Below are 57,671 nucleotides of genomic sequence, written 5' to 3'. Positions count from 1 at the left end.
GCTAAGAAAACAGGGGTATTGAGCTGGTCAAAACTCAGGTTAGTATATGAATCGTCCCCTATAAGTGTTTCAAGCAATTTTAATACAATAGATTTTCCAGTATCCTTTACACCTACTAAAAAGGGAATACATTTTACACTTCTAATATCTGATAATACATAGCCAAATAATTCTTGTAGACGATCATATAATTCTGGATCGCCTCCTGTGATATCTGATAAGAACTGTTCAAAGTGTTCACCTGAATTGTCATAAAGATTTTCATCTGGATAATCTGCTTGTATAATATTTACTAAGAAATAATCTGGACTGTGAGCAAGTAATCTATCTAAGTAGATATCATAGATGCCATTTTGAAAGGCAATATATCGATTTTCACTATCGATATATTGATCTACATTTAAATTATCGTTGGTCTTTAACCATTGCAGAATTTCACCAATACTTTTTTGATTAATTCTTCGTTTGTATGGAGTAGGTGTTTGTAAACGAATAAATTTATCTGCTGTATCACCGATTAAAGGAATATAATGATTTTTAGATTCTGACCAATAATGTAAGATATTATTTAATATTATTAAATGATTTTCTTTGATCAATAATTCTGCTAAATCGTTATCACTGATATTTTTGGGATATGATGATTGGTTTTCTTCTTTGCTTATTTTTATAGATAATTCATGTGAATGTTTATTTTTTTGTTGAGCAGAAATTGATGCTTGATTGTTGGTATTATCAAGTAATATCTCATCAGGGTGAAAATCATCGTCATCAGAAGTAAATAAATTTAATGTGTTTTTCTGTTTGATAGAGTTTGAAGCGAATACTTCATTCGGATCAAAATCATTGTCATTAGAAGTAAATAAGTTTAATGTATTTTTCTGTTTGATAGAGTTTAAAGTGAATACTTCATTCGGATCAAAATCATCATCAGAAGTATAATTATTCATATCTAAAAACATACTTTCAGTATCTATATATTTTTTTTGTTTTTTATATTTCATAATGATATCTCCTTATTTTTCTTCTGTGTGCTCAGCGTATAATGAGTCTTGGATTATTTGACGTTGATCATCAGGAAGTGTGCTAAGAAATAAATGTTTAAAATAATCTGTAAGGGGTTTATTTTCAGCACTTATGCTTTTCTTTCCCCTTTGAGAATAAGGAGTATTAAAAACATAAAATAATATACTGTATGGAACAAACTCACAAAAAATGACGATAAAGTCTTCAGTACATTCAGGTAATATTTCTACTTGATCTCCGCTGTGTAAATAGACCTCAGGGAAATCTATTTCTTCTAAATCTAGAAATATACTAATCGGAGATGATTCCTTAATTGGTTTGTTATTAATATAGCCTTGTACTAATGAATTTCCATCAACTTTTTTATGAATCAATAAAGTATCGAGAACAATTTCTTCTTTTAAACCTAAAAAAATAGATTTGTCATGATTATGTGAAATGATAAAAACTGATTGTCCTTTTTTTAATTTTTTTTGAAATTTGTTTACTATTTTTTCAATAGAATTTTTCATTATGGTAATAACTCCCTTTATCATTATTTTGGAACTAGGTATAGTTTATAAAAGATTTTTGTTTTTTTTGGATAGATTAATCCAGATTAAAAAGAGTGAAAAAAGGAACAAACCCTATTGACAATTCTAAAATGACTTTAATTAAGGTGAGTGTTAGTACCTAGGGCATAAGAATTAAATTGAAAGAAAGTAGGAGAGTTATTGAACAAGTTGAACAGTGAAGCACAACACTTAAACAAATTAAAGGAACTCGAACAAAAATATTCAGATGCGAAACTTGAATATTTACAAGAACAACAAGAAATCATGAGTAGGATTCGAGAGAACAAAAATAACTTGGAATGGATCATAGTTAATGAAGAATTTATTTGTTTAATAAATTCGGATATTGAATATTTTTTTCAATGGATAAAAGAAAACTTTAATGAAGATGAGGATCTTCTAGAAGAAATAAAAATGGCGTTTTTAAATGATGTGAAAATGTCAGTTTTGATGGATGAGGCTATAGAAATAGGCAAAGTTTTAGGGAATAAAAAAAACAATGATCAGTTTAGAGAGTTCTTTGAAACACTGAACAGCATAGTAGCTACTGAAAAATCAAATATGCATGAAATTCAACTTGATAATATAGAGACAAATCTTTATTTAAAAACCATAAAACCTTTTATAATATTTGTACTAATTTATTCAAAAAAGAATAGTAAGAGCTTGATTAAAAGGTTTAATGGTTTTAAGTTAATAAATTCGAAGTTAGCTAAAATTGGAGAAAATAGAATATATTCAAATTCTAGAAATGATTTAAATTTATTTTTAGAATGGCTGATAGAAAGCAAAGATGTAGATAAAGCTTTATGCATGAAATTTTTTGATACATATACGGATTACATTGATATACATTATTTAGCTAAAGAGATTTATATTGAAGAATTAAATGGAATTGATAAAAAAATAAAAGATCAATTAAAAATATTAACAAAAATTAAATCACCTTTAATGAAAAATTTATTAATGAATTCTTGTTACAATGTCGATTTTCTCGTACGTCCAGAAGTATTAGAAACATATATATCAATATTTGATGAATGTAAGGTTTCTTTGAAAAAGTCTATTATTAATACAGAAAAGTCTAATAAAAAAGAAAAAGAATTAACAATGTACATCAAATTAAAAGAGTATAAAAAAATATTTGATTCGTTAGGTTATAATGAAAAATATTTAGAGTTGGTTGATGATTTAATAATAGACTTGAATTTAATAGAAGAAGATGAAGAAGATTTGGATATAGATCCATATGAGAAAGAAGTTTTCTTAGAAAAAATATTCGGTGTAAAAGGTTCATATTCGATAAACCATTTCGGAGCTGCCTATAGAATGATTTATAATGAAAAGAATCGTAAATCAAAAAAATAAAATCAGAAGTAGTTGTTTAGCTCACTTCTGATTTTGGGATATAAGAATAATCTTTTATTCATTAATATCGTGTACATGTACTAATGTAGTAAATTATTTTTGCTTCTTTAAAATTTCAGTCAGTACAGTTATAACAACTGAGATAATAATTTTTCTATCCATTGGATTCGCTCCTTCCATTTTAATCGACTAAGCCCTTTTCTTTTAGTAAAAAATATTCTGTGGGACATACAATAATATGATCTAGCAAAGTAATGCCTAGAATGTGACAGGCTTTTTCTAAGCGTTATGTAACCTATACATTTTCAGAACTAGGTTTAGTAATACCATAAGGATGATTATGGGCAACAATAATAAAAGTAGCATTACCAAGCATAGCTGGTTTCAGCATTTCTCATGGATGAACGATACTTGTATTTAAGCTGCCAATGTGAGCGGCTTAAATACAAGTGAGTGGGTTCTTAACATCTAAGCATAGAACAATGAATGTTCACGACCTATGTCACCTAGAAAATCAATGATTAACTGATAAGCATCTTGTGAAGAACGAATATGACGTTCTTTATATAAGGTGCTTTTTCAAATACTAATTTAACTTGAACAATATTAATACGTTTTGCTAATATTTGTGTTGTCATAGTGATATAACTCCTTATAAGGTTAATGTGAATATCTGATATTCGTATCTATAATATGTAATTAAAGATGTTGATAATACTCTGTAAGAAAGGTGGGAAGGGTGGGGGTTTATATATTTTATTACTCGATCCTTTTACTATTTTTTTAATAAAACATATATAATTAAATAAACTTAATGAGAAAGTATGGAGGAATGATTATGAGTGTGGACTTAGAAAGTTCGAAAAGTTTTATTTCATTAGTTAAAGAAATAGATGAAGAATATAAAACTGATAAACAACGTGATAGAGGAACAAGATTTGAGTTGTTATCACGTGTATATTTTGAAAATGAGCCTATGTATAAACGTTTATTTGATAGCATTTGGATGCTTCATGACGTACCAGAAGAATATAATATTCCTAAAAATGATACAGGTGTCGATTTAGTAGCAAGAGAAAGAGAAACCGGTAATTTAGTTGCTATTCAAGCGAAATATTATTCGGAAGATACAAAAATACAGAAGCAGCATATTGATTCATTTTTAAATGAAGTTGGGAAAACGTATTATTCTCGAGGAATTATTATTACAACAACTGATAATTGGGGAAATAATGCGGAAGCTGCATTATTAGAAAGAGATAAAGAAATCACTCGAATCTCATTATCACAATTGAAAGAAAGTACTATTGATTGGTCAGAGTTTAAATTTTCTGCTCCTGAAGTAGTAAAAATACAATCTAAAAAAATACCAAGATCACATCAAATTCCTGCAATTGAAGCAGTTGTCAAAGGATTTGAAACAGCTGAACGAGGAAAATTAATTATGGCTCCAGGTACTGGGAAAACTTATACATCTATGGCTATTGCAGAAGAATTAGCTAAGAAAAAAGAAGGGGTATTTAGAGTTCTATATTTAGTACCGAGTATTCAACTACTTTCACAAACACTACGAGGATGGACTGCTGATATAAACTATCAAATGGATGCCATTGCTGTATGTTCTGATAGAAAAGTAACTAAGCAAGAAACTAAAGGGGAATTTGAGGATATTACAGTAGCGGATATCGGTTTTCCAGCAACTACAAGCACAGAAAAACTCTTGGAGTATCAAGAACGTATTGAAAGCAATGCATCTAAAGGTAATTTCCTGACAGTATTCTCAACATATCAATCAATTGATGTGATTATTGATGCACAGAAGAATGGATTTTATGAATTTGATTTAGTTGTGTGTGATGAAGCACATCGTACTACAGGAGCTACTGAAATAGGAAAAGAAGATAGTAGTTTTACTAAGGTTCACTATGATGAAAATATTAAAACAACAAAACGCTTATATCAAACCGCCACACCTCGTGTATATGGGGATACGGCAAAACAAAAAGCTGAAGAATTGTCCGTATTAATTGCAGATATGGATAATGTAGATCTTTATGGTGAAGAATTTTATCGTATTGGTTTTGGTGATGCTATTCGTCAAGGTATCCTAACAGATTATAAAGTGATGGTTCTGGCAGTGGATGAAGAAATGATTGCTCGTCGTTTCCAAAATATGCTTGCAAATAAAAATTCAGAACTAGAATTTGATGATATTACAAAAATTATTGGTTGTTGGAATGGTTTAGTACGTCGAAGTAGTAACTCAGACGAAGCTTTAGGAGCAGCGATGAAACGTGCTATCGCCTTTACAGGGACTATTCGTGAGTCAAAATTAATTACAGACATGTTTACTCACGTCGTCGACCACTACTTGTATCAAGATATTGACGAAGTAGAACATCAATATGAAATTGAGATTGATCATGCCGATGGTTCCATGAATGCTTTAGAAAAGAATAAGAAAATTTCATGGTTAAAAGATGAAGTACCTGACCAAACATGTCGTATTTTATCGAACGCTCGTTTTTTAACTGAAGGTGTCGATGTTCCAGATCTAGACGCAATTATGTTCTTAAAGCCTAGGAAATCAAAAATTGATATTGCCCAAGCAGTAGGACGAGTTATGCGTAAATCGTCAGGGAAAGATTATGGATATGTTATTTTACCAATTGGTGTACCTTCTGGAAAAGATGAAAATACAGTACTCGATAACAATGAGAAATATCGTGTTGTATGGGAAGTTCTAAATGCACTGCGTTCTTTAGATGAACGTTTTGATGCGACAATAAATAAATTAGAATTGAATAAGAAGAAACCTGATCAAATTCAAATTGTTGGTGTAGGTGATGCTCCAGAAGGAGGAGAACTAACTCAGAGAGATGAACAGTTATCTATGATGTTAACAGAAGAGGATATGTCTGATTTAGAACGTGCAATTTATGGGAAGATTGTTCGTAAAGTCGGGAACGTACGTTATTGGGAAGACTGGTCAAAAGACGTAGCAGAAATTGCTCAACAGCATATGTTACGTATTCGAGTAATGCTGGAAGATACAGATAGTGAAGTGTATAAAGAGTTCCAAAAGTTTATTAAAAGCTTACGATATAATATTAATGATTCGATAAGTGAAACTCAAGCAATTGAAATGTTAGCACAGCACTTAATTACAAAACCAGTTTTTGAAGCATTATTTGACTCATATAGCTTTGTGCATAATAATCCAGTCTCTAAATCGATGGATACGATTTTATCCATACTAGATGAACAGGGGCTAATGAAGGAACAAGAAAAATTAGAATCTTTTTATGAGAGCGTTCGTGTACGTGCTGAAGGTGTAGATAATTTAAAGGCGAAGCAAGACATTATTATTCAACTATATGATAAATTCTTTAAAGTAGGATTTAAAGAAACGACAGAGCGATTGGGAATCGTATTTACACCTGTAGAGGTTGTAGACTTTATCATTCATTCAGTAGATGATGTATTGAAAAAACATTTTGGAAAATCATTAGCAAGTGAAGGTGTACATTTATTAGATCCATTCACAGGTACTGGTACATTTGTTACTCGCTTATTACAAAGTGGGTTAATTCCTAAAGAGGATTTATTACGGAAGTATACGCAAGAAATTCATGCCAATGAAATCGTATTGCTAAGTTACTATATCGCAGCCATCAATATTGAAGAAACATTCCATAGTTTATATGGTGGGGAATATATGCCGTTTGAAGGAATTGTCTTAACAGATACATTTGAAAGTACAGAGAATAAAAATTCATTTATAGATGAGTTATTTGATGAAAATAATACCCGTTTAAAACGACAACAAGAGGAACCTATTTTCGCTATTATTGGAAATCCTCCTTATTCAGCAAAACAACAAAGTGCCAATGATAATAATCAGAATGAAAAGTACCCTATTCTTGATAAAAATATTTTAGATTCTTATGTGAAGTATTCTGATGCAGTAAATAGTAACTCGATTTACGATTCTTACATTCGGGCTATAAGATGGAGTACAGATAGGTTAAAAACGCAAGGAGTAATTGCATTTGTAACAAATGGAAGCTTTATAGATGGTATTGCAGCAGATGGATTGAGAAAAAGTCTATATGCTGAATTTAACCACATTTATATATTTAACTTAAGGGGAAATCAACGAACTCAAGGAGAAGAGTCTCGTAAAGAAGGCGGAAAAATCTTTGGAAGTGGGTCACGGACGCCTGTAGCAATTACCCTATTAGTAAAAGATCCTTCTCAAAAAGAGTGTGTAATACATTATAAAGATATTGGAGACTATCTAAGCAGAGAAGAAAAATTAAAGATTATTGAGGATAAAAAAAGTTTTGGTTTATTAGAGAGTGAAATGGAAAGAATTACGCCAGATAAACATGGAAATTGGATTAATCATCAAAACGAAGAATTTGAACAATTTCTTCCACTTAATGAAGGGGAACATGAAATTTTTAAAACACGTTTAATTGGTATAGGGACAAGTCGAGATGCATGGCTAACAAATTATTCGAATGAGAATCTCAAAACTAATGTGCAGAGATTGATTAATAACTATAAGTTTGAGATGGAAAGATACCAAAAAGAATTTAAAACAGGGATGAATCTTAATGACTTTGTGAATAATAATCCTCAATTTATAAACTGGTCAAGAGGTTTAAAAAGATATCTAGCAAATGGTCAAGAAATTAATTATAACAGTGAATTAATTTCTCAAATATATTACAGACCTTTTACTAAACGCTATTTATATAATGATAACTTCCTTGTTGAATATCCTAGTAAGTGGGGTAAAGTGCATTCTAAGCAAGAAGGTTGGAAAAACTATGCTTTAATTACTTCTGGAAATGGTGGAACAAAAGACTTTTCTGTAATGATAACAGAGATGTTAACAGATCAAAATTGTTTAGATGCTATGCCTAAGGTGTACCCACTATACCTGTATGAAAAAATGGACAATACAGGATTATTTGAAAGTGATGTAGAGTATGATAGAAAAGATAATATTTCTGATGAAGTTTTAGCTATATATAAAGAGGCATATTCACAAGAGGTAACTAAAGAAGACATTTTCTATTATGTATATGGTATTCTTCATTCTAAAGAGTACCGAGAACGGTTTAATAATGATTTAAAGAAGGATATTCCTAGAATTCCATTAGTAAAAGACTTCTTTGGTTTCTGTGAAGCTGGAAAAGAGTTAGCGAATTTACATTTGAATTATGAAAATTTAGAACCATACTCATTGAATTTTAATATTAAAGATGAATCACAAGGAATTTCATATGAAGTTCAAAAAATGAAGTTTGGCAAAGGAAAAGACAAAAAAACAGACAAATCGAAAATTATCTATAATAATCAAATTACTATAGAAAATATTCCTATAAAATCACATGAATATATTGTTAATGGAAGGTCGCCAATAGAGTGGGTTATTGATCAATATCAGTATAAGATAGATAAGCCTAGTGCTATAGAAAATAATCCAAATAATTATTCAGAAAGCCCTCAATATATATTAGATTTAATAGGAAGCGTTGTTACTATGTCTTTAAAAACTTTAGAAATAATTGAGAATCTTCCTGCGTTAGATATTAAATAAAGTATGTTTTAGTTTTAAATGTATTCAAAAAGGTAGTCAAAAAAATTGATTATCTCTACAAGAGTTAATATAACAGTATTTTTGGAGGGTGGGTTCGACTCCCACCGTCTCCACCAATACATATTTGGTGGTTTTTTATTTTGTATGATATGAACCATAATTTTGCCAGTTTGGTGAGGTTATGGTTCTTTTTGTTTTGTGCTTTTATAAAATACTTAAGTTGATAGGGATGAGGCAGTACCCCTGAAACAGAAAATAAAGAAATGGTTATGGATGATAAGCAGGTAGATACTATAGCTGCTCGTAAACGCCTGATTGGTGAGTTTCTATTAATAAAATCACTTTATTCAAATGTTAACATATTTTGTCTTTTTATCCATACCTATTGTAAGATTATATAGAGTTCTCCTAATAAGCTGTTATAATGACTTTTTTTAGGAGTTTAATACCTATAAATCTTAAATTATTTTTTGGGAATAATTTTTTATCTAACCAAGTTATATTGAAGTAGAGGTGAACCATCGGTGAGGCAGGTGTTAGTAATTAAGAATGAACGGTCTTTAGCGAAGAAAATCGTAAGTGGTTTAAAGCAAGAAGGCTGTTTTATTTTAAAACTTCACAATGAAAACGAAGGTTTAAATATAGTATATGAACAAGATTGGGATATTATCATATTAGATTGGGATTCATTAAGCATGTCCGGACCAGAAATTTGCAGGCAAATACGACTTGTTAAAATGACACCGATCATTATTGTGACCGACAATATTTCTAGCAAGGATTGCGTAGCAGGGTTACAAGCAGGAGCGGATGATTATATAAGAAAACCATTTGCGAAAGAAGAATTAGTAGCAAGAGTTCAAGCTATTTTAAGGCGAAGTGATTATACTCAGCAAAATGAGCCGAATTTTGTTCAGTTTAAAGATCTCCTTGTTGATGTATCTAGCAATATTGTGAAAAAAGGCGGTAAAAATCTCTCGCTTACGAAACGCGAGTACGACTTACTTGTATTTTTAATCAAGAATAAAAACACAATATTGAGCCGTGAAATGCTTTTGAATCAGGTTTGGGGATATAACGTAGTAGTAAATCCAAATGTAGTAGACTTATATATTGGATATGTAAGAAAAAAGTTAAAGTGTGAGAAGAAAGACAGATATATTCAAACGATACATGGCAGAGGCTATTCAATGATTGAATGATAAAATAGTTTATGTGAAATATGAAAAATTAGCTATTAATGGTCATTTTTTTTACAGTAGAAATCACAGTTTATAAGGTGCTAATCTACTGGTTAGTACGTGTGGGGGATGAATTTGTTGCGCATTAGTTGAGATTATATTTAAGTTATGTTTAATTTTATTAACTCACACCATTCACAAGATTTTCACAGAATTAATGACTATACTTATTTACAGGATATTCAAATGAAAATGATTATCAATATTGATTTAGGTGAATAGTAGTTACTATCTAATTCAATCTTTGGAAGTCATCATTTTCGAAATAAATTACATAATAAGGAGTATACGTATGAAAAAAACTATGCTTTTAAAATTAGTAAGTATTCTAGCAGTTTTCACTTTAATGTTAGTAGCCTGCTCAGATTCAGGTAAAGAAACTTCGAAGGCTACTAAAGATAATAGTAGTGATAAGCCAAAAACAGTAGAAATCACTGATGCGCATGGAAAAGTTACAGTTCCTGTAAATCCAAAGAATGTAGTTGCTTTAGATAATAGAACGTTTGAAACTTTAGCTGATTGGGGAATTAAATTAGCGGCTGCTCCAAAGGATGTCATGCCTGCTGATTCAGCATATAAAAAGGATGAAAAAGTTCAAAATATCGGGAATCACCGTGAACCAAATCTTGAAATTATCGCAGCTGCAAACCCTGACCTTGTAATCGTTGGTCAAAGATTTGCTAGCCATTACGAAGAAATCAAAAAATTAGTACCAAATGCAGCAGTTATTGATCTTAATGTTGATGTTTCTGAGAAGGCTACTAAGCCTGGAGAAAACTTAGTAAAAGGACTTAAAGATTCTACAGTTACTTTAGGAAAAATCTTTGATAAAGATAAAGAAGCTAAAAAATTAGTAGCTGATTTTGATAAATCTATTGAAAATGCAAAATCTGCTTATAACGGAAAAGATAAAGTTATGAGTGTTATCGTTACTGGCGGTAATATTGGTTTTGCTGCTCCACATTCTGGTCGTGTTTGGGGACCAATGTATGAAATTTTCGGTTGGACTCCAGCATTAGAAGTTTCTAATTCTACTGCAGGTCATAAAGGTGACGACGTTTCTGTTGAAGCTATTGCACAAACAAATCCTGATTGGCTGTTCGTATTAGATCGTGATGCTGCAACATCTGATGCAGCTAAGTCAGCTCCTGCTCAGGATGTTATTTCTAAATCACCAGCTCTTCAAAACACAACTGCTGTTTCTAAAAAACAAGTTATTTATGCACCAGCAGATACTTACACAAATGAATCAATTCAGACTTATATAGAGTTATTTGGAAATATCGCAAAAACTTTAGCTAAGTAGTGTAAAGGGGTACGAAGCAGTGTCAAAAAATATAATTTCTAGGGTTGAGAATATTTCTCAACCCCAGTTTTATAATCACAATAAATTATGGACAAAATCTTTTATAATAGCGATTATAGTTGTTCTAATTTTAGGGATTATATCACTGTTTACTGGCGTTTATGATATACGTGGACAAGAGGACGGAATGGAGATGTTTTTCATCACTCGTGTTCCGAGAACAGTTGCATTAATGCTTACTGGAGCTGCAATGGCGATGGCAGGGCTTGTCATGCAACTTATTACACAAAATCGATTTGTTGAACCTACTACAACGGGGACTATTGAATGGTCAGGCTTAGGCCTGCTTTTTGTGTATTTACTATTCCCTGCCCCAACTTTAGTTCAAAGAATGACTGGTGCAATCATTTTTTCTTTTATAGGAACTATGATTTTCTTTCTATTTTTAAGAAGAGTTAAGCTTCGTTCGTCTTTAATTGTCCCGATTATTGGATTAATGCTTGGAGCAGTTATTTCTGCAGTGTCTACTTTTTTGGGACTCCTTTTTCAAATGACGCAAAGTATTGAAACTTGGTTTGTAGGTTCATTTGCTAACATTCAGGTCGGAAGATACGAATATTTATGGCTGATTGTTATCGTTACTTTGCTTATTTTTATGTATGCGAATAGATTGACTTTAGCTGGACTAGGAGAAGATGTCGCAACAAGCCTTGGCGTTAATTACAACCGAATTGTTCTTTTTGGAACAGCCCTTATTTCTTTTGCCGTTGGGATTGTTGCAGCTGTTATTGGAAACTTACCTTTCTTAGGGTTAATTGTTCCAAATATTGTTTCCATGTTTAGAGGTGATGATCTTAGAAGTAATTTACCTTGGGTGTGTCTGATCGGAATGGGGACAATAACTGCCTGTGATATCATTTCTCGAACAATTATAAAGCCTTTTGAATTACCTGTTTCTTTAATACTGGCATCAGTGGGAGCAGTCGTGTTTATTACTATTTTATTGAGAAAAAGAAAACCAAGGAGGCCACGATGATCACATTAGATTATAGAAATAAAGAAAATGTCGAAGTCGATTCTAGCCTTCATAATGAAAGTAGATCAGCTAGCGCTTTTCGTTCTAAGAAGGAAGCAAGACGTTATTGGATTGTACTGATAACATTGATTGCTTTAGGCCTCCTTTCTTCATATGGACTGTTAGTGTATAACAATCCAGTTCCGATAGATTCACCTTCTTTTATCCCAGTTGTTAAGAGAAGGATTGTAGCTATTGTTGCAATGATTATTGCAGCTGTTTGCCATAGCTTGTCGACAGTTGCTTTCCAATCCATTACGAATAATAAGATTATTACGCCTTCGCTTTTAGGTTTCGAATCACTTTATTCAGCAATTCACACGAGTACAATATTCTTCTTTGGTGCTAGTGCATTGATCAATTTTACTGGGATTGGTCCATTTTTATTTCAAATTTTTGTTATGGTCCTCATGAGTTTGATACTTTATGGATGGCTACTTTCCGGTAAATACGGAAATTTACAACTTATGCTTTTAGTCGGGATTATTATTGGTGCTGGACTAAATTCTATGTCAACTTTCATGAGAAAGTTACTTGCGCCTTCAGAGTTTGATCTTTTACAAGCAAAATTATTTGGTTCTGTTAATCATGCAGATCCTGCATATTTTCCTATTGTCATTCCGATGATTATAATTGTAGCAGTATTAATTTTTGCTCATTCTAAGAATTTAAATGTGTTATCACTAGGAAAGGATGTTGCTACTTCCTTTGGAGTTAAATATCAACCTAGTGTAATTTATACGCTTGTATTAGTAGCTATTTTAATGTCTATTTCAACAGCTTTAATTGGGCCACTTACTTTCTATGGGTTTTTAGTAGCAACTTTGAGTTATCAGGCGGCGGCAACTTATGATCATAGATATATTTTCCCAATGGCTTTTGCAATCGGATTTTTAATAATGACGAGCGCATACTTTTTAATGTATCATGTATTAAATGCTCAAGGTGTAGTTTCAGTTATTATTGAATTATTTGGTGGAATTATATTCTTAACTATAGTTTTAAGGAAGAGGGCTTTATGATAAAAATCGATAATGTTAAAAAGTTCTATACTGATAAGGTAAAAATAGGACCTTTGGATATTGAAATACCAAAAGCGGGCTTTACTTCTTTAATTGGACCAAATGGTGCTGGAAAGTCTACGACACTTTTGATGATAGGAAGACTTTTAGATATGGATGAAGGTCAAATCCAAGTAGCAAATATGGATGTTTCTGAATCCAAATCAAAAGACTTAGCAAAAGTTTTGACTATATTGCGACAAGAAAATCATTTTGTAACGAGGCTTACTGTTAGACAATTAGTTGGATTTGGACGCTTTCCTTATTCAAAGGGAAGATTAACGAAAGAGGATGAAGTTATTATTTCTAAATATATCGACTTCCTAGATTTAACGAATTTAGAGAATAGATATTTAGATGAGCTTTCTGGTGGTCAAAGACAAAGGGCATATGTAGCGATGGTATTGTGCCAAGAGACTGAATATGTACTTTTGGACGAACCTTTGAACAACCTTGATGTTGCTCGTTCTGTTCAAATGATGGAGCATTTGAGACGTGCAGCTAATGAATTTGGAAGAACAATTTTGACTGTTATGCATGACATAAATTTTGCAGCAAAATACTCTGACAAAATTTGTGCTATGAAAGATGGACAAATTGCTGCTTTTGGAACAGTAGAAGAAGTTATGGACCCAACGCTTTTGACAGATATTTTTGAAACAAAAATAGAGATTATTGATGGTCCTTATGGGCCGATCGCTGTTTATTAGTTATAAAATGTATACTGTAGCTGCTGTCTATATTTTGTAGGTAGCAGCTTTTTTGCGATTGCATTTATAAAAAAGTTATTTTACATAAGGTGAATGTGATTCTCTCGTTTTTAAAATGTCGTAATCAAAAGGGAGGAGTAACATTATGCTTACAGTGCGATTTTAGATGTGGTGATATACTGTTTATGAGTGTTTGTTGTGTCGTTTTTTGTCGGTAAGTCGATATATTATGAAAATCGCTGATATAAATTGAGTTGCGCTGATATATTTCGAAAATCGCCGATATAATTGGAGTTGCGCTGATATATTTGAAAAATCGCTGATATATTTTGGAGGGGATAAAGATGATTGTGAAAGAACGGAAAATGCCCGTACATTTGCTCCAATTAGAAGCTTTACTTAGAAGATTGCCTGCTCATCATCCAAAAAGGAACGTGGTGGCTGAAAATTTAGCGAAATTTATGGCTGGCTATAAAGGAGAGCAGGCAATTGAATATCCGCTTAGTTTTCTATCTGAAACAAAATATAGCATTTTACATGACATTAGATTGTTTGATCAGAAACATTATTTCCAAATTGATGCCCTCATAATTTCCTCATGTTTTCTTCTTTTTCTTGAAATAAAAAATATCATTGGTACGTTAATTTTTGATGCAAAGTTTAATCAACTCATTCGAATCGTAGATGGTGCTTCAGAAGAGGGTTTTCCAGATCCGCTTTTACAAGTGAAACGGCAAGAGATGCAGCTGAGAAAATGGCTGAGTTTGCATGGTTTATATAATATTCCGATTGAATCTCTCATTGTAATTAGTTCTCCTCGTACAATTATTAAAACTTCAGATGAAATGCTTCCTAATAAAATTATCCACGGTGCAAATTTACCTAATAGAATCAAACAAATGGAAAATCAATATAAAGAAGATATAATTGGTAATGTAGATGGACTTATAAATCAGATTATGAATGAGCACATTCCGCAACGACAAAATATTTTGGCACAATATAAATTAAAAAAAGAGGAATTACTAAAGGGCGTGCAGTGTGAGGAATGTTTTACAATGGCAATGTTAAAAGAAAAACAGGGCTGGCGTTGCTCAAACTGTAATAGTACGTCTAAAAATGCTCATTTACGTGCTTTACAAGACTACACACTTCTGTTTGGAACAATAACTACCAATAGCAAATTGAGGGACTTTCTTAATATGCAATCTAGTTCTGCGGTTAAAAGACTCCTCAAAACAATGAACATCCCACACACCGGCACCAACAAAGGGCGAAAATATGATTTAACCCACCTCCAATTATAATTTTGCTATAATAAATATGTACTTATACGAAGGGGAGTTTAATGAGAAAATGAAATCATTTAATATTGATCATTTTATCGCGAGTGTTTTACAGTGGATATTAAATATAGCGTTAATTATATTATCCATTGTCTTATCTATTTTTTTAATTAACGAGACGATTACTTTTATTCAATACATATTTTCAACAAAGGAATATACGTCGTATAAATTGGTTGAAAGTATTATCGTCTATTTCTTATACTTCGAGTTCATCGCATTGATTATTAAGTATTTTAAGTCGAACTACCATTTTCCGTTACGTTATTTTATTTATATTGGAATCACGGCGTTAATTCGATTGATTATTGTGTCTCATGAGGAACCGATGGAGACGTTATTATACGCAGGAGCAATTCTTATTTTAGTTATCGCTTTATACATATCTAATATGAGGGATTTGAGAAAAGAGTAGTCTATATTTAGGGGTTTTTGCTTTATCCCGCTTTAATGGGCTGTAAGACCCCCCACTGATTAAAGTTTCACTTTATATAATATGAAATCCGATTAATAAAATAACGATGAACGTGATAGCAAATACACCCCACCATAACGTATGAGTTTGTCCTCTTCTTTTTCTTGCTACGAGAATTTCCATCGACATAATAAGGATAAGAGCGAATACTGCTTTTATCATAGAAATGACAGGGAAGTTTTTAATAACTACCATTCCGATTCCTGAACCTAACATAAGAACATAAAATGCACGTTGCCCCCACAGTGTAAATTCTTGTTTGTTAAGCATGTAACTCATAATAAATAAGATGATAAGAATTGCCCATGATCCCGCGTGAATTTGATAAAAAGTATTAAGCATTACAGTTCACTCCCGTATGTATGTTGTTTTTTTGAAAATAAGATTACGAATCCGATAGAAAGTATCGTTATCATACCGCCTATTATGAAAGATATTGCCCCTTGTGATGTAAATATCATTGTGAAAAATACTGGTCCGATAATTCTTCCTAAACTGTCAAATGAATAATTTAAGCCTGAAATGGTACCGTGATCGCTTTTTATTTGTTTTGTTAGAAAGGATAAGGTACATGTTCGTACGAGTGCGTTTCCAGCTGTGAAGATGGATAAACAAATACCAGCCCATAGTAAGTTCGTAATGAATGGGATTAAAAATAAGCCTGTTGCAGAAATGATTTGTCCGATTATAATGTAGCGTTTTTCATCTCCGTTACGAATGTAGCGTATGAGTCCACCTTGTATAAATGCATCTACTAGGCCGCTTGCTAAAAAGATTATGCCGATTTGTAATGGTGTAATGCCGATTGCTTGTTTACCAAATAGTTGATAAGTGCCTTCTAATCCAGCTAATGCCATAGAAATTGTGAAGGTAATGAAAAATAATCCAATTGATGCAGCTGGTAAATGAATGAATTTTTTAAATGGATTTTCAGCATGTTTTTCTTCTGCATTGTTTAAACTCTCTTTAAAAGTAAAACATGTATAGAGAAATAAAATGAGAAGAAGATTGCTAGCAATTTGGAACGGAACCGCATTTCCAAAATGGCTTAGCATACCGCCAATTGCTGGCCCGACAATAAAGCCCATGCCAATGCAAGCACCCATCAGTCCTATATAACGATTACGCTCATTTTCATTGGTCATATCGACAATGGAAGCTGTTGCAGCGGTGTATAATGCCCCTGCAAATAATCCGTTTAGGCTTCTTGTGATGTATAAGCCAGTTACATTATCAATCAGTAAACCTGTTAAGAAAAAACTAATGGAATATCCGAGTATACCAATTAGTAGTACAGGACGCCGACCAGCTCGATCAGCAATCTTTCCCCAAAGTGGAGCTGTTAAGAATGAAGCAAGCGAATAAGAAGATAACAGCATCCCTAAATGATGTGACGGCACATGTAAATTTGTAATGATTTCTGGTAGAACAGGGATAATCATGCCGAATCCTAAAAAGATAAAAAATTGAACGGTCATTAACGGAAGTATATTCCTTTTCATCATATCCTCCTTTCCTTTTATTATTTAAATGACATATGACCAAATAGTCATATGGTTATAATAATGGTTTATTAAAAGGAGTACAATCGATATAATAAAATTGAAACAAATTATTCATAATTTCAAAGTCCGGTTAGGAGAATTAAGAATGTCTATTCGTTATGCATTACTTGGACTACTTTCAAAAAAAGAACAAACTGGTTATGACTTGTATCATACGTTTCAAGAACAACTCATTTATTTTTGGAATTCAAGTCATTCACAAGTGTATAAAGAATTATCAAAAATGGAGCAGGATAACCTGGTTACGTTCGAATATATTTATCAAGAAGGAAGTCCAAATAAAAAAATATATTCTTTGACGAAAGAGGGGGAAAAGGCTCTTGTTGAATGGATTATTTATTCGAAAACGAAGCCCCAACGTATAAAGGATGAGTTTTTATTAAAAGCCTCAAGTTTTAATGTTATTTCAGTAGGTGAAGCTATTTCACTATTACAGAAGATAATTGATAGAGAAGCGCATGTAATACGGGAAACTCAAAAATGGAAAGATTATAGTTTTCCGGATCAGTCGTCTATTCGTAAACAGGTAATCGGAGAGTATATTACTGTTGAATATGGAATAAGGTATTCAAAAATGTACATCGACTGGTGTGAATGGGCAATTGAAGTGTTAGAAACATTACGAGAAGAAGAGTAAGAGAAGGTAGTGCAGACAAAGGTTTGCACTACTTTTTTATCCCGCTTTAATGGGCAGTAAGACCCCCACCTCAAAATGCAGCGAAAGCAAAGAAGTTAGGTGGGGATCGGGCTGATTAAATCTTGACCTTTAAGTTACTTGAAAGTTTACAATGTAAATAGGGCGTTTGAAATTGAAAAAAATTGAGAAATTAAGTGAAGAGGTTTCTTTTACTTGGAGGTTATAGAAATGAGTCAGGAATTGAAATTGCGTCCATTAGAGCGAGAAGATTTAAAGTTTGTACACGAACTGAATAATAATGCACATATTATGTCGTATTGGTTTGAAGAGCCGTATGAGGCATTTGTAGAGCTGCAAGACTTATACGATAAACATATACATGATCAAAGCGAACGCCGATTTATCGTTGAAAAGGACAATGAAATGGTTGGATTAGTTGAGTTAGTAGAAATCGATTATATTCACCGTAGAACGGAATTCCAAATTATTATTGATCCGAACTATCAAGGATATGGTTATGCAGCGGAAGCGACGCGTTTAGCGATGGATTACGCTTTTTCTGTATTAAATATGCATAAACTCTATTTAGTTGTTGATAAAGAGAATAAAAAAGCTGTACATGTTTATAAAAAGGTTGGATTTATGGTGGAAGGTGAACTGCTAGACGAGTTTTTCGTGGATGGTAACTATCATAATGCAATAAGGATGTGTATGTTCCAAAAGGCATACTTTGGAACGAAATAACCGATTGAAAAAGCTATAGATAATATTGTGTCTATAGCTTTTTTTGTAATGTAAACAGAAATTATTTATCGAAAAACAATAAATAATTATTGACTTGTGATACTGTCGGGCTTATTATGATGGTAATAAGATCAATGAAAATTAAAGGAGAGTACAAGATGAAAAACAAATATGTAGTAGCTATTTCTTTCATGATTTTAGCGATTATTACTTTAGCTATACATGCTTCAAACAGTAAAGTAGGAGCGAATGGATTCCTTGAAGAACCTTTCTTTTTCCTAGTACCAATAAGTTATGTATTGTTCTTTAGCGGTATTGGTGTATTATTATTTGGATTTATTACTTCAAAGCTGAAAAAGGGCAATAGATAGGGACAAAACACTCACTATGAGATAGAAACATACCATATGGAAGAAAAAGAATAAGTGAGATGAATCATGATGAACCATCATTTTTATAATGGAAGACAAGTAGGAGCAGCTATTACTTTAGCTGGCGCACAGGGAACCATTCATGCTGTGAATCAAGTGATTCAAATGCAGCAACAAGCATATTTGGCACAAATGATGCAAGGACAGTATATGCCATACTCACAACTTCCAATGCAAAGTGTGCATTATGATGTGCATCCAGCGGGGGTGTTTTCCATTCCATATGGCGGGACTTACTTCTTATAAAAAGAAAGCGACTGATAAGAGTCGCTTTCTTTTTATATTCTGCCTAGATGCATTCCGAGGAATGCAAAGAGGATACCAATGATATAAGTAGCACTTAAATATAGAAATAGTATGCTAAGGTTTTTACGATTGAAGAGCTGAATGGACTCTAGCTTAAATGTTGAAAATGTCGTGAAGGCACCCATAAATCCAGTGCCTAACAATAATTGCGAACCTGTAGTGACTCCGTTGCCAATTATATATCCGAGTAAAAACGCTCCTGTTATATTAATGAGAAATGTAGCGATTGGAAAGGGAGTTTTATTTCTTTTTTTAAACCAATTGCTAATTGCAAATCGTGTAATGGCACCGAAAAATCCTCCTGTTGCTACTAATAAAGCTTCTATCATAAATGATCACCTTCCGTAAGATGTTTCTTAATTAAGAAATCACCTAATGTATAGCCAAGTCCAGACATAATGAGGCCACCAAGTATGCTGCATGATACATATAAGAAGGCTATGCTCCACTCGGAATGATTGATCAATTGAATAGTCTCTACACTAAATGTTGAAAATGTCGTAAAGGAACCGATGAATCCAGTCCCGATGCCTGTGATAATTTCTGCAGGCAAGATGTTTCGCTGAGCGATATACGTAGTCAGCCATGCTAATAAGAAGCAGCCAACTAAGTTAATGAGTAATGTAGCTAGTGGAAATGTATGATGCCAAAATTCCTGAATCGTAAGACCTAAATAATAACGAGAAAGGGCCCCTAATATGCCAGCAATGCCAACGATAATATAAATCAATTTTCTCACCTCTTTAAATAGCTTGCTCAAAAAAATAGACTCCTACCAGTAGTGATACTGGTAGGAGTCATTAGCTAAGCAGCGTTTATGGCGAACTCCATCGCCTATAATTATTACATATAGTGTACTAAACATTGCGCTTGATTTCCAGTGAAGGAGTTAGGGGATTTTGTATTTTTGATAATGTAAGAGCAAGAGTTGTTGTTTATAAACTAAATATAGTGATATAAGGTTTTTGATATGATAAAATATTTGTTATGTCTGTCATTCAGTTTTAATTAACTGAAAATAAAGATAATTAAGTTATGTGTTTTAGAAAAGGGGCGTTTATTTGAAGAAGTTATTAAAAATAGTACTTATATGTATTTTAGTAGGGGTAGGAGTTGTAGGTGGTTTTTTAGGGTATATGACACTTACTAAAGAACAGCCTGCTGATGTTGTAAGTTTGAAGGTGGAAAATAATAAAGAGCGCGTATTAGCGACAGGAAATGAATTTAAAGTTACAACATTTAATATTGGATATGCCGGATTAGATAAGGACCAAGACTTCTTTATGGATGGAGGAAAGGGGTCTGGTTCAAGTAGTAAAGAGCAAACGGAAGTTAACTTAAAGAATATGCTTTCGTTTTTACAAAATGAGAATAGTGATTTTGCGTTATTACAAGAAGTCGATATAAAATCAATGCGATCTTTTGATGTAAATGGGCATGAATTTTTGAAAAATGGATTACCTAATTATGCTTCATCGTTCGGAAAGAACTATGATACAAAATGGGTCCCTGTCCCAATTACAAGTCCAATGGGATATGCGGAGGCTGGATTAAGTACATTTTCTAAATATAAAGTTCAAACAGCAGAGAGGTTCCAGCTTCCTGGAATGGAGCCTTGGCCGAAGCGTTTGTTTGATTTAGATCGAGCGATTGTTGAGCATAAAATTCCTGTTAGTAATGGGAAGTTTGTTAGACTCGTAAATTTACATTTGTCTGCGTACGATGAAGGCGGGAAAATTAGAAAACAGCAAGTAGAGTTTTTAAAAGAATATATGAACAAGCATTATAAAAATGGTGATTACGTAATAATGGGCGGAGATTGGAATCAATTACTTTCTAACGTTCAATTAAGTGATCCGAAGTTTGTGAAAGAGCGTCCTGAATGGTTGGTAGAGTTACCGAAGGACTTTACTGATGGTGGCTTTAAGTGGGCTGTAGACTCATCTGTTATGACGGTGAGAGACGATGTGAAGAAGTATGTAGAAGGCGAAAACTTCGTCACGATTATTGATGGCTTTATCGTTTCACCGAATGTTGAGATTGTAAATGTGCAAGGAAAAGATTTAAAGTTTGAAAATAGTGATCATAACCCAGTGAGTGCGGTATTTAAGCTGAAGTAATTAAGTGCAGAAGGTGGGACTATATATGGAATGGTTAAAGAAAACTTGTTTTTCTAACCTTGAGAAAGAATCACAGAAAAATCATTTATTGCTGTTTATTACAATTTGTAGTTTCTTCCTTGGAATCATCGCGATTGGGTATTACGGATATATTTTTACAGAGAGAGCAATCGCATTTTGGGTTTGTGGTATTTCTGTCGTTGTATTTGGAACGCTTCTTACTTTTATAGAAAGCATGGAAGCGATGTATAAATATATCATGACGTTTATGTTACTTACGATGTCTTTCATTATGGTACAAGCTTTTAATGAAAGCCCAGCTGTATTTCAAATGGTCTATTTTACACTAGCCGTTTCACTTATTTATTTAAGTGAACGTCTCGTTGTAATTCTCGGCGGAGTGGCAGTTGTAATCACATTTATTCTTTGTAGTTATTGGCCAGAGCAATTTTTTGCTTATACAGCAGCATCTGAAGCTGCAAACTTCGCAAGCTTGTTAGCGATCGTGACAATCGCTATGTGGGGCGTCACGAAAATTGGTTCTAACTTACTGGCTCGTTTAAGTGATGAGAAGCAAGAAGTAATGAGAAAAGCTCAGGAGTTAGAAGAAACGCAAAGGCTTATTGAGGAAACGGTTGTGAAACTAGATCGTAATTTCAATTATTTAAGACAAAATATGAATACATCGATGGAGTCAATGAGTGAAATCAATTTTGCTTTTGAAGAGGTAGCAGTTGGCACGCAATCACAATCAGAGATGATCCATCGTTCGGTAGAAGTATTGAACGATATGGAGGGAAATATTGAACAAATCATTTCTCAAGTAAGAAATGCATCGATTCGTGTTGATGAAAGCTTAGAAATTTCAAAAGGTAGTGTACATACTCTACGAAGTTTTGAAGCGAATATGAGAAGTTTAAATGATGTTGTTTCACAATCAGGAATTATATTTAGAGATTTAATGATGCAATCGAAACAAATTAATGAAATTGTAGATGTAATAACGAATATTTCAAGTCAGACGAGTTTGCTAGCTTTAAATGCAAATATTGAAGCTGCAAGAGCAGGTGAGCATGGAAAAGGATTTGCTATTGTAGCGAATGAAGTATTAAAGCTTGCTGAGGAATCGAATCGTTCTGCGGGAAGAATTCAAGGGATTTTGAAGGATTTTAGTAATCAAGCAAGTAAGGTAGAAGTGCAAGTAGAGAAATCAGAAAGAGTACAAGAAGAATGTAATGAAATGCTAGTAAGTGTTTTAACAAATGTAACGGATTTAGGGAAATTTATTGATGAAATTAATGATGTAATGAGAGAAATCGTTGGTCATCAAGAAAGTTTCCAAGTTAAAACGACGAATATCGTAAAGGATGTTACACATGGTTCCAATGTAATCCAGCAAACTTCTGCAGCTACAGAAGAAGTGTTAGCAAGTGTGGAAGAAGAAAAACATCGAAATGATACATCTGTGAAGACATTACATACTGTTAGCGAGCAAGTGAAATTGTTAGAAAATATTTTAGAAAAGTAATATCACTTAAAAAGGGCACAACGTTTGTGCCCTTTTTTCATTTAAACGAAGACTTGCTCGGATTTTAATTGCTTTTCTGCTCGTTTTCTGCCAAGCTTAAGAAGATGAAATTCAGCTAATAGCGGAATTAAAATACTTCAAAGAAAGAATTAAATAGGTGACGTATATGATCGAAGTTAAGACTTCTGAACTTAGTGATGGAGAATTTAATAGAGGTGTATTTGCAACTCGTGATATTAAAAAAGGTGAGTTGATACACGCAGCGCCAGTTATCTCTTACCCGAATGAACAGCATGAACACATTGAGAAAACATTACTTGCTGACTACGCATTTGAGTATGGGATTAATCATACGGCAATCCTTTTAGGATACGGCATGTTATTCAATCATTCATATACACCGAATGCGACGTATGATATTGTCTTTGAGAATCATACATTTAACTTCTATGCTTATAAAGATATAAAAGCAGGAGAAGAAATCTTAATCAATTATAATGGTGAAGTGGATAACGATGAACTGTTATGGTTTGATAAAGAAAAAGAAGAGAACGAAAAGTAATTTAAAATAAGTAATGAAAAAGATGTTTTTACATAGGTAAAAGCATCTTTTTTATTGATGAAAATAAAGCAAAAATTACAAAAAAATACCACTTTATTTTCGTGTGGTATAGTAAGATACTGAAGGGTAGTGTTTTGAAAAAGTAATATATTTTACAAATTGTTGTCTTTCTGATGACATGTCAAGTTTAGTAGCCTATTTGGGTTGCTTTATTATGCAATATATATTTTAATATGAGTGGCACCTCTTATAAATTAAGAGGTTAATAGGTGTCTCGAATTGATTTTGGGTACACTGTATCCACCACTTTAGGTTCATTTCATGTATGTGGGGATATTATGGGCCCGTATAACGGGATAAAAAGAATATAGAAATAGAGGAATCGTAAAATGAATATGCAAGAGGTTTATGAATATTTAAGTACGGTATTGCCTGAAGGTCATGTGAAACAAGATGAAATGTTAAAGAATCATACGCATATTAAAGTTGGCGGAAAAGCAGATGTTTTTGTTGCGCCGACAAATTATGACGAAATTCAAGAAGTTATTAAATATGCGAACAAATATAATATTCCAGTTACGTTTTTAGGAAATGGATCGAATGTTATTATTAAAGATGGTGGAATTCGCGGGATTACAGTAAGTTTAATTCATATTACAGGTGTTACTGTAACAGGAACGACGATTGTAGCACAGTGCGGTGCAGCAATTATTGACGTATCACGTATTGCGTTAGACCATAACTTAACGGGTCTTGAATTTGCTTGTGGTATTCCAGGTTCAGTTGGCGGAGCATTATATATGAATGCAGGTGCATACGGCGGTGAGATTTCGTTTGTATTAACAGAAGCTGTCGTAATGACAGGTGATGGAGAGCTACGTACTTTGACGAAAGAAGCATTTGAATTTGGATATCGTAAGAGTGTATTTGCGAACAACCATTACATTATTCTTGAAGCGAGATTTGAACTTGAAGAAGGTGTACATGAAGAAATTAAAGCAAAAATGGATGATTTAACGTTTAAACGTGAGTCAAAACAGCCTCTAGAATATCCTTCATGCGGTAGCGTATTTAAACGCCCACCAAATAACTTTGCTGGTAAATTGATTCAAGAATCAGGACTACAAGGTAAGCGAATTGGTGGAGTGGAAGTTTCTCTAAAACACGCTGGATTTATGGTGAATGTTGATAACGGAACGGCACAAGATTATATTGATTTAATTCACTTTGTACAAAAAACAGTTGAAGAGAAATTTGGCGTGAAGTTAGAGCGTGAAGTAAGGATTATTGGAGAAGATAAAGAATAACATATACGTATGAAACTGCGAATTATTTTAAAATAACATTTGGGTATTGTTGACAATTTGTTTACAATTCAATATAATGGCTAATAATTTAACAAATAACATACGTTGAAAGAGCCCAGTAGCAGTTTGTCACTGTTAACGAGAGAGCTAGGGGATGCTGGAACCTAGCACAAACAAACTTGTGAATTACACTCTGGAGTATCTTAGGTAATGCTAAGCGGATTGGCAATCGATACTATTGCTGAGAGTGGTATGAGTAGCTATGCTATTTATACAAACTGGGTGGTAACACGGTGAATCATCGTCCCTATGTCATAGACATAGGGATTTTTTGTTTTTAAAAAATAAAGGGGATGACAAAAAATGAACATTATTGATGAATTAGAATGGCGCGGCGCCATTAATCAACAGACTGACGAAGAAGGTTTACGTAAGCTAGTAGAAGAGAAAAAGATTTCGCTATACTGCGGAGTTGATCCGACTGGTGATAGTATGCATATCGGACATTTGATTCCGTTTATGATGATGAAAAGATTTCAGTTAGCTGGCCATCATCCGGTTATTTTAATTGGCGGAGCAACAGGAACAATTGGTGATCCAAGTGGACGTCAATCAGAACGCCAACTTCAAACGCTAGAAGTAGTTCAACATAATGTGGATGCGTTAACAGCACAAATGAAAAAGCTATTTGATTTTGGCGGAAATAGCGAAGTAAAGATGGTAAATAACTACGATTGGACACATGAAATAAATATTATTGAGTTTTTACGTGATTACGGGAAAAACTTTAGCATTAATAGTATGTTAGCAAAAGATATCGTAGCAAGTCGTTTAGATACAGGAATTTCTTTCACAGAATTTACGTACCAAATCCTGCAAGCGATGGACTTCCATCATTTATACACGAAAGAAGATGTTCAACTGCAAATTGGCGGTAGTGACCAATGGGGAAATATTACGAGTGGTTTAGATTTAATTCGTAAGTTAGAAGGGCACGAAGCGAAAGTATTCGGATTGACGATTCCGTTACTATTGAAATCTGATGGTACGAAGTTTGGTAAATCAGCAGGTGGTGCCGTTTGGCTTGATCCTGAAAAAACAACACCATTTGAATTTTACCAGTTCTGGGTGAATACAGATGACCGTGATGTCGTTAAATACTTGAAATACTTTACGTTCTTAACGAAAGAGCGCATCGATGAGTTGGCAGTGAAGGTAGAGACAGAGCCTCATAAACGTGAAGCGCAAAAAGTATTAGCGGAAGAAATGACGAAATTCGTTCATGGAGAAGAAGCGTTGCTACAAGCTGTGAAAATTACAGAAGCGTTATTTAGCGGAGATATTAAATCGTTAACAGCCGATGAAATTGAACAAGGCTTTAAAGAAATGCCAACATTTCAGTCTTCAAAAGAGACGAAAAATATCGTAGAATGGCTCGTTGATTTAGGAATCGAACCATCTAGACGACAAGCACGCGAAGATATTAATAATGGAGCTATTTCTATGAATGGCGAAAAAGTAACGGATGTAGGTACGGATGTTACGGTAGAAAATTCATTTGATGGACGATTTATTATTATTCGTAAAGGGAAGAAGAACTACAGCCTTGTGAAGTTAGGATAGTAAACAAGACGGAAAAATTATATCGGCGATTTTTCGAATATATCGACCGTAACTCGAATTATATCGGCGATTTTTAAAATATATCGACCGTAACTCGAATTATATCAGCGATTTTCTCGATATATCGATTTACCGACAAAAGGTGACAATAAAAGCTGTTCCAAAACGGGACAGCTTTTATTGTGAAAAAGTCAGTATATTTAGATAAATTTAAAGGGTATATCATTTTTTTGACGAATAAATAAGTTAGAGAAAATTACGGATAAAGTGAAACTTTAATCAGTGGGGGTCTTACTGCCCATTAAAGCGGGATAAAAATAGCCCGAACCATGCAGGGCATGATTCGGGCTTATATTCAGATTAGTAAGCTAAGCTGAATAGACCTTTAATGTGTGATAAGTAACGAACGTTACTTGCTTCTTTCATTAATGATGCTGGTAAGCCTTTAAGTGGAGTATTGCTTGCTCCGATTGTAGCAACAGCATCTTTACGTCCTAGACTAGCAAGTGTTCCAGAGTTTACAGGTGCGAACTCTTCGAATGCTTTGCCTTCTAGTGCTGCGTATAAGTTGTATCCAATTAACTCACCCATTTGCCAAGCGATTTGTGCAGTTGGTGGGTATGGACGTCCGTCTGGAGCGAAGACAACAGCGCTGTCTCCAGCAACGAATACGTTTTTGTGAGAAGTAGATTGTAGGTATGCATCAACTGTTGCACGACCACGGTTTACTTCAAGACCTGATTCACCGATTAGTGGGTTACCTTGAACGCCACCTGTCCAAACGAATGTGTTAGCAACAAGTTTTTGACCGTCTTTTAAGTCAATTTCATTGCCAGCAACGTTTGTTACAGGAAGACCAGTTAAGAATGTAACGCCGCGTGCTTCTAGGCTAGTAGTTGCACGTTCGATTAAGTGGTCTGGTAATACTGGAAGGATTTTTGGACCTGCTTCAACAAGAAGAAGTTTAACTTCTTTTGGATTTACGCCGTGGCTTTTTGCAAGTTTAGGCATAATGTCAGCAAGCTCACCAACTAGCTCAACGCCAGTTAATCCGCCACCACCGATTACGATTGTAGCATCAGCTTCGTTTTTCGTTTTCGCGTATTCACGAATACGGTCTTCAACGTGTTTGTAGATTTTGTTTGCATCAGCAGCAGATTTTAATACCATGCTGTTTTCTTCTAGTCCTGGAATACCGAAGTAAGCAGTTTTACTTCCTAAAGCAACTACAAGTGCATCGTAAGATAAAGTAGTGCCGCCAGCTAATTTGATTTCTTTGCTATCAACTGAGAATGACTCAACTGTTGCGATTTTAAGATCGATATCTTTACCTTTGAAAAGCTTTGTAAGTGGCATTGCAACTGCTTGCTCAGACACGTTACCAGCTGCAAGGCGGTGTAGTTCAGTGATGATTTGGTGTGTTGGGTATTGGTTAATCACTGTAACTTGTGCTTCTGATTTGCTGTAATATTTACGTACGTTTAAAGCGGCAAGAAGACCGCCATAACCAGCGCCTAAGATGACAATTTGTTTTGACATAGTATGATATCCCCCGTCTTTACTAATTGTTGTTATAAGTTAACTTATTTATTGTTACGTTCTGCACTAATTTGAAGATATGCGTTCACAAAGCGGAACATTTTTTGTGCTTGTGGATCTTTTAGTAATTTTAAAAGACCGAATAGGCCGATAACTTCGTTGCTTTCGTCAGCACGGTCTTTCGCTTCGATTGCAGTTGCAGCCATGCTTTTCACTGTATCTTTTACAGGTTCTACAAGCTCTGTGATTGCACCAACAGTGTCGCTTTTTAATACTTCATCAGTAGCAACAGTTTGAGCGAAGTCATAAGACTTAGTTAAAATGTTAACAAGCTCAGTTAATTTTGGAAGCTGTTCTACTAGTGTTGTTAATGATTCTTGTACCTCAGGTTTTAACAACTGATCAAGTACATCAAGTTGTCCTTGGCTAGCAGAAATTTGTACAGTTTCTTGTTCTGGCTTTGTTTGAGTCATAGTTTCTGGCATCTCCAATTCTCCTTTACGATAGCAATACTCTTATTTTTGATAAGTAAGATAGTAAACGGTTACGAAACTTTATACAAAGTTTCACAAAACACAATAAAATGCCTTTAAATTTATGACAGCAAGTAAGCTGCAAACATAAATCTAAAACCATAACGTCTTACTTATTATTTATGAACTGTCCGATATATGGCTTGTCCGCATAATGGAAAAGCTCCGTTACCGGAAAGTGTATATAATATATATCCTATATTATATACTATATACACCTATGTTAACATAAAAATGATTCCTAATTATTTGATATTGAGTGTATAACGTAGTACTGACAAGGTATGGAAGCGTATAAAATATTTTGTTCCAGTTAGAAATGTACATATATATAAACAAAAAAAGGAAAAAACGAACAAATTCACGTTCGTTTTTTCCTTTTTCCTTTTATTCACTTTCTGCAATTAGCATCGATGTCTTACCTTCTTTTTCAAGATGGCATTCGCCCCAAGTACAAAGGGAATCAAGAATGGATTCTAAAGACCAACCGTAGTCTGTAAGGGAATATTCTACTTTCGGTGGTACTTGATTGTATACCTTTCTTTGAATAACGCCGTCGTCTTCTAGTTCGCGTAATTGCTGCGTTAACATTTTTTGTGTAATACCAGGCATAAGACGTTTTAATTCACTCGTTCTCTTTGTACCTTTCGTTAAGTGACAAAGAATAACGACTTTCCATTTTCCGCCGATAACTTCTAAAGTCGCTTCAACGGGAATGTTATATTTCTTCATATAAAAATCTCCTTTGATGAATCTAGATTGCATTTCTCCAACAAAAGAAGCTAAATCATTTAAATGTTACTAAAAAGTACCTATAGCACTTTAAAGTACGTACTTTTTATCATGTTGAATATGTTCCATAATAGCATACGTAAGAGGGAAATGAGTAGTACGGTACTAAAAAGTGCCTATGTTACTTTTTGGTACCTATCGTACTTTTAAGTGCGTTCTTCAAAAAAAGAGCGAAGCCATTCATAATAGCATATATGAGCAATAAAGTTATTTTTGTAGAAGAAAAAAGGCCTTTATTCACACTATTATGATTGGATTTCTCGTATTAAGGAGGGGTTCAATTGAATTCATATACAGTATCTTCTTCGGCTATGCAGACGAATCGAAGAAGTATGTTTGCTTTATTAGCACTAGCAATTAGTGCGTTTGGAATTGGTACAACCGAATTTATTAGTGTCGGTTTATTACCATCTATTTCAGAGGATTTACATGTTTCTGTTACAACAGCGGGTTTAACCGTTTCTTTATATGCGTTAGGAGTAGCGTTCGGTGCCCCGGTATTAACGTCAGTAACAGCTAGTATGTCGCGAAAGACATTATTAATGTGGATTATGATTATTTTCATTATTGGTAATGGAATTGCGGCAGTGGCAACAAGCTTTACTGTGTTACTTATCGCAAGGGTTGTATCTGCGTTTGCACACGGCGTTTTTATGTCGATAGGATCGACAATTGCGGCTGCGCTTGTACCTGAGAATAAACGTGCGAGTGCAATTGCATTTATGTTTACTGGTTTAACGGTTGCGACCATTACAGGTGTGCCAATTGGAACATTTATCGGTCAGCAATTTGGATGGAGAGCATCGTTTATGGTAATTGTGGCAATTGGAATCGTTGCCTTAATCGCCAACAGTATGCTCATTCCTTCTAATTTAAAAAAAGGTACGTCTGTATCATTTCGCGATCAGTTTAAGCTGATTACAAATGGAAGACTATTACTTGTATTTATCATTACTGCATTAGGGTACGGGGGAACATTCGTAACATTTACGTATTTATCTCCCCTATTACAAGAAGTGACAGGATTTAAAGCAAGTACCGTTACAATTATTTTGTTAGTGTACGGAATTGCAATTGCGATTGGGAATATGGTCGGCGGAAAATTATCAAATCATAATCCGATTCGAGCGTTATTTTACATGTTCTTTATTCAAGCAATTGTATTATTTGTTTTAACATTTACAGCGCCGTTTCAAGTCGCTGGATTCATCACAATTATTTTTATGGGACTATTCGCATTTATGAATGTTCCAGGACTACAAGTATACGTTGTTATATTGGCTGAACGATTTGTACCTAGCGCTGTTGATGTGGCATCCGCGATTAACATTGCGGCATTTAACGCTGGAATCGCTCTTGGTGCTTATTTAGGTGGTATTGTAACGAACTCGTTAGGATTAATTCATACAGCTTGGGTAGGCGGTGTGATGGTAGTAGGTGCTGTTATTTTAACGGCGTGGAGTATGACTTTAGAAAAAAGAGATCAAGTGAAATAGAAGGAGAGAAAATATAATGAAAAATTTACAAAGTACAACAACATTGCATAACGGTGTAGAAATGCCTTGGTTCGGTTTAGGCGTATTTAAAGTAGAAGATGGGCCAGAACTTGTAGAAGCTGTAAAATCAGCGATTAAAGCAGGATATCGCAGCATCGATACAGCTGCAATTTACGGAAATGAAAAAGCTGTAGGTGAAGGAATTCGTGCAGGTATAAAAGAAGCAGGCATTTCTCGTGAAGATTTATTCATTACTTCAAAAGTGTGGAATTCGGATCAAGGATATGAAACGACACTTGCTGCATATGAAGAAAGCTTAAAAAAATTAGAGCTAGATTATTTAGATTTATATCTTGTTCATTGGCCTGTAGAAGGGAAATATAAAGATACGTGGAGAGCGTTAGAAACACTTTATAAAGAAGAGCGCGTACGTGCAATTGGCGTAAGTAACCTCCAAATCCATCACTTACAAGATGTAATGAAAGATGCAGAAATTAAACCAATGATTAACCAAGTGGAATACCACCCTCGTTTAACACAAAAAGAACTACAAGCTTTCTGTAAAGAACAAGGTATTCAAATGGAAGCATGGTCACCATTAATGCAAGGGCAATTATTAGATAATGAAACATTACAAGCAATTGCGGAGAAACACGGTAAAACGACAGCTCAAGTGATTTTACGTTGGGATCTTCAAAATGGAGTAATTACAATTCCAAAATCAACGAAAGAACACCGTATTATTGCAAACGCTGATGTGTTTAACTTTGAATTAACGAAAGAGGACATGGAAAAAATCGATGCGTTAAACCAAAATCACCGTGTTGGTCCAGATCCTGATAACTTTGATTTCTAAGATGAAGGTGAGAAAAAAGAGTGTGTAAAAGCACTCTTTTTTTGTGCATAAAAATAGTTTCTAAATAAATACTACTTAGTATTAAGTTTGTTATTAAGGGGCTGTAAACATGAATATAAAGCAATCGTTCAAAATTTTAGCTATGTTTTTAAGTGTTTTATTTGTGTTATTCCCACTTCAAAAGGCATTCGCAGAAGTTATGGACCATACAAAGTATCAAATGGATTGGAGCTATAGTAAGTCCAAGAAGAAACCAATCCGCACAGAGCTTATTAAAACGGCAGATGGGAAAATTGCTTTTTGCTTAAATGTAGATTTGAAATCTCCAAGCGGTCAAGATTTACCGGAAATGGGGAAAGTGGATATTAATGTGTACCGTGTACTATTGAATGGATATCCACAAAAGAGCCCGCAAGAATTGGGTGTTTCTGATTGGAGAGAGGCACATTACGCAACGCAGCTTGCAGTGTGGAATGCATTAAAACAAATCGATATTAATGATTTAGACTTCCGTAATAAAAATGTAGAAAAGTTAACGAAAGATATCGTTGCTAAGGCAAATGCTAGTGAAGAATTACAAGAAATTACGATGAGTGTCGTACCATCAGAGGAACAACAAGCGGTATTGAAAAATGATTTTTTTGAAACAGGCTTATATACAGTAGAAACAAATGCAAAAAGTGGAACGTATAAAGTGCAAGCTACAGGTGCACCAGCGGGCGTGAAGTTTGTAAATGAAAAAGGCGAAGCAAAAACGGAATTTAATGTAGGAGAAAAGTTCCGCATTTTAATTCCTAAACAAACACCAGCTGGTGGATTTAGCTTTAAAGTAATCGGGAAATTAACGAAGTTACAAGGAATTTCTTATAAAGGGACACCGACGATTCAAAATGCAGTCGTATTACTTGAGCGAAGTGAGGAAAAAACAAGTCCGGAGTTATCGGTGAGCTGGAAAAAAACACATAGCCATGATCATAATAATAAACCATATACTCCAAACGAACCGCATAAACCGAATCAATATAAAAGGTAAGGATGAAAGCATTGGTATTAACCAATGCTTTTTATATATGAAATATAAAATTATATTAAAATAACTATTAACTAAACAAAGCACTGTTTTTATGTTATAAAAGCTATTTGAAAATAACGAAATATAATAAAATCCAAACGTTAAGATTAACAGATTAAATTCACAAAATTGTAACATTATTCTAATTGAAAAGGCTATCAAACAAAGTGTAAAGCGTGTAAAATTCAGTTGGAAAAACTACCTATAGATGGTCATATATGAAGAAAATGTAAGACTTTATTGTTATTTATAACTTTACATGTATAGATGACAATACTAAATGATATCTTTTACTATTCTCTTTTTATGTACGAAGAGAACTCATCACAAATAGAGAGAAGTGAGGAGGACATATTACATAAAAATTTTACAATTTAAGAAAGCGAATACATGGAGGGAAATGCGGTAGTAATAGATACAGGTGCGCAAGGTGTTCGTTTATTTATTACATGTTTTTATAAAAATAATAGGATTTTTCATTAAACAAATATATAGGATGGTTTTTCTAAATAAAGGAACAGGGGACACAGATTATGTCGAAGAAGAAAAAGAGTAGGGTATTAGTAGCTGGAATATGTATTTCTACATTATTATCACCAGTAGCTTTTGAAGCATCAAAAGGATATGCGGCACCTTTGGAAGAGGTTAAAGGTGGAAAGTTGGAAGAGAGCAAAGAGAGTCGTTTGGAGCAGAGGACGTTTTATGTGCCTGGAAAAGGTGATGTCACTGAGGAACGAGATCGTTTAAAGGTGGACTGGGAACTAGCGGCAAATGAACCAACTGGGATTTATGCAAAGCCAAATGAAGAAATGAAAATTAAAATAAAAGGTGATAAGTCTATTAAAGCTTTTATAGGAACACATGCGTATGATGAAGAAGACCCTAAGGAATTTGATTTAACACCTGGTGAAAATGTAATATCATCTCCAGTGGGCGGGATACTGTATTTCTATAACCCGAACAATCAAGGTGATATCACAGCTGAAGTTACTAATGGTGGAAGTCATTTTCCATTATTCATATTAGGAAAGCATACGAAAAAAGATTGGGATGAAATGTTGAAAAAGTATGAGAATCCATATGCAGTGGAATTAAGAGGAGAAAGAAGCCTAATCACATCAAGCTATGATGCTGTACAAGATTATATGAAAAATACAGATCCAACAGAATTATTGAAGCTGCATGATCAAATCATTCGCATAGAAAATAAGATTTCGGGATTATCTGAAGAGAGTGTAGGAGTGGCGAAAGCGCCAAAACACTATGTTCAATTTGTTGAAAATAGATATCCAGAAGAGGGCGATTGGATGAATGCATACTATTACCGCACTTCTTATGTTAAGAATGCGATGAAGTATGTATTAGACAGTAAAGAGTTAAAAACTGATGGATGGGGGCCTTGGCATGAAGTTGGGCATTTACATCAGCAGGCACCTTGGGAGTGGGAAGACCTGGGAGAGGTAACCGTTAATATTTACTCTTTAGCAGTTCAAACTAAGTTTGGTCATCAAACGAGGCTGGAAGAAGAGGAGCGCTACAAGGCAGCTTTTGCTTATTTAGGTCAAACAGATGCACAAGAGAAGATGGATGAATTCGAGAAATTAGTTATGTTTTGGCAATTGCACTTAGCATATGGAGATCAATTTTATCCGAAACTACATCAGATGTATCGTATGTTACAAAATACAGAAATGCCTAAATCTGATGAAGAGAAAAAGCAGTTGTTTATTTACATGACATCAAAGCTGGCTGGTCAAAATTTAACTCCTTTCTTTGAAAAATGGGGATTAACTCCAAAGGATGATACTAGAGACAAGATAGAGAAATTAAATTTACCGAAATTAGAAAAAGAAATATGGTTATCTACAGACAGCAATCCAATTCGTGAAAAACAAACTGGATTATATGAGGTTCCATACGGTGAGCCGAATGATACAAAAATCCAAAATGTAGAAATTGGTACTACATATGATGAGAAAAAGGCAAAAGAACTCGTACAGAATTTAGGGAAGGGTGTCAAAACAACGGGCGTAATTATGCAAGATAAGCCCGAAGTTGGAGAAAAAACTGTAAAAGTAGAGATTATGGATGAAAAAGGGAATAAGAATTTCATTCCTGTTGTAGTGAATATTGGTTATGGTGATAGTTTAGTATTTAAAGGGCTTAATTATGATACTAATATTAAATCCATCGTAACACTGCAACATGATCAGAAAAAGTTTAGTGCGATGGCCGATTCAAATCCAGTACACTATTATTTTAAAGAAGACACGTATTTTGAATTCTCATTACTAGGCCAAAATGGAAATGAGAAAAAGAAAGCAACAGTAAAAGGTGTTGAAAATGCGGAAGAATTCGCGAAATCAATTAATGGGTTAGAGTTCGAGTATGGTGATGTAGTGAAAGTGTATCACGCTGAATCAGATCGCTTTAATTGGTATCAAAATAATGACTTTATCGGTCAAGGTAAGGCAAAGGTAGAGAAAGAATTATTATTTAAAGTAACAGAAAAGGGCTTTGAGCGAATGGGGGCCCAGCAAGAAGTAAAGGCGTTGCCACAAAAAGTAGTAATCGGAACAAACAGTGAAACATTAGACGCAAAAAACTTTGTTCAAGTGAAAGATGGAGAAGTAATTGGATTTGTAGAAAAACCAAATACAACAAAAATCGGTGAACAAAAAGTAAAAGTAGAAACGAAAGATCGTTTTGGAAATAAGAAAGTGACAGAAGTACCATTAGAAGTGACGTATGGAGATAGTATCGCATATGTGGGATATAACAATGACATTGCTTCAATCGTAACTTTAAAGCATGATGATAAGAAATTCCATGCGACTGATATGGATAGTCAAATCCATAAATATTTTAATAAAGAGCTATACATGGGAATGACGTTATACGATGGAGAAGGAAAAGAGAAAAAACATGTAACAGCAGAAGGGCAAGAAACTTCAAAGGACTTTGCGAAGCAAGTGAATGGTATGCAGTTCGAGTATGGAGATGTAGTGAAAGTATTTCATGCGGAACCAGATCGTTTGAAATGGTATCAAAATAACAATCTTATTGGTCAAGGTGAAAAACAAGGAACGAAAGAACTATTCTTCAAAGTGACAGAAAAAGGTTTTGAGAGAATGGACATGCTACAAGAAGTAACAGCAAAGCCACAAACAGTAGTAGTCGGAACAGAAATTGAAAAGCTAGATGCGAAAAACTTTGTTGGAGTAAAAGGCGGAGAAGTAGTTGGATTTGCGGAGAAACCAAATACAATGAAAATCGGTAAACAAACAGTAAAAGTAGAAACGAAAGATCGTTTCGGAAATAAGCAAATAACAGAAGTGCCAGTAGAAGTGATTTACGGAGATAGCATTATGTTCTTCGGGACATGGCACGACGGAACGAATATTAAATCGATTGTTACATTAAATCATGAAGAAAAGAAATTCAGTACAACAGATTCAGAAGGTCCAATGCATACTTCATTTAAAGATGAAAAGTATATGGCGATGGCTGTATATGATAAAGATGGGCAAGAGAAAAAAGAAGTAACAGTAAAAGCATCTGAAAATACAAAAGAATTTGCAGCGCAATTCAATGGTATGGCTTTTGAATATGGTGATATAGTAAAAATTTATCAAAAAGAATTTGATCGTTTTAAAGTGTATAAAAAGAATGAATTCATTGATGCGAAGTATGGTGTTAACGAAGTGTTCTTTAAAGTGACAACGCAAGGTTTTGAACAAATGGGAGCGCAGCAAGAAGTAAAAGCATTGCCTCAAAAAGTAGTAATTGGAACAAACAGTGAAATATTAGATGCAAAAAACTTTGTTGAAGTGAAAGATGGAGAAGTAATTGGATTTGTAGAGAAACCAAATACAACAAAAATCGGTGCACAAAAAGTAAAAGTAGAGACAAAGGATCGTTTTGGAAATAGGCAAGTGACCGAAGTTCCTGTAGAAGTTACATATGGAGATAGTATAGTATATCAAGGAGTGTCCAATGTAACGCGTTCGATTGTTACACTAAATCATGATGAAAAGAAATTACATGCAACATTTACAAATGATACGATTCATTATCGTTTTGTAAATGAACAATATATAGGTCTTACGATTTACGATGGAAATGGAAACGAGAAAAAACATGTAACAGCAGAAGGGCAAGAAACTTCAAAGAATTTTGCAGAACAAGTAAACGGTACACCATTCCAGTATGGAGATACGATAAAAGTGTATCATGCAGAATCTGATCGTTTAAGTTGGTATAAAACTGGTGAGTTACTTGGAAAAGGGGACGCGAAGAAATTTAAAGAGATTTCCTTTAAGATTACTCCAAATGGTTTAGAACAAGTGAGATAATAAAAAAGCTCGTAAAACATTATGTTTTACGAGCTTTTCTTTATTATTCAGCCTCAGAAACAACTGTGAAGCGTTCGTTTACGTGTTTTGGATTTTCGATTTCATCAAGTGCTGCGACTGCGAAGTCTTCGTAACTTACGTAGCTATCACCTTTTGCGTTAACAAGAAGGTTGTCTTTACCAGCTGTATAAGAGCCTGTGCGTTTTCCTAATGCAAATAGTGCAGAAGGGCTGATGAATGTCCAAGTGATGTCATTTGTTTGTTGTAAAATTTCTAAGTTTTTACCTTGGTTTTGAGCAGTTGCAAGGTATTCTTTCGGGAAACCTGGTGTATCAAATACACGTGTTGTTTTCTCTTCGTCTACAAATAAGCTTCCAGCGCCGCCAACTACAAGTAATTTTGTGTTAGGTGCACCTTTCATAGCTTCAATTAGTACATTTCCTGCATCTACGTGAAGGTGTTCTTCGCCTGCTGGAGCACCGAATGCATTTACAACTACATCGAATGCTTGTAGGTCGTTAGATGTAAGAGAGAATACATCTTTCTCTAAAACTTTTACATTTTCTTCTGTAATTTTTGCAGCGTTTCTTACGATTGCAGTTACTTCATGTCCGCGATCTAATGCTTCTTTTAAAATGCGATTTCCTGCTTTACCAGTTGCTCCGATAATTCCGATTTTCATAATAAATCCCTCCAAAGTGTTTTGTTAAAGTGTATATCTGAAAGTAAATGAATTTGTTGTAATTAGGTTTGTTACAACCTGATGTAATCATTATAGTTACAGGGTGTTATTTTTGTCAATAGGTTTGTTTGTGAATTATTTTTTGTTTTAGTATGCACAGTTAGAGGGAGGGTAGTCATAACGATATTGTTACTGCGACCCTGTCTAATATTTGGAAATTGCAAATTGTCGAAAAATATTGATTTTTGAATGTTTTTTAAATATAATTCGTTTTATGGAGAAAAGGAGGGGGTTAATTGTATGAATATTTTAGAGCAATTTATTTCATCAACAAATACAATTCTTTGGTCATATATTCTTATTGCAATGTTAATTGGTTTAGGTCTTTATTTTTCTATTAAATTAAAATTTGTACAACTTACTCATTTAGGGGAAATGGTTCGACTAATGAGTGATGGATTAACTGGAAAGACGCGTAAAAAGGGGAGTGTATCATCTTTCCAAGCATTTTGTATGAGTTCAGCAGCTCGTATTGGAATTGGGAACTTAGCTGGTGTAGCGTTAGCTATTTCTATGGGAGGACCTGGTGCAGTATTTTGGATGTGGGTCATTGCGATTATCGGAGCGTCTTCAAGTTTTGTAGAAAGTACGCTTGCCCAAATTTATAAAGTAAAAGATGGCAGTGGCTTCCGTGGTGGTCCTGCTTATTATATGGAAAAAGGTTTAAATAAACGTTGGATGGGAATTTGGTTCTCGATCCTTATTACAGTTAGTTACGGTTTAATTTTTAACTCAGTACAAGCGAATACAGTAACATTAGCATTTGAAAATGCATTTGGTTTAGAGCGTTATATTGTTGGTATTGCATTAGCTGCATTAGTTGCAGTTATTATTTTTGGTGGTGTAAAAAGTATTGCACGTATGTCGGAAATGATTGTTCCGCCGATGGCGCTTATTTATATTGCGGTAGCTATTTTTGTTGTCATTAAAAACTTCTATTTAATACCAGATGTGTTTACGGAAATCTTTAAAGGTGCATTCGGTTTAGATTCAGCTGTAGGTGGCGGTATCGGTGCTGCGATGAAATACGGTATTCAGCGCGGATTATTTGCGAACGAAGCAGGAATGGGTAGTGCTCCGAATGCGGCAGCAACAGCTGATGTAACGCATCCAGCAAAACAAGGTTTTATTCAAACAATTGGAGTATTAGTAGATACATTTTTAGTGTGTACATCAACAGCATTTATCGTACTATGTTCTGGTGCATATAAAGCAACGAATTTAGAAGGTATTGAACTCACGCAAAATGCATTAAGTTCACAAATTGGCCCATGGGCAAGTAGCTTCTTAGCGATTATTATTTTCTTATTTGCTTTCAGTTCACTTCTAGGAAACTACTATTATGGTGAAACAAATATTGAATTTATTAAACAAAGTAAAACTTGGTTAACAATTTACCGTATTGCGGTAGTGGGAATGGTATTATTCGGTTCTGTTGCGACGCTTCAAGTTGTATGGAATATGGCGGACTTATTTATGGGACTAATGGTAATCACGAACTTAATTGCGATTACACTTCTTGGACGATTTGCATATGCTGCATTGGCAGACTATGTAAGGCAAAAGAAACAAGGAAAAGATCCAGTCTTCCGTGCAGATTCTATTCCCGGTTTAACGAACACAGAGTGTTGGGATAAGTCAGCGGTAACGGATAAAGAAAAAGCAGTATAATGAAAAGGCGAGCATCGAGATGAATTCGGTGCTCGTTTTTTATTGTAGTAAATGATGAAAAGAGTAAGAGGTAATGATTAATATAATTTTTGGTTGTTCATTTTTCATGTTATTTGTAGGGAACGTACTGTCTTAAAGGTATGAATGGTCGCATAGGATGAGTGATTTAGTATTGGATAAATGCGCGTATTGGTTATAGTTTTACGTAAAAAAATCATGTATGTTAATTATGTTGACGTATAGATGTTAGAAAACCTAACATAAAGTTCTTGATTACTAAGAGTTTTTAGAATATAATTTTCTTATTGTTAGGAAGAGGGGGCAATGCAATTATGGATTTTTTAGCTAAGGGAATTGGGGATATAAATAATGTCCTTTGGTCATATATCATTATTGCGATGTTAATTGGGTTAGGACTTTACTTTTCATTCCGTGTGAAATTTGTCCAAGTTCGTTACTTCGGTGAAATGATTCGATTGCTTGGGGATGGGGCGAGTTCGAAAACGAGGAAAGCACAAAAAGAGAAGAGTGGTGTATCATCATTCCAGGCTTTTTGTATGAGTACAGCTTCTCGTGTAGGTACTGGTAACTTAGCCGGAGTAGCTATTGCAATTTCAGCAGGTGGTCCAGGAGCAGTATTTTGGATGTGGTTAATCGCGGTAATTGGGGGTGCTTCTGCATTTGTAGAGAGCACATTAGCGCAAATTTATAAAGTGAAAGATGGGAATACGTTCCGTGGTGGTCCAGCGTATTATATGGAAAAGGGGTTAAATAAGCGCTGGCTTGGAGCTATTTTCTCTGTATTAATAACAGTGAGTTTTGGATTAATTTTTAACGCTGTACAATCTAATACTGTAGCAGCTGCTTTTGATGGGGCATTCAAAACAGATAGTAGATTAGTAGGTCTTGTAATGGCTGGTTTACTTGCAGTTATTATTTTTGGCGGAGTAAAGCGAATTGCACGCGCGGTTGAAATGATTGTTCCAGTAATGGCGATTATTTATGTAGCAGTAGCATTATTCGTTGTTGTAACAAACATTACGGCAATTCCGTATGTATTTAAAGAAATTTTCTTACATGCTTTCGGAATTAAAGAAGTAGTAGGTGGAGGATTAGGTGCTGCGATTTTATTAGGGGTAAAACGCGGATTATTCTCAAATGAAGCAGGTATGGGTAGTGCGCCGAACGCAGCAGCGACTGCAAACGTAACGCACCCAGTTAAACAAGGTTTCATTCAAACTTTAGGGGTATTTACAGATACATTATTAATTTGTAGTTGTACAGCATTTATCATTCTTTTATCAGATGTGCATAATGCAGCTGATTTAAATGGTATTCAATTAACGCAACAAGCATTAAGTCAACATATCGGACCGTGGGCATCTATATTTGTAGCAGTTGCAATCTTCTTGTTTGCATTTAGTTCATTAGTAGGTAACTACTACTACGGTGAAACGAATATTGAATTCTTAAATGGAAGTAAAGTGTTATTAACAGCGTACCGCATTGCTGTACTTGGTATGGTTATGTTAGGGTCTGTAGCAACAATTCAAATCGTTTGGGATGTAGCTGATCTATTCATGGGTATTATGGCTGTTATTAACTTAGTTGCAATCGTATTCCTTTCTAAGTATGCTTTTGCAGCGTTATCAGATTACGTAAAGCAAAAGAAACAAGGAAAAGATCCAGTCTTCTATGCGAATTCAATTCCAGGCCTGAAAAATACAGAGTGCTGGGAAGAGCAAGTAGCAGATAAAGAAAAAGCGGTATAAGGAAATGGGTATCAAGTGAAACTTGATGCCCATTTTTTTATTTTATCTAAATCTTTGCAAGAAGTAAAAGACGAACATTAATGGATGTTTCTTAATAAAATGTAATTTTTTAAAGAAAAGTGCGGATATGAGTTGTGATTTATGTTAGAATGGAAAATGCCTTTGAAACAAGAGGTTTTATGATTTTTCTTATCCGATTGAAGATTTTGGAGGAGAAATGGAAAGTTCGGATTATTTCTTGTTTTTAGTGGTCAGACGTTCAACGTTAATGAAGAGTTAAATGGAGGATTTTATTAATGAAGTTTGTTATGTTTCTTGTAGGATTACTCGTTGTATTTGTACTCGGTTTTCTTATAAGCTCCGATCGAAAGAAGATTAAGTATAAACCAATCGCAATTATGCTTATTATTCAGCTAGCATTATCTTATTTCTTATTAAATACGCAAATTGGTTATATTTTAGTAAAAGGAATTTCAGATGGGTTTGGCGCACTTCTTGGATATGCGGAAGCTGGAATCGTTTTCGTATTTGGTGGTCTTGTTAATAAAGGAGAGGTTTCATTCTTCTTAACAGCGTTATTACCAATCGTATTCTTTGCCGTTTTAATCGGGATTCTGCAACACTTTAAAATTTTACCGATATTTATTCGTGCTATTGGTACATTGTTAAGTAAAGTAAATGGTCTAGGAAAATTAGAATCATATAACGCAGTAGCAGCTGCTATTGTTGGGCAAGCGGAAGTATTTATTACAGTAAAAGATCAATTAAGTAAAATCCCAAAACACCGTTTATATACATTATGTGCATCTTCTATGTCAACAGTATCGATGTCAATCGTCGGTTCTTACATGAAAATGATCGAACCAAAATATGTAGTAACAGCACTTGTATTAAATTTATTTAGTGGTTTCATTATTATTCATATTATTAACCCGTACGATATTACAGAAGAAGAAGATACACTGAAATTAGAAAATAAGAAAAAACAGTCATTCTTTGAAATGTTAAGTGAATATATTATGCTTGGTTTCACAATCGCGATTACAGTAGCAGCGATGTTACTTGGTTTCGTAGCATTAATTACAGCAATCAATAGCTTGTTTGATTCCATGTTCGGTATTACATTCCAAGCTATTTTAGGATACATTTTCTCGCCATTAGCATTCGTAATGGGTATCCCGCAAGCCGAGATGGTAACAGCGGGACAAATTATGGCAACGAAATTAGTATCAAACGAATTTGTTGCGATGCTTGATCTTGGAAAAGTAGCTGGTGATTTATCAGCTCGTACAGTTGGTATCCTTTCTGTATTCCTTGTATCATTTGCGAACTTCTCATCAATCGGAATTATCGCAGGTGCAACGAAAGGTATCGATGAAAATCAATCAAATGTAGTATCATCATTCGGTCTACGCCTTGTGTACGGTGCAACATTAGTAAGTATTCTATCAGCGATTATCGTTGGTGTTATGTTATAAAAAAGATGGTCCTAGCTCATAGCTAGGGCTATTTTTTATGGTAAATTTGCATAGAAAAACCAATTAATTAGGAATATATTAACATATAAAAATCTTTTTAAATTTATATTGCTTTTCAGTTAGATAACGCTTACAATTTGATTTGTAGGTGGTATCAATTTCAGACTTTCAAGTATGGTAGGAGAGAAGAAGCTACCTTTTATAAATTGCAATTTATGTAAACGCTTACTGATTTTAGATAATAGTTGAATAGTATTTAGGGGTTTTAAATTTTTTTAACATCAATGGTCAGACGTCATTCGTTATACGACCGATAACTCGTGGGAGAAGTGGAGGATTCACATATGAAAATAGTAATGTTTCTAGTCGGTTTACTTGTCGTATTTGTACTAGGTTTCCTTATCAGTTCAGATCGTAAGAAAATTAAATATAAACCAATTGCACTTATGCTTGTCATTCAATTGGTACTTGCATATTTCTTACTAAATACAAAGGTCGGATTTGTATTAGTAAAAGGGATTGCAGATGGGTTTGGCGCTATTTTAAAATTTGCGGAAGCAGGGGTTAATTTCGTATTTGGTGGTCTAGCAAATGATGGACAAGCACCATTCTTCTTAACAGTATTATTACCAATTATTTTCTTAGCGGTATTAATTGGGATCTTACAACATATTAAAATTTTACCGATTATCATTCGTGCAGTCGGTTTCCTATTAAGTAAAGTGAACGGTTTAGGAAAACTAGAATCATATAATGCAGTAGCAGCTGCGATTGTTGGTCAAGGGGAAGTATTCATTACAGTAAAAGATCAATTAAGCAAATTACCGAAAAATCGTTTATACACACTTTGTGCATCTTCCATGTCAACAGTATCGATGTCAATTGTCGGTTCTTATATGAAAATGATTGATCCAAAATATGTAGTAACGGCACTTGTATTAAACTTATTTAGTGGATTCATTATCGTTCATATTATTAATCCATATGACGTGAAAGAAGAAGACGATATTTTAGAATTACAAGAAGATAAAAAGCAAACATTCTTTGAAATGTTAGGCGAATATATTATGCTTGGTTTCTCTATCGCTGTAACAGTAGCGGCGATGTTAATCGGTTTCGTAGCATTAATTACAGCAATTAATGGTGTGTTCGATTCAATTTTCGGAATCACATTCCAAAGCATTTTAGGATACATTTTCTCACCATTAGCATTCGTAATGGGTATCCCAACATCAGAGATGCTAACAGCAGGACAAATTATGGCAACGAAATTAGTAACGAATGAATTCGTTGCAATGCTTGACCTTGGTAAAGTAGCTGGTGATTTATCAGCTCGTACAGTAGGTATTTTATCCATCTTCCTTGTATCATTTGCGAACTTCTCATCAATCGGAATTATCGCAGGTGCAACGAAGAGTATCGATGGTAAACAAGCAAACGTTGTATCATCATTCGGATTAAAACTTGTATACGGTGCAACATTAGTAAGTATATTATCAGCGGTTATCGTTGGGGTTATGCTTTAATAAATAGTAAAAAAGTCGTTTATCTTTCACTTAGAGGATAAACGACTTTTTTTTGTTTTGGTATGATAAATAATACAGAGAGGGGGAATTAGGTTGGAAGAACAGGATATTTTAAGGGAGTTTGACGAGATTATAGATAACATTGATCAATTAACTGGAGAAGATGCTAGAGCGTTTTTGAAATTGATACATGGATATTTGAGCATAGTAGAAGAAGGCGATGGGACTTTTACTCATAGTGACTTTGTTGAAAAGGTTTCTAGGTTTTATAAGAAAGATGTGGCGAGGGTTATTCAGCTGAGAGAAGAAATAAAAAAATCACCTTAATCCATTCATTAAGGTGATTGAAATACTACTCAGCTGGAGGCGTAAATGTACGTTTCTCTAATTCAGCATCTAACATAAATAATGCGTTTGAATCGCTTGTAATACGTTTTAATTTTTGGATGATGCTATCGAATGAAGCTTCTTCTTCTACTTGCTCATCGACGAACCATTTTAAGAATGTAATTGTTGCGTGTTCACGCTCATCCCAAGCGATATCAGATAGATTGTAAATACGTTTTGTTACTTCACGCTCGTGCTCAAGTGCTACTTCAAAAGCGTTCAGTACAGAGTCATATTCGTTATTTGGATTATCAAATCCAGTAATAATAGCGCGCTCACCGCGGTCATTAATGTAGTTGTAAAGCTTCATTGCGTGGAAACGTTCTTCTTCAGCTTGTACAAGGAAAAAGTTAGCGAATCCATCATAGCTTTCGGCTGTACAGTAAGCAGCCATTGCCATATAAGCGTGGGCAGAGTAAAACTCAAAGTTCATTTGATCGTTTAGTGCATCGTGCAATTTTTTAGATAACATAAAATCCCCCTTAGTATTGTGACAAGAATATTATATCATAATTGATAATATTCTCATTTGGATGTTTCAAACCTTTTCGAAAGCTTTGTGACGTGTGCGTCCATAATGTCTTGCAAATCTAAATCATATTTTTGTGAAAGAATAATAAGATTAGATAGTACATCACCAAGTTCTTCTTTTAGTTCTTGTTTTAGTTCTTCTTCTGTCTTAGCGTCTTCATCAGGACGATCGCGACCGATTTCGATTGCGCGAACAACGCGTGAAACTTCCCCAACTTCCTCTGTTAAGAAATTTAAGCGAATAAAGGCATTATACTGTGACCAGCTTCGTTTTTCGTAAAATTCCTCAACCCATCTTTGAAATGCAACGATATCCATTTCTTTCTCATCCCCTCGATATGTTGTACAATGTTCATTGTATCATAACAATATATAGTTTCGGGGTGTAAGGATGAGAAAGATTTGTGTGTTTGCAGGTTCCAACTTAGGGGAGAGACCAGAATTTAAAGAGCAGGCAATAGCGTTAGGGAAAATGTTTGTTGAGAACGATTATGAGCTTGTATACGGTGGTTCTTGCGTTGGATTAATGGGAGAAGTAGCAAATGAAGTACTTCGTTTAGGCGGGCGTGTAACAGGTGTTATGCCGCGCGGTCTATTCCGAGGAGAAATCGTTCATACAGGGTTAACAGAATTAATTGAAGTAGAAACGATGCATGAACGTAAAGCGAAAATGGCAGAGCTTTCGGATGCTTTCATCGCACTGCCGGGGGGATACGGAACGTTTGAAGAGCTATTTGAAGTAGTATGTTGGTCACAAATTGGTATACATAATAAGCCAGTTGGTTTATTGAACATAAAAGATTTTTATGGACCAATTTTGCAAATGGTTGAACGCGCAGCGGAAGAAGGATTTATGAATCCGTCAAATAAAGAGTTAATCGTTTCAGCTGAGACAGCTGATAAATTAATTCATGAAATACAAAATTACGAGCGTCCTGTTTTAGGAACGAAGTGGAAGCAGTTATCATAATACAATTTTATAGAGATTATTGGAAACACATGTCACTTTATCTTCAAAAGGCATGTGTTTTTAATTTAGTTAAATATGTTAATGTTGAGATATAATGTTTTGGGAAAAGGAGAAATAGATGGAGGAGTTTGTGTATTTAAGGCCGGTTTTTAAAAGTATTTTAGCAGCATCTATTCTTGTTATGCTAATTGTTTCAACACAGAAGAAAGAGCTAATTAATGAATTTTCGCTTTGGTTTATTTCGATATTGTGTATCGGTGTTTCAGCGATCACGTTGTTTATGTCTGGGTTTATTGTTGATGAGTATAATTTAGGTGGAGATTCGTTGTCGTTTGATATGTTTATTGGGATAGTTTGTATTAGCGGTTTGAATTTCATTATTTATTATAGGCGGAAATAAAAAGAAGGCATTCCGTATTACTTTGGAATGCCTTTATCATTTTCATTATTTTGTTTTTTATACAAGTACCAGCCACCCCAGCCGCCACCAATTGCTACTACAACGAGGAAAGCATAGTCTTTCACTTCGATACGTATGTTGAAAATATTAGCTATAAGTAAGACAATCCCAACTGTTATTAACGCAAAAAATGCTCTAATTAAGTAGTCTTTCAACTGAACCACTCCCGCCATTTAAGTAGTAAATGATGAATATGGAAAAGCTTTTTTTGAATCTATGTTACTATATTTTAACATAAAAGAGATTGTAATATATTGATGAAAGTAGGGGAGAGGGACGCAGATCTTGTCGTGATTTGTCGGTAAGTCGATATCCTATGTCGAATCGTCGATATAATGAAAAAATCGTTGATATATTTGAAAAATCGTCGATATATAGGGAAAATTGTTGATATAAATTTCATGTACTGATACACGCGACCATTCCATAGAAAAAAGCGACTCTGAACGAGCCGCTTCCGCTTTTAAGTAATATCCAGCTCCAGCGGCTAGAATCTCCGGTCATTTCGCTCTCTCGCTCGAAGCAAAAAGCGCTTCAAGGTCGAGAGCTCCAAATAGCCTGCGATTCTGAGCAAGCCGCTTCCGCTTTTAAGTATTACTGATTCAAGAACGCACGTAGCATCCAAGCGTGTTTTTCTAGTTCTGTGTAGATGCCTAGTAGTAGGTCAGATGTCATTTCGTCATCAGAGTCTTGAGCGATTTCCATGCCTTTTTTCAGTTCGACTAGCATCATTTCGTAGTCTTTCATGATTGCTTCGACCATCCCTTCTGCAGTTTCTCCATATGCTGCTTCTTGAATAGAAGATATTTCTAAGTATTCTTTCATTGTTGCTACTGGTTTGCCGCCAATTGCTAAAATACGTTCTGCAATTTCATCGATGTGAGTAGCTGATTCTGTGTAAAGTTCTTCGAATTTCTCATGTAATGTGAAGAATTGAGGTCCTTTTACGTACCAATGGAAGTTGTGTAATTTTGTGAATAAAACGCTCCAGTCTGCTACTTGTTTGTTTAATACTTCGATTACTTGTTTGTTCATTATGATCAATCTCCTTTTGAGTTGTTATGTGATATCAATTACTAATTTATAATTATTATAATTTAGTGATTCGTATAAATCAACCCTTTTGCTGGAATTAATTTGAACAAATTATGAACTGTTGTAAATAAAAATCCCTATTACCTTGGAGTAATAGGGATTTTGTTTGATATATAGCTGTTGTTCTAAACGAGCTGCTTTCACTTTTAGCTGTTACACAGCCTTCTGTTTTTCTTCTATATCCTGTCCATCCCAACACTCTGTATTTTGTAAGCCAGGGATAGAACTTGCAACGAAAACAGGATCTTTTCCTTGTTTCTTTTGCTTAATATAGTCTACTAATGCTGCGTAGGCGAATTTGCTTAGGAATGAGATGGCAATTAAGTTTGTGAATACCATTAGTCCCATGAATAAATCAGCTAAGCTCCAAACTGTTTGAAGGGCAGCGATTGATCCGAAGAATACCATTCCGACAACTGCCACGCGATAAATCATTAACCATGTTTTACTTTCTTTAATGAATGCGATATTTGTTTCACCATAATAGTAGTTTCCTAGTAAAGAACTGAAAGCGAATAGGAAAATAATAATCGCTAAGAAAGTGCTTGCCCACGGTCCAATTTGTGAACTTAATGCATTTTGTGTTAATTCGATACCTTTTAAATTTGAACCTTTGTAAAGTCCAGAACATAATACGATAAATGCTGTTGATGTACATACTAAGAATGTGTCTACGAAAACACCTAATGCTTGAACAAGTCCTTGTTTTACAGGGTGAGATACATCTGATGTTGCAGCTGCGTTAGGGGAGCTACCCATACCTGCTTCTGTTGCGAATAGACCGCGCTGAATTCCGTACTTAATTGCTGCTCCAATACCACCAGCGATGGCTTGGTCTAAACCGAATGCACCATTAAATATTTCCATAAAAATGCTTGGTAACATAGTAAAGTTGTTAATCACGACAAAAATAGCCACACCAATATAAATGATTGCCATTGGAGGAACAATCATTTCCGTAATACGTGAAATGCTCTTAATGCCACCGAAAATAATAACTGCAACTAATAAAGCTAATAGAGCTCCTACGATCGTTCGCTCTAGTCCAAAAGCATTTTCAAATGCAATTGTTACTGTATTTGCTTGTACAGAATTGAAAATTAATCCGTATGCAACTGTAATAAGAAGTGAGAACCAAACACCCATCCAGCGTTTGTTTAATCCTTTTTCCATGTAATATGCGGGTCCACCACGGAATCTGCTTCCATCTTTTACTTTATAAATTTGCGCGAGCGTACATTCTACGAAACTAGTAGCTGCTCCAAGGATGGCGATAAACCACATCCAAAACACTGCGCCAGGTCCACCCATTGAAATAGCTAATGCTACACCAGCTAAATTTCCGATACCGATACGTGCTGCTGCACTTAAGCAAAATGCTTGGAACGGAGAGATGCTATCTTTCTTTTTTTCTTTTCGATTAAATCCTTTACTAATTAAACCGACCATCTCACCGAAATGGGTAATTTGGACAAATTTTAATTTAAAAGAAAAATAAAGACCGAAGCCGATTAGCATTGCAATAAGAATATATGACCATAAAATATTATTCGTTACCTCAAGGAATCTGCTAAAGATATCAACCATATAATACACTTCCTTTTTTCCGTAATAAGAAAATTATATGCAAAAAATATATGAGAATCAATTTTTCTAAAAAATTATGTTACTTAAAGTTATTTTATGTTATGATTATGTTACATCTTAATATTTTTAGAATTGTTTCCATTTTAAAAAACTAAATGTAGAGCGAGAAAGAGGGGATAATTTGAAAGAAGAAACTTTATTGAAAGTAAGCCTTAAGAGTTTGAAAATGAGAAGTAATATATTTTTTATCATTACATCTTTAAGTATCTTTTTAGGAGCCACTTATTATTACAATAAAAGATTTCCAAATCACAGGTATCCTGAATGGTTAGAGTTTCTAAAGTTGATTGGATGAATAAAAGACAGAAAAACAGAAAATTCAAATAAAAATTGTTGTGGAGGAGCTAAATATGAATATTAGAGAAAGTGAACTTCCGGGTATTGGTTATAAGTTTCAAATCGTTACGAAAGGTAACGAGAAGATGGTGATTGTTATTCATGATGACGGGCGTAGAGAAATGTATCATTTTGATTCAGACCATGAAGAAAGTATCTCAAGTATTTCATTACGTGACTCAGAGGCAAGACAAATTGCAGCCATACTAGGTGGAATGGTATATAAGCCGAGAGCATTAGAAAATGTTGAAATGGTTTTTGAAGGTTTGGCGATTGAGTGGTTTAAAGTGGAGAATGCTGCGCCAGCAATCGGAAAAACAATCGGCGATCTGGAAATAAGAAAAACATATAGCGTAACGATTATTGCAGTTATGAAAAAGAATATGAAAAAGCTATTTAATCCAGGACCAGAAACAGTAATTGAGGAAGGCGATATGCTTGTAGTTTCAGGCGAGAGAGAAGAAATTAAAAAAATTATTAATGAGTTACTTTCGAATAGGGGGACTGACTAGATGGATACGTTAATTTTTGAAGTTGGTACAGCGTTAGTATTAGTTGCAATTGCAGCAGTAATTGCTGGTAAGTTTAAATTCTCAGTTATTCCGTTTTTAATTGTTCTTGGGATGTTAGTGGGGCCACATGCGCCGACAATTGGTGTGATCGATTTCAAGTTTATTGAAAGTGCAAGTGTCATTTCCTTCCTTGGACGGATTGGAGTTCTGTTCCTTCTGTTCTATCTAGGACTAGAGTTTTCGATGAAAAAATTAATTAAATCTGGACGTTCTATTGCGATTGGCGGAACGATCTATATTTTAATTAACTTTTCACTTGGGTTATTGTACGGATTTATCATGGGATTCCCTTTACTAGAAATCTTAATTATTGCGGGTATTATTACGATTTCTTCTAGCGCTATCGTTGCAAAGGTGTTAGTGGATTTAAGAAGAACTGGTAATAATGAGACCGAATTAATTTTAGGAATTATCATGTTCGAAGATATATTCCTTGCTGTATATTTATCAGTCGTTTCTGGATTAGTTCTAGGGGATCACGCTTCATTCTTAGGTGCCCTTACTTCAATTGGAATTGCTTTAGGATATATGCTTCTATTCTTTATTGTAGCTAGAAAAGCGACGCCGTTATTAAATAAATTGCTTAATATTAGTTCGGATGAAATTTTCATTATTGTAGTATTTGCTTCATTATTCTTTATTGCAGGATTCTCGGAAACAATTCATGTTGCCGAAGCAATTGGAGCACTTCTTTTAGGATTAGTTTTCTCTGAGACAGAGCATAGTGACAGAATTGAACATCTCGTTGTTCCATTTAGAGACTTTTTCGGAGCTATTTTCTTCTTCAGTTTCGGATTAAGCATTGATCCGTTCTCATTGGGCGGAGCGATATGGTTAACGTTAGGTGCAGTTCTTCTTACAATCATCGGGAACTTTATAGCAGGGATGATTGCAGGACGACAAGCTGGATTATCTCATAAAGCGTCAACAAATATTGGATTAACAATCGTTTCAAGAGGAGAATTCTCCATCATTATGGCCAATATCGGTATCGCTGGTGGTTTAATGTCAGTCTTGAAGCCATTCTCAGCACTATACGTGCTTATACTATCTATCTTAGGTCCACTTCTGACAAAAGAGTCAAAGAATGTATATAAATTTTTAAATAAAGTCTTTAAGTGGGATACGAAGACTAACTAAGTTAAAAAAATAAAAGTAAAAGATATGTATGAAAAAAGTGATTATGGAAAAGGAATCTATGTCGGCATAGGTTCCTTTTTTATTGGTATTTTTTCAAGGATGAAAGAATATGTTTAATATTTACCATATTGTGGCATACATATAGAAAAAGGGTGCTTGGAAAGGGGAATAAAGAGAAATGGAACTCCAGTTTCAAAATGTATATCAACAGGTGGAGAATTGGTATGTGTTGGATTCGGAGCTTCCTTGGGATGTCAAAAGGCTTAGAGACGATTTATTTTCACTGATTGAAGTATGTAAAACGCCGGTTATTTTTTGTGATACGTGTGATGCGAATCATGTCCTTTTATCACTAGGAGAAGAAGAAGAGGAATTTTTATTCCCGGTAGGTGGTTTTTATCATAAAGAAAAACAATTAATTTTTGTTTGTATGTGGGAGGAGTATGAGCAAGTCCTTAAAACATTGCTACATGAATTTCGTCATGCGATGCAGCATAAGAGCGAAGTATTGTATGTTGGAAGTGAATTGTACGAAGATAGATGGATTGAGAAAGATGCGAGCAAGTTCGCGGAGAGGAAGTTAGATGAATATAAAAATAGAAAGTTAATGTAAAGCATAGTGGAGAAATAGCACTGTGCTTTCTTTGCTTCTTACTAAAAATAAGTAATTGACTTTTATGAAGTTTAGTTCTAAACTAATGGTATGAAATGAGCGAGGTGATGAAATGAAAACAGAAGATAGACTAGGTTTACTACTATGGTTTCGTTTATCACGTTTTTATAACAAAAGTATTCGTGAGACGAATCAGCATTTGAAAGAATGGAAAGTATCTGCCGCTCAGTTTGATGTACTAGCTCAAGTTGGAGGGCATGGCCGTTTAACGCAGCAAGAGCTTGGAAATAAGCTATTTGTTACGAAGGGAAATATTACGCAGCTTTTAAATAAAATGGAGCAGCTCGAATGGATTCGTCGTGAACAAGAAGGTACTACAAAATATATTTCGTTAACAGAAAAGGGAAGAGCTTTATATGAAGAAATCATCCCGCCTCAAGAAACATTCCAAGCGGAGCAGTTTCAAAATTTAAATGTAGAAGAACAACATCAATTACTACAATTACTAAAAAAGTTACAGTGAGAAAAATTTTAAAATAAATCTCGAATTCGAGATAATATGAGGTGAAGGATATGTTTAGAAAAGTTGATCATAAAAATATGGGAAGAGCAAATCACGGTTGGTTAAATACACATTTTCATTTTTCATTTGCAAATTATTATAATCCTAATAACATGAACTTCGGTGCATTACGTGTAATTAATGATGACTTAGTAGCACCGCAAACTGGTTTTGATATGCATCCCCACCGCGATATGGAAATCATTTCGTACGTTGTAGACGGTGCTTTAACACATGAAGATAGCATGGGGAACCGCGGAACAATTGAGCGTGGACATGTTCAATATATGAGTGCGGGTACGGGTGTATTTCATAGTGAGCATAATTTAGGAAATGAAACATTACGTTTACTACAAATTTGGATTTTACCAGATCGCGCGGACCATAAACCAAACTATGGTGAGTTTAAATTTGATTGGAGCAAGCGTGAAAATGAATGGTTTCATATGGTATCTCAAGTAGAAGGCGGGGCACCAATTCAAATTCATCAAGATGCGAATTTATATGCTTTATCGTTACATGCTGGAAAAGAAATTCATTTTCCAGTGAAAGAAGGCCGTCAATTGTATCTTGTACAAATTGAAGGTAATAGTGTAATCAATGGTGAGACACTTGTTATGCGTGATGCGGCAGAAGCGATAGAAGAAGATATTCATATTGTAGCGAAAGAGCAATCTCACTATTTAGCAATTGAATTGAAAAAACAATAAAAGGTTTGAAAAGAGGACATCCGATAGATGTCCTCTTTTTTTGAGTGGAATTGTCAGAAAAAACTTTCTCAAATTTTAGGGAAAGGTATCAACTTGAAAAACAAGAATTGTATAAAAGTGTCAAAAATCTTTATGGGAATGGGGAATGTTATAGTGAAAAAGCAAGTCATTTCATCAGCATTAGCGTTAACTGTTATCGCCGGGGGATTTGGAACATTTGGAGCAACGACAACGAAAGCGGAAGAACAGAAAATTCAATACCATCAAGAATTTAAAACGCCTGCATACATAGGTGAAGAATGGAAAGCGCCGGAAGGACTAGATAAAAAAGAAACGGTCTTTCAATATTTAGAGAGTAAGAAAGATATGTTCAAATTAGCAGGAAATATGGATAAACACTTTAATGTCGTTGGGGAAGAAAAAGATGCTGAATCCGGTACAACACACGTGAAGCTAGTTGAGAAACATAATAACATTCCTGTGTACGGTTCAGATCAAACAGTTACACTAGATAAAGAAAATAATGTAAAAGCATTCTTCGGACAAGTTATTCCGAATTTAGAGGATAAAAATATTCCTGCATTTGCAAAGATTAGTGCAGAGCAAGCAGAAACAATTGCAAAGGCAGATATTGAAAAAGAAGTTGGTAAAGTAAAAAATTATGACGGTGTGAAAAAAGATTTATATGTGTATGAAAAAGATGAGAATTACTATCTTGCATACTTAGTGAAAGCATCGATTTCAAAGCCAGCTCCAGGGTATTGGCATTACTTTGTTGATGCGACAAATGGAAATGTGATTGAGAAATATAACGCTGTAGATAACATTACAGGATTTGGTTACGGAGTATTGGGCGGTAAACAATCATTTGAAATTGCTCAAGATACGAAAACAGGAGAATTCAACTTATTTGATGGTAAACGAGGACAAGGTATCCATACATTTGATGCAGAGAATATGGACGAAAACTGGTTTAATCTATTCTCACAAATTCTTGGGTATACGGGAGAAGAAGTTAAGAGTAAATCTAAGTTCTTCGAAGATAAAGCGGCAGTTGATGCGCATGTAAATGCAGGGAAAGTATATGATTACTACAAAAAGACATTTAATCGTAACTCTTTCGATGATAAAGGTGCGAAGCTAATTTCTACTGTTCACGTTGGAGAAAGCTGGAATAACGCAGCTTGGAACGGTGTGCAAATGATGTATGGTGATGGCGATGGTAAAACATTCATTCCATTATCTGCTGGACTAGATGTTATCGGTCACGAATTAACGCATGCTGTCACTGAGCATACAGCAAATCTTGTTTATAAAAATGAGCCGGGTGCGTTAAATGAATCGTTATCTGATATTATGGGTGTTATGGTTGAGAAGAAGAGCTGGGATTTAGGTGCTGACATTTATACACCTGGTAAACCTGGTGATGCACTTCGTTCATTGAAAGATCCAGCGTCTATTCCAAACCCATTAAAACCAGGTGAAGGTTACCCAGATCATTACAATAAACGCTACACTGGAACAGCTGATAATGGCGGCGTTCATATTAACAGTAGCATTAACAATAAAGCTGCATACTTAGTATCTGAAGGCGGGGAGCATTACGGCGTGAAAGTAACAGGAGTAGGCCGTGAAGCGACAGAAAAAATTTATTACCGTGCTCTTACGAAATATTTAACTGCAAACTCTGACTTTAAGATGATGCGTCAAGCAGCACTTCAGTCAGCTGAAGATTTATATGGTAAAAACTCTAAAGCTGTACAAGCTGTAACGAAAGCTTATGATGCAGTAGGCGTAAAATAATAAGAGAAAAAGACCTGACTAGGATGTCAGGTCTTTCTGTATTTAGTCGCGAATACCTAATGCGATTTTCGCCATACGTGACATACGTTCTTTAGACCAGGGCGGATTCCATACGACATTTACTTCTATTTCATTGACTTCAGGTACGTTCGTTGATAATACTTTTTTAACGTCTGATACAATTTGCCCAGCCATTGGACAACCGATAGAAGTCATCGTCATCGTAATGACAGCATTATTATTTTCATCTGCTGTAACGTCATAAACTAATCCAAGATTAATAATATCAACACCGAGTTCAGGATCAATAACAGCTTCTAAGTTTGCATATAACTTTTCTTCAAATGCTTGTTGTGACATGTGTAGCACCCCCCTACATATTAATGATATCGATTCTCATTATAACGGATATATGTATAAAGTGCAGGAAATGAGCTCAAAAAAATATTCCTCTTGGAAGAGGAATATTTTTGGAATGGCTATTCAGTTTTAAAATGAGATACGAGTTGATCTAATTCTTCAACTGTTTGTTTCATTTGTTTAGCTGTTTGTGTCATTTCATTCATCGTAACGACTTTTTTCTCAGCAGATTGTGCTGTTGCTGCTGTTTCACTAGATACTTCAGTAGAAATAGAAGCGATGTTATTCAGTGAAGCGTTCATTTCTTCAGCACTTGCAGCCATTTCTTCAGCAGTTGCTGAGATGTCTTGCATTTGAGTAGATACTTTGTTTACTTGTTCTACAATTGTTGTGAAAGAATTGCCAGCTTCACGAATAACATGAATGCCTTCAGATGCTTCCGAACGGCCTTGTGACATCATAGAGTTAGCAGTTTCAGTGTCTTGTTGAATTTGATGTAGTAGCTGGTTAATATCTGTTGCCGCTGTTTTAGATTGTTCAGCAAGTTTTCGAACTTCGTCAGCTACGACAGCGAAACCTTTTCCTTGTTCGCCAGCACGAGCTGCTTCAATAGAGGCGTTTAAAGCAAGTAAGTTTGTTTGTTCTGCGATATTAGAAATAGATTGTACAGCTGTATCAATATATTTTGTATGAGTGATTAGACGTTCGACCACTTCTGACGTAGCATTTACCGCGTCGTGTATCGTTGTCATTTGTGAAACAGATTTTTGAATAACAGTATTTCCATCGTTAGCTTGTTCGGATGTAGCTACAGCAAGTTCAGTTACAGATGAAGCAGATTCAGCAATGCGCTGAACACTTACTGTCATATCGTCCATTGCAGTTGAGCTTTCTTCCATGCTAGCAGATTGCGATTGAATACTTGCATTTAAGCTAGACATCGAGCTTTGAACTTTTATTGTTGCCTCACGTGATATATTCGTTTTTTCTAGCATATTTTCAGAAGCGTTTTGTACTTCCACAGATGTTTTTTGAACACGATTAATAATATGTTGTAGATTTTCTAACATTTTATTAAATGATGTTGCAATCGTACCAATTTCATCATTACTATTTACTTGTAGGCGGGCTGTTAAGTCACCTTCTTGAGATGATAATTCTTTTAGCTTGCTATCAATTTGTTGAATTGGTTTAACAAGTTTACCAGAGAACCACCATGCAAGTGTGATAGCTACGATAATACAAATAACAAGTGATAAGAAGACAACATATTCAATTTGTAGTGAAGATTGATCAATTTTTGCGATAGATTGATCACGTAGCTTAGCTTGTTCATTACTATAATTTGTGAAGTCACCAATTACTTTATAAACAGTACCATTTTCTGCATAAGCTACTTGTAAAGCTTCTTCCCACTTTTGTTCTTTTGCAAGAGGGAAAACTTTTTCTTCAATAAATTTTCTCCAAGCCGATCCTGATTCCATTGTGCTTTTCACAGATTGAGAAAGATTAGGATTTGAAAGAAGCTCATCCTTCTTATCTTCAAGAAGTTTACTCATTTCATTAAATTTGTCTAATTCAACTTGATCGTGCTGTAATAAATACCCTCTTAAAGCAGAGAGCTGTACTTGGTAAGCATCCCCGCGCTCTTTTAATTGTGTTGCAAGGGGGGAAATCTCTTTTTGTAATGCTTCAGCTTGACGAGATTGATCAATAGCAAAAAATAAAATAAAAGCTAAGGCGACTCCAAATAAAGCGCAAATCGTTCCCATCATGAACATTAGTTTTTTTCGAATGCTAATAAAACTCATATAATAAAATCCTCCTTTGTGAAATCATAGTATTAGAATTAATTAATGTAAAAAATTGAAAGAAAGCTTTACTCCGTCTGGAATAAAGCTTTCTTCTTTCCTTTAGGAATTATAGCAGACGGAATGAGAGATAGAAAGAGATATTTTAAAGTGAAAAAAGAGAGATTGTATGGTCATCTCCCTGTCAAGTAGACAGTCATAAAAAGAGTATTATGCCACGGCCTTTTCCCGATATTCTATCGG

The 57,671-nt window shown here is 34.5% G+C and carries 52 protein-coding genes, 1 pseudogene, 1 riboswitch and 1 other annotated feature (1 of these 55 running past the window's edge); of the genes and pseudogenes, 35 read left to right on the top strand and 18 right to left on the bottom strand.

Features of this window, described 5'->3' with window-relative positions; genetic code table 11:
• Together PDQ68_RS20125 and PDQ68_RS20120 are read right to left on the bottom strand one after the other, a co-directional pair.
• Positions 1–1,004, bottom strand: the 5' portion of a protein-coding gene (locus tag PDQ68_RS20125; protein WP_086385569.1) for a DNA primase family protein. It extends 679 nt beyond the left edge of the window; 1,004 of the gene's 1,683 nt are visible here — the first part of the coding sequence; its start codon is at positions 1,002–1,004; its stop codon lies off the left edge, out of view.
• 12 nt (positions 1,005–1,016) lie between these two features.
• Positions 1,017–1,538, bottom strand: a complete 522-nt coding sequence (locus PDQ68_RS20120) for a hypothetical protein (RefSeq protein WP_086385568.1) — start codon at positions 1,536–1,538, stop codon at positions 1,017–1,019.
• A gap of 201 nt (positions 1,539–1,739) precedes the next feature.
• Between PDQ68_RS20120 and PDQ68_RS20115 the strand changes: the two genes are divergently transcribed.
• The gene (locus PDQ68_RS20115; protein ID WP_270786922.1) at positions 1,740–2,948 is read left to right on the top strand and encodes a hypothetical protein; all 1,209 of its coding nucleotides are present in this window, start codon (positions 1,740–1,742) and stop codon (positions 2,946–2,948) included.
• Between the two features lie 181 nt (positions 2,949–3,129).
• Here the strand turns inward: PDQ68_RS20115 and PDQ68_RS20110 are convergent.
• Positions 3,130–3,324, bottom strand: a pseudogene (locus PDQ68_RS20110) (JAB domain-containing protein).
• A gap of 462 nt (positions 3,325–3,786) precedes the next feature.
• Here PDQ68_RS20110 and PDQ68_RS20105 point away from each other — a divergent pair.
• The 8 genes from PDQ68_RS20105 to psiE all read left to right on the top strand — a co-directional run bounded on the left by PDQ68_RS20105 (position 3,787) and on the right by psiE (position 15,716).
• Entirely contained in the window at positions 3,787–8,562 is a 4,776-nt protein-coding gene (locus PDQ68_RS20105) for a DEAD/DEAH box helicase (protein ID WP_333724089.1), read from the top strand.
• A 524-nt stretch (positions 8,563–9,086) separates the two neighbouring features.
• The gene (locus PDQ68_RS20100; protein WP_061183371.1) at positions 9,087–9,764 is read left to right on the top strand and encodes a response regulator transcription factor; all 678 of its coding nucleotides are present in this window, start codon (positions 9,087–9,089) and stop codon (positions 9,762–9,764) included.
• Between the two features lie 331 nt (positions 9,765–10,095).
• Positions 10,096–11,109, top strand: coding sequence for a siderophore ABC transporter substrate-binding protein (locus tag PDQ68_RS20095; RefSeq protein ID WP_061183370.1), 1,014 nt, complete (start codon positions 10,096–10,098; stop codon positions 11,107–11,109).
• A 19-nt stretch (positions 11,110–11,128) separates the two neighbouring features.
• Complete coding sequence (locus tag PDQ68_RS20090; protein WP_000041834.1) at positions 11,129–12,145, top strand: ABC transporter permease; 1,017 nt, start codon at positions 11,129–11,131, stop codon at positions 12,143–12,145.
• Positions 12,142–13,206: an iron chelate uptake ABC transporter family permease subunit gene (locus PDQ68_RS20085; protein WP_061183369.1), complete on the top strand. Its 1,065-nt coding sequence runs from the start codon at positions 12,142–12,144 to the stop codon at positions 13,204–13,206. The genes PDQ68_RS20090 and PDQ68_RS20085 overlap by 4 nt, the downstream gene beginning before the upstream one ends.
• Complete coding sequence (locus PDQ68_RS20080; RefSeq protein ID WP_000590065.1) at positions 13,203–13,955, top strand: iron ABC transporter ATP-binding protein; 753 nt, start codon at positions 13,203–13,205, stop codon at positions 13,953–13,955. The genes PDQ68_RS20085 and PDQ68_RS20080 overlap by 4 nt, the downstream gene beginning before the upstream one ends.
• Positions 13,956–14,299: 344 nt before the next feature.
• Entirely contained in the window at positions 14,300–15,262 is a 963-nt protein-coding gene (locus PDQ68_RS20075; protein ID WP_016718883.1) for a nuclease-related domain-containing protein, read from the top strand.
• A gap of 49 nt (positions 15,263–15,311) precedes the next feature.
• Positions 15,312–15,716 (top strand): phosphate-starvation-inducible protein PsiE, encoded by a 405-nt coding sequence (gene psiE, locus PDQ68_RS20070; RefSeq protein ID WP_016718882.1) that lies wholly within the window; start codon positions 15,312–15,314, stop codon positions 15,714–15,716.
• 72 nt (positions 15,717–15,788) lie between these two features.
• Here the strand turns inward: psiE and PDQ68_RS20065 are convergent, their stop codons facing one another.
• Both PDQ68_RS20065 and PDQ68_RS20060 read right to left on the bottom strand, forming a co-directional pair.
• Positions 15,789–16,118 (bottom strand): DUF1516 family protein, encoded by a 330-nt coding sequence (locus PDQ68_RS20065; RefSeq protein WP_000935275.1) that lies wholly within the window; start codon positions 16,116–16,118, stop codon positions 15,789–15,791.
• Positions 16,118–17,278: an MFS transporter gene (locus PDQ68_RS20060; protein WP_061183368.1), complete on the bottom strand. Its 1,161-nt coding sequence runs from the start codon at positions 17,276–17,278 to the stop codon at positions 16,118–16,120. The genes PDQ68_RS20065 and PDQ68_RS20060 overlap by 1 nt, the downstream gene beginning before the upstream one ends.
• Before the next feature lie 148 nt (positions 17,279–17,426).
• Between PDQ68_RS20060 and PDQ68_RS20055 the strand changes: the two genes are divergently transcribed.
• The 4 genes from PDQ68_RS20055 to PDQ68_RS20040 all read left to right on the top strand — a co-directional run bounded on the left by PDQ68_RS20055 (position 17,427) and on the right by PDQ68_RS20040 (position 19,399).
• Positions 17,427–17,978, top strand: a complete 552-nt coding sequence (locus tag PDQ68_RS20055) for a PadR family transcriptional regulator (protein WP_061183367.1) — start codon at positions 17,427–17,429, stop codon at positions 17,976–17,978.
• A gap of 228 nt (positions 17,979–18,206) precedes the next feature.
• The gene (speG, locus tag PDQ68_RS20050) at positions 18,207–18,722 is read left to right on the top strand and encodes a spermidine N1-acetyltransferase (RefSeq protein WP_061183366.1); all 516 of its coding nucleotides are present in this window, start codon (positions 18,207–18,209) and stop codon (positions 18,720–18,722) included.
• A gap of 134 nt (positions 18,723–18,856) precedes the next feature.
• Positions 18,857–19,093: a DUF3955 domain-containing protein gene (locus PDQ68_RS20045; protein WP_113712794.1), complete on the top strand. Its 237-nt coding sequence runs from the start codon at positions 18,857–18,859 to the stop codon at positions 19,091–19,093.
• 66 nt (positions 19,094–19,159) lie between these two features.
• Complete coding sequence (locus tag PDQ68_RS20040) at positions 19,160–19,399, top strand: DUF3947 family protein (protein ID WP_061183365.1); 240 nt, start codon at positions 19,160–19,162, stop codon at positions 19,397–19,399.
• Between the two features lie 32 nt (positions 19,400–19,431).
• Here the strand turns inward: PDQ68_RS20040 and crcB (PDQ68_RS20035) are convergent, their stop codons facing one another.
• Together crcB (PDQ68_RS20035) and crcB (PDQ68_RS20030) are read right to left on the bottom strand one after the other, a co-directional pair.
• Complete coding sequence (gene crcB, locus PDQ68_RS20035; protein WP_016718877.1) at positions 19,432–19,788, bottom strand: fluoride efflux transporter CrcB; 357 nt, start codon at positions 19,786–19,788, stop codon at positions 19,432–19,434.
• The gene (gene crcB / locus PDQ68_RS20030) at positions 19,785–20,189 is read right to left on the bottom strand and encodes a fluoride efflux transporter CrcB (RefSeq protein ID WP_016718876.1); all 405 of its coding nucleotides are present in this window, start codon (positions 20,187–20,189) and stop codon (positions 19,785–19,787) included. The genes crcB (PDQ68_RS20035) and crcB (PDQ68_RS20030) overlap by 4 nt, the downstream gene beginning before the upstream one ends.
• Positions 20,190–20,243: 54 nt before the next feature.
• A riboswitch (Fluoride riboswitch) is annotated at positions 20,244–20,303 on the bottom strand.
• 217 nt (positions 20,304–20,520) lie between these two features.
• On the opposite strand from crcB (PDQ68_RS20030), the gene PDQ68_RS20025 reads away from it, so the two are divergent.
• The 5 genes from PDQ68_RS20025 (at position 20,521) to tyrS (ending at position 26,599) form a co-directional block, all read left to right on the top strand.
• The gene (locus PDQ68_RS20025) at positions 20,521–21,579 is read left to right on the top strand and encodes an endonuclease/exonuclease/phosphatase family protein (protein ID WP_061183364.1); all 1,059 of its coding nucleotides are present in this window, start codon (positions 20,521–20,523) and stop codon (positions 21,577–21,579) included.
• A 25-nt stretch (positions 21,580–21,604) separates the two neighbouring features.
• Positions 21,605–23,107 (top strand): DUF4077 domain-containing protein, encoded by a 1,503-nt coding sequence (locus tag PDQ68_RS20020; RefSeq protein WP_061183363.1) that lies wholly within the window; start codon positions 21,605–21,607, stop codon positions 23,105–23,107.
• Between the two features lie 166 nt (positions 23,108–23,273).
• On the top strand, positions 23,274–23,669 hold the full coding sequence (locus tag PDQ68_RS20015; protein WP_000573649.1) for an SET domain-containing protein: 396 nt from the start codon (positions 23,274–23,276) through the stop codon (positions 23,667–23,669).
• A gap of 389 nt (positions 23,670–24,058) precedes the next feature.
• The gene (gene murB, locus PDQ68_RS20010) at positions 24,059–24,976 is read left to right on the top strand and encodes a UDP-N-acetylmuramate dehydrogenase (protein ID WP_061183362.1); all 918 of its coding nucleotides are present in this window, start codon (positions 24,059–24,061) and stop codon (positions 24,974–24,976) included.
• A 96-nt stretch (positions 24,977–25,072) separates the two neighbouring features.
• Positions 25,073–25,288: a binding site (T-box leader), on the top strand.
• A 51-nt stretch (positions 25,289–25,339) separates the two neighbouring features.
• Positions 25,340–26,599, top strand: a complete 1,260-nt coding sequence (gene tyrS, locus PDQ68_RS20005) for a tyrosine--tRNA ligase (RefSeq protein ID WP_001021077.1) — start codon at positions 25,340–25,342, stop codon at positions 26,597–26,599.
• 360 nt (positions 26,600–26,959) lie between these two features.
• On the opposite strand, the gene PDQ68_RS20000 is transcribed toward tyrS, so the two are convergent.
• The 3 genes from PDQ68_RS20000 to PDQ68_RS19990 form a co-directional block, all read right to left on the bottom strand.
• The gene (locus PDQ68_RS20000) at positions 26,960–28,138 is read right to left on the bottom strand and encodes an NAD(P)/FAD-dependent oxidoreductase (protein WP_000043204.1); all 1,179 of its coding nucleotides are present in this window, start codon (positions 28,136–28,138) and stop codon (positions 26,960–26,962) included.
• Positions 28,139–28,182: 44 nt separating this feature from the next.
• Positions 28,183–28,623, bottom strand: coding sequence for a DUF1641 domain-containing protein (locus tag PDQ68_RS19995; protein WP_001115309.1), 441 nt, complete (start codon positions 28,621–28,623; stop codon positions 28,183–28,185).
• A gap of 435 nt (positions 28,624–29,058) precedes the next feature.
• Entirely contained in the window at positions 29,059–29,403 is a 345-nt protein-coding gene (locus PDQ68_RS19990; RefSeq protein ID WP_000760472.1) for a winged helix-turn-helix transcriptional regulator, read from the bottom strand.
• 371 nt (positions 29,404–29,774) lie between these two features.
• Between PDQ68_RS19990 and PDQ68_RS19985 the strand changes: the two genes are divergently transcribed.
• The 4 genes from PDQ68_RS19985 to PDQ68_RS19970 all read left to right on the top strand — a co-directional run bounded on the left by PDQ68_RS19985 (position 29,775) and on the right by PDQ68_RS19970 (position 37,242).
• The gene (locus PDQ68_RS19985) at positions 29,775–30,959 is read left to right on the top strand and encodes an MFS transporter (protein WP_161945776.1); all 1,185 of its coding nucleotides are present in this window, start codon (positions 29,775–29,777) and stop codon (positions 30,957–30,959) included.
• 16 nt (positions 30,960–30,975) lie between these two features.
• The gene (locus tag PDQ68_RS19980; RefSeq protein WP_016718873.1) at positions 30,976–31,815 is read left to right on the top strand and encodes an aldo/keto reductase; all 840 of its coding nucleotides are present in this window, start codon (positions 30,976–30,978) and stop codon (positions 31,813–31,815) included.
• A 109-nt stretch (positions 31,816–31,924) separates the two neighbouring features.
• Positions 31,925–32,848 carry a thioester domain-containing protein gene (locus PDQ68_RS19975; protein ID WP_016718872.1) on the top strand — a complete coding sequence of 308 codons (924 nt, stop codon included), beginning with the start codon at positions 31,925–31,927 and terminating at the stop codon, positions 32,846–32,848.
• 572 nt (positions 32,849–33,420) lie between these two features.
• Positions 33,421–37,242 carry a putative mucin/carbohydrate-binding domain-containing protein gene (locus PDQ68_RS19970; RefSeq protein WP_016718870.1) on the top strand — a complete coding sequence of 1,274 codons (3,822 nt, stop codon included), beginning with the start codon at positions 33,421–33,423 and terminating at the stop codon, positions 37,240–37,242.
• Positions 37,243–37,285: 43 nt separating this feature from the next.
• Here the strand turns inward: PDQ68_RS19970 and PDQ68_RS19965 are convergent, their stop codons facing one another.
• A complete protein-coding gene (locus PDQ68_RS19965) occupies positions 37,286–37,924 on the bottom strand; it encodes an NAD(P)-dependent oxidoreductase (RefSeq protein WP_270786920.1) in 639 nt (212 codons plus the stop codon).
• A gap of 300 nt (positions 37,925–38,224) precedes the next feature.
• Between PDQ68_RS19965 and PDQ68_RS19960 the strand changes: the two genes are divergently transcribed.
• The 5 genes from PDQ68_RS19960 (at position 38,225) to PDQ68_RS19940 (ending at position 44,758) form a co-directional block, all read left to right on the top strand.
• On the top strand, positions 38,225–39,655 hold the full coding sequence (locus tag PDQ68_RS19960; protein WP_061183361.1) for an alanine/glycine:cation symporter family protein: 1,431 nt from the start codon (positions 38,225–38,227) through the stop codon (positions 39,653–39,655).
• Positions 39,656–39,987: 332 nt separating this feature from the next.
• The gene (locus PDQ68_RS19955) at positions 39,988–41,427 is read left to right on the top strand and encodes an alanine/glycine:cation symporter family protein (protein WP_061183360.1); all 1,440 of its coding nucleotides are present in this window, start codon (positions 39,988–39,990) and stop codon (positions 41,425–41,427) included.
• Between the two features lie 296 nt (positions 41,428–41,723).
• Positions 41,724–42,905, top strand: coding sequence for a NupC/NupG family nucleoside CNT transporter (locus tag PDQ68_RS19950; RefSeq protein ID WP_016718867.1), 1,182 nt, complete (start codon positions 41,724–41,726; stop codon positions 42,903–42,905).
• A 344-nt stretch (positions 42,906–43,249) separates the two neighbouring features.
• The gene (locus PDQ68_RS19945; RefSeq protein WP_000706846.1) at positions 43,250–44,431 is read left to right on the top strand and encodes a NupC/NupG family nucleoside CNT transporter; all 1,182 of its coding nucleotides are present in this window, start codon (positions 43,250–43,252) and stop codon (positions 44,429–44,431) included.
• Between the two features lie 93 nt (positions 44,432–44,524).
• Positions 44,525–44,758: a hypothetical protein gene (locus PDQ68_RS19940; protein WP_061183359.1), complete on the top strand. Its 234-nt coding sequence runs from the start codon at positions 44,525–44,527 to the stop codon at positions 44,756–44,758.
• A gap of 25 nt (positions 44,759–44,783) precedes the next feature.
• Here PDQ68_RS19940 and PDQ68_RS19935 read toward each other — a convergent pair whose 3' ends face one another.
• Both PDQ68_RS19935 and PDQ68_RS19930 read right to left on the bottom strand, forming a co-directional pair.
• Positions 44,784–45,290 carry a ferritin gene (locus tag PDQ68_RS19935; protein WP_000949389.1) on the bottom strand — a complete coding sequence of 169 codons (507 nt, stop codon included), beginning with the start codon at positions 45,288–45,290 and terminating at the stop codon, positions 44,784–44,786.
• 53 nt (positions 45,291–45,343) lie between these two features.
• Positions 45,344–45,667 (bottom strand): MazG nucleotide pyrophosphohydrolase domain-containing protein, encoded by a 324-nt coding sequence (locus tag PDQ68_RS19930; protein ID WP_000355748.1) that lies wholly within the window; start codon positions 45,665–45,667, stop codon positions 45,344–45,346.
• Between the two features lie 73 nt (positions 45,668–45,740).
• On the opposite strand from PDQ68_RS19930, the gene PDQ68_RS19925 reads away from it, so the two are divergent.
• The gene (locus PDQ68_RS19925; protein ID WP_001225729.1) at positions 45,741–46,319 is read left to right on the top strand and encodes an LOG family protein; all 579 of its coding nucleotides are present in this window, start codon (positions 45,741–45,743) and stop codon (positions 46,317–46,319) included.
• A 118-nt stretch (positions 46,320–46,437) separates the two neighbouring features.
• Positions 46,438–46,719: a hypothetical protein gene (locus PDQ68_RS19920; RefSeq protein ID WP_061183358.1), complete on the top strand. Its 282-nt coding sequence runs from the start codon at positions 46,438–46,440 to the stop codon at positions 46,717–46,719.
• A gap of 17 nt (positions 46,720–46,736) precedes the next feature.
• Here the strand turns inward: PDQ68_RS19920 and PDQ68_RS19915 are convergent, their stop codons facing one another.
• The 3 genes from PDQ68_RS19915 to PDQ68_RS19905 all read right to left on the bottom strand — a co-directional run bounded on the left by PDQ68_RS19915 (position 46,737) and on the right by PDQ68_RS19905 (position 49,461).
• Complete coding sequence (locus PDQ68_RS19915; protein ID WP_061183357.1) at positions 46,737–46,934, bottom strand: hypothetical protein; 198 nt, start codon at positions 46,932–46,934, stop codon at positions 46,737–46,739.
• A gap of 439 nt (positions 46,935–47,373) precedes the next feature.
• Positions 47,374–47,814 (bottom strand): Dps family protein, encoded by a 441-nt coding sequence (locus PDQ68_RS19910; protein WP_001041889.1) that lies wholly within the window; start codon positions 47,812–47,814, stop codon positions 47,374–47,376.
• Positions 47,815–48,027: 213 nt separating this feature from the next.
• Positions 48,028–49,461: an alanine/glycine:cation symporter family protein gene (locus PDQ68_RS19905; RefSeq protein WP_000227573.1), complete on the bottom strand. Its 1,434-nt coding sequence runs from the start codon at positions 49,459–49,461 to the stop codon at positions 48,028–48,030.
• Between the two features lie 410 nt (positions 49,462–49,871).
• On the opposite strand from PDQ68_RS19905, the gene PDQ68_RS19900 reads away from it, so the two are divergent.
• The 6 genes from PDQ68_RS19900 to nprB all read left to right on the top strand — a co-directional run bounded on the left by PDQ68_RS19900 (position 49,872) and on the right by nprB (position 55,257).
• Positions 49,872–50,369: a cation:proton antiporter regulatory subunit gene (locus PDQ68_RS19900; protein WP_001026069.1), complete on the top strand. Its 498-nt coding sequence runs from the start codon at positions 49,872–49,874 to the stop codon at positions 50,367–50,369.
• Positions 50,370–51,569, top strand: coding sequence for a cation:proton antiporter (locus PDQ68_RS19895; RefSeq protein WP_000380216.1), 1,200 nt, complete (start codon positions 50,370–50,372; stop codon positions 51,567–51,569).
• Positions 51,570–51,747: 178 nt separating this feature from the next.
• Positions 51,748–52,182, top strand: a complete 435-nt coding sequence (locus tag PDQ68_RS19890) for a DUF3920 family protein (protein WP_061183356.1) — start codon at positions 51,748–51,750, stop codon at positions 52,180–52,182.
• A 112-nt stretch (positions 52,183–52,294) separates the two neighbouring features.
• On the top strand, positions 52,295–52,705 hold the full coding sequence (locus PDQ68_RS19885) for a MarR family winged helix-turn-helix transcriptional regulator (RefSeq protein ID WP_000845455.1): 411 nt from the start codon (positions 52,295–52,297) through the stop codon (positions 52,703–52,705).
• A 50-nt stretch (positions 52,706–52,755) separates the two neighbouring features.
• Positions 52,756–53,454, top strand: a complete 699-nt coding sequence (locus PDQ68_RS19880) for a pirin family protein (protein WP_061183355.1) — start codon at positions 52,756–52,758, stop codon at positions 53,452–53,454.
• A 153-nt stretch (positions 53,455–53,607) separates the two neighbouring features.
• Positions 53,608–55,257 carry a neutral protease NprB gene (gene nprB / locus PDQ68_RS19875; RefSeq protein WP_061183379.1) on the top strand — a complete coding sequence of 550 codons (1,650 nt, stop codon included), beginning with the start codon at positions 53,608–53,610 and terminating at the stop codon, positions 55,255–55,257.
• A gap of 42 nt (positions 55,258–55,299) precedes the next feature.
• Here the strand turns inward: nprB and PDQ68_RS19870 are convergent, their stop codons facing one another.
• Both PDQ68_RS19870 and PDQ68_RS19865 read right to left on the bottom strand, forming a co-directional pair.
• Positions 55,300–55,617, bottom strand: a complete 318-nt coding sequence (locus PDQ68_RS19870; protein WP_000082521.1) for a metal-sulfur cluster assembly factor — start codon at positions 55,615–55,617, stop codon at positions 55,300–55,302.
• Positions 55,618–55,736: 119 nt separating this feature from the next.
• Positions 55,737–57,428 carry a methyl-accepting chemotaxis protein gene (locus PDQ68_RS19865; RefSeq protein WP_061183353.1) on the bottom strand — a complete coding sequence of 564 codons (1,692 nt, stop codon included), beginning with the start codon at positions 57,426–57,428 and terminating at the stop codon, positions 55,737–55,739.
• Positions 57,429–57,671 lie beyond the last annotated feature (243 nt).

The sequence above is a fragment of the Bacillus cereus group sp. Bc010 genome (genome assembly GCF_027716745.1).
GTDB lineage: Bacteria > Bacillota > Bacilli > Bacillales > Bacillaceae_G > Bacillus_A > Bacillus_A pacificus.
The sequence above is the reverse complement of the archived record's forward strand: the minus strand, read 5'-3'. Positions and strand labels throughout refer to the sequence as shown.

Excerpts from the sequence above, each read along its gene's own strand:
- PDQ68_RS20120 (WP_086385568.1), bottom strand. The coding sequence starts at position 1,538 with ATGAAAAATTCTATTGAAAAAATAGTAAACAAATTTCAAAAAAAATTA.
- PDQ68_RS20105 (WP_333724089.1), top strand. The coding sequence starts at position 3,787 with ATGAGTGTGGACTTAGAAAGTTCGAAAAGTTTTATTTCATTAGTTAAA.
- PDQ68_RS20095 (WP_061183370.1), top strand. The coding sequence starts at position 10,096 with ATGAAAAAAACTATGCTTTTAAAATTAGTAAGTATTCTAGCAGTTTTC.
- PDQ68_RS20085 (WP_061183369.1), top strand. The coding sequence starts at position 12,142 with ATGATCACATTAGATTATAGAAATAAAGAAAATGTCGAAGTCGATTCT.
- PDQ68_RS20080 (WP_000590065.1), top strand. The coding sequence starts at position 13,203 with ATGATAAAAATCGATAATGTTAAAAAGTTCTATACTGATAAGGTAAAA.
- PDQ68_RS20075 (WP_016718883.1), top strand. The coding sequence starts at position 14,300 with ATGATTGTGAAAGAACGGAAAATGCCCGTACATTTGCTCCAATTAGAA.
- psiE (WP_016718882.1), top strand. The coding sequence starts at position 15,312 with ATGAAATCATTTAATATTGATCATTTTATCGCGAGTGTTTTACAGTGG.
- PDQ68_RS20065 (WP_000935275.1), bottom strand. The coding sequence starts at position 16,118 with ATGCTTAATACTTTTTATCAAATTCACGCGGGATCATGGGCAATTCTT.
- PDQ68_RS20060 (WP_061183368.1), bottom strand. The coding sequence starts at position 17,278 with ATGAAAAGGAATATACTTCCGTTAATGACCGTTCAATTTTTTATCTTT.
- PDQ68_RS20055 (WP_061183367.1), top strand. The coding sequence starts at position 17,427 with ATGTCTATTCGTTATGCATTACTTGGACTACTTTCAAAAAAAGAACAA.
- speG (WP_061183366.1), top strand. The coding sequence starts at position 18,207 with ATGAGTCAGGAATTGAAATTGCGTCCATTAGAGCGAGAAGATTTAAAG.
- PDQ68_RS20045 (WP_113712794.1), top strand. The coding sequence starts at position 18,857 with ATGAAAATTAAAGGAGAGTACAAGATGAAAAACAAATATGTAGTAGCT.
- PDQ68_RS20040 (WP_061183365.1), top strand. The coding sequence starts at position 19,160 with ATGATGAACCATCATTTTTATAATGGAAGACAAGTAGGAGCAGCTATT.
- crcB (WP_016718877.1), bottom strand. The coding sequence starts at position 19,788 with ATGATAGAAGCTTTATTAGTAGCAACAGGAGGATTTTTCGGTGCCATT.
- PDQ68_RS20020 (WP_061183363.1), top strand. The coding sequence starts at position 21,605 with ATGGAATGGTTAAAGAAAACTTGTTTTTCTAACCTTGAGAAAGAATCA.
- PDQ68_RS20015 (WP_000573649.1), top strand. The coding sequence starts at position 23,274 with ATGATCGAAGTTAAGACTTCTGAACTTAGTGATGGAGAATTTAATAGA.
- murB (WP_061183362.1), top strand. The coding sequence starts at position 24,059 with ATGAATATGCAAGAGGTTTATGAATATTTAAGTACGGTATTGCCTGAA.
- tyrS (WP_001021077.1), top strand. The coding sequence starts at position 25,340 with ATGAACATTATTGATGAATTAGAATGGCGCGGCGCCATTAATCAACAG.
- PDQ68_RS20000 (WP_000043204.1), bottom strand. The coding sequence starts at position 28,138 with ATGTCAAAACAAATTGTCATCTTAGGCGCTGGTTATGGCGGTCTTCTT.
- PDQ68_RS19995 (WP_001115309.1), bottom strand. The coding sequence starts at position 28,623 with ATGCCAGAAACTATGACTCAAACAAAGCCAGAACAAGAAACTGTACAA.
- PDQ68_RS19990 (WP_000760472.1), bottom strand. The coding sequence starts at position 29,403 with ATGAAGAAATATAACATTCCCGTTGAAGCGACTTTAGAAGTTATCGGC.
- PDQ68_RS19985 (WP_161945776.1), top strand. The coding sequence starts at position 29,775 with ATGCAGACGAATCGAAGAAGTATGTTTGCTTTATTAGCACTAGCAATT.
- PDQ68_RS19980 (WP_016718873.1), top strand. The coding sequence starts at position 30,976 with ATGAAAAATTTACAAAGTACAACAACATTGCATAACGGTGTAGAAATG.
- PDQ68_RS19975 (WP_016718872.1), top strand. The coding sequence starts at position 31,925 with ATGAATATAAAGCAATCGTTCAAAATTTTAGCTATGTTTTTAAGTGTT.
- PDQ68_RS19970 (WP_016718870.1), top strand. The coding sequence starts at position 33,421 with ATGTCGAAGAAGAAAAAGAGTAGGGTATTAGTAGCTGGAATATGTATT.
- PDQ68_RS19965 (WP_270786920.1), bottom strand. The coding sequence starts at position 37,924 with ATGAAAATCGGAATTATCGGAGCAACTGGTAAAGCAGGAAATCGCATT.
- PDQ68_RS19960 (WP_061183361.1), top strand. The coding sequence starts at position 38,225 with ATGAATATTTTAGAGCAATTTATTTCATCAACAAATACAATTCTTTGG.
- PDQ68_RS19955 (WP_061183360.1), top strand. The coding sequence starts at position 39,988 with ATGGATTTTTTAGCTAAGGGAATTGGGGATATAAATAATGTCCTTTGG.
- PDQ68_RS19950 (WP_016718867.1), top strand. The coding sequence starts at position 41,724 with ATGAAGTTTGTTATGTTTCTTGTAGGATTACTCGTTGTATTTGTACTC.
- PDQ68_RS19945 (WP_000706846.1), top strand. The coding sequence starts at position 43,250 with ATGAAAATAGTAATGTTTCTAGTCGGTTTACTTGTCGTATTTGTACTA.
- PDQ68_RS19935 (WP_000949389.1), bottom strand. The coding sequence starts at position 45,290 with ATGTTATCTAAAAAATTGCACGATGCACTAAACGATCAAATGAACTTT.
- PDQ68_RS19930 (WP_000355748.1), bottom strand. The coding sequence starts at position 45,667 with ATGGATATCGTTGCATTTCAAAGATGGGTTGAGGAATTTTACGAAAAA.
- PDQ68_RS19925 (WP_001225729.1), top strand. The coding sequence starts at position 45,741 with ATGAGAAAGATTTGTGTGTTTGCAGGTTCCAACTTAGGGGAGAGACCA.
- PDQ68_RS19920 (WP_061183358.1), top strand. The coding sequence starts at position 46,438 with ATGGAGGAGTTTGTGTATTTAAGGCCGGTTTTTAAAAGTATTTTAGCA.
- PDQ68_RS19910 (WP_001041889.1), bottom strand. The coding sequence starts at position 47,814 with ATGAACAAACAAGTAATCGAAGTATTAAACAAACAAGTAGCAGACTGG.
- PDQ68_RS19905 (WP_000227573.1), bottom strand. The coding sequence starts at position 49,461 with ATGGTTGATATCTTTAGCAGATTCCTTGAGGTAACGAATAATATTTTA.
- PDQ68_RS19900 (WP_001026069.1), top strand. The coding sequence starts at position 49,872 with ATGAATATTAGAGAAAGTGAACTTCCGGGTATTGGTTATAAGTTTCAA.
- PDQ68_RS19895 (WP_000380216.1), top strand. The coding sequence starts at position 50,370 with ATGGATACGTTAATTTTTGAAGTTGGTACAGCGTTAGTATTAGTTGCA.
- PDQ68_RS19890 (WP_061183356.1), top strand. The coding sequence starts at position 51,748 with ATGGAACTCCAGTTTCAAAATGTATATCAACAGGTGGAGAATTGGTAT.
- PDQ68_RS19885 (WP_000845455.1), top strand. The coding sequence starts at position 52,295 with ATGAAAACAGAAGATAGACTAGGTTTACTACTATGGTTTCGTTTATCA.
- PDQ68_RS19880 (WP_061183355.1), top strand. The coding sequence starts at position 52,756 with ATGTTTAGAAAAGTTGATCATAAAAATATGGGAAGAGCAAATCACGGT.
- PDQ68_RS19870 (WP_000082521.1), bottom strand. The coding sequence starts at position 55,617 with ATGTCACAACAAGCATTTGAAGAAAAGTTATATGCAAACTTAGAAGCT.
- PDQ68_RS19865 (WP_061183353.1), bottom strand. The coding sequence starts at position 57,428 with ATGAGTTTTATTAGCATTCGAAAAAAACTAATGTTCATGATGGGAACG.